The following is a 57,671-nucleotide window of genomic DNA, read 5'->3' as shown; positions in this document are numbered from 1 at the left end:
CTCTCTCCCTTTATCTGCTTATGACTGATTCTCGCCTGCAACAGGCAATAAAACGTTATCAAACAGCAATTGAGCAACTCAAGACTACTATTGATGCATCTACAGATCCCAATCATCTCGTTGCAGATGCTGTTAAACCAATTCAACCAGAAGAAACAAAACAGCAACTTACACTCACGCAAGTTTTAGAAGTTTTCACAGCGCGAGACGAAGTGCAAGCAGCACTGGCAGATACTACACAGACTTCTGGCGAGAGTTTAGCCGCGATCACCCAACTAGATAAAATACTAAAAGAAAATGCGAGTGCGATCGCCACCATCTGCGAAACTGCTGACTGGCAAACTAGCTTTAACCCTCCCAAAGAAGCTTGGTGGTGGTCATTGCAACCTGAACACAAGTCAGATAAATTTTGGGATGGGCTTGATTGGTTTTGGAGTGCTGTTTCTGTCTCCTCCCTGACTATCTCTCTTGGTTTAGTCGGAGACATTTCCTCTCGATTCCTTACAGGTGGCCCTGATACACTAGGCGCACTGGCAGTTAGTACACAAAGTATTTTGACCTTGCTTACTGCTGGAGGCGCACTTACCCTAGCGGGACAGGAAGCCTACAAAAGCATTCTGAAAAGCAGGAAAATACCAGAGCGATTTTGGCATGAAATTAGTGCAGGTTTTTCACTACTCTTAGTATTTGGTTTAGTAGGATTGCGGCTATCCTTACCACAAATTGCTACCCAATATAGTCAATGGGGCTTCAACAACTACCAAGAAGGTGACTGGGGAAGTGCTGAAGAGAATTATCAACGAGCAATCAAACTCAATCCTGATGATACCCTAGCTCATTTTCGCTTAGGTTTACTTTACGAAGAACTGCAAAAATTGGATCTTGCCCGTACAGAGTACCAGATTGCGGTACAAGATAATATTCCCGATGCTATCAATAATCTATCTCGTCTTTACATCCTCAACAAAAACTATCCTGCTGCGGTTGCTTTGTTATTAAAAGCCTTAGCTAGTGAACAGAAGTTAAAGCCTAGTGCAGAGACTAAACACGCTTTACTAAAAAATCTAGGTTGGGCAAGGCTAATGCAAGGACATTACCCGGATGCTGAAGCCAAACTACTAGAAGCAATTGACTTACAACAATCCACCAAATTAACAAAAAATATTGCTGCTCCTCACTGTCTATTAGCACAAGTAATGGAAGCACAAAAGGATAAAAAAGGCGCTTTAACAGAATGGGAAACTTGCAATCAATATGCCGATATTGCATCTAGTACTGATGACGATGGTTGGGTCATTACTGCTCAGAAACGTTTAGCAGAACAGGAGAATAAGAAATGATTGGCTTTAATCTAACTTGCAAAATGTTGGTATTAGAAGCAGTAGTGTTAGGGATGGTAAAGCCAGCGTTGGCTTTGTCTGCCACAAGCATTGCCCAAGGTCAGCCACAAGCTGTTGTCTACTCAGCCAGAATTGACTCCACAACAGGCAGAATATTTCTCAAGCGCCCCGACTGGTCAAATTTTCGACCTGTTCCTGTTGGGACAGAATTAAATCAGGGAGATCAGATCAAGCCTGATAAGGGTGTCAGGGTGAGAGTAGTTTGTCCTAATCTCTCTAAACCATTTGTTCCTATAGGAGTGCCATCAGGTTTAAAAACAATCTGTCCTATTTGGCAAGCAATCATCTCTAAAGCACCTCCACCTGCTGGGACTCTAGGCGGTAATAATCCCTTAATTCCCTACTTAATTACCCCTCGCCATACCCTACTGTTAAGCAGCACTCCTACTTTTCGTTGGAACGTCGTACCTAAAGCTACGCAATATACGCTAACTTTGCTCAGTCCCACAGGAGTCGTGTGGCAAAAGCAGGTCAAAAACAATTCTTTAGTTTATCCTGGATTACCTCCATTAAAATCGGGAACAAATTACTCGTTAGTTATTAAAGCCAATACTGGCAAAACATCTCAGGACGAAGGAACATCTAACCTAGATTTTAGAGTGCTACGTAAATCTGAGGCGACAGCTATCCAATCTAAAGTAATTAAAATAACTAAATCAGGATTAAATGAGCAAGTCAAGGCTCTCATGCTGGCAAATCTTTACAGCCGCTACACATTGCCGCAAGATGCAATTCAAGCCTATGGTTTAACTGCTGATACCTTCAAAAGCTACAACTTGAGTACAGATGCGATCGCAATATTAGAAACTTTAGTAAAGCAAGGTAAGCAATCAACAATAATTTATCGCTCGTTGGGAGATATTTACTGGCAAACTGGATTAGCCCAAAAAGCAGTAGACAACTATTTGGCAGCAATTAAAGTTGCCAAAAGTGATGAAGATTTAGAAGAGAAGATATTAGCCCAATTCGCCTTGGGGGAAGTCTATGCTGCAACAGATGATAACAAGCAGGCTATAAGTTGGTATTCTCAAGCTAAGAATGGATACACTTTACTAGGTGATACTAGACGTGCCAATTTTTTAAAACAGCAAATAGAAAGCCTGCAACAATAGCCATTACTACTTAAAGTTTATTTATAAAACATCAATCTGACTCACCAATAAGGGTAAATGCAGCCCAATTTTTTGGATCACGATGTTGTTTCATTGTTGCCAGCATCGCGTTTCTTAGTGCCACAGCTTTATCAGGATTTTTCTGTAGATTTTGATAAAACTCAGTCATCAACTCAGCAGTCGGTGCATCAGGAACAGACCATAAAGAAACGATGACACTGGGAGTACCAGCACTAATCAGTGAACGGGAAAGTCCGATAATGCCATCACCTGTAATTCTTCCTCTTCCAGTATCACAAGCACTCAAAACAACTAATTCTGCTTTCAATTTCACACGATCAAAAATTTCTTCAGCAGTTAGTAAGCCATTATCTTTATCTGATGGTGCAAGAGCGATCGCACTTCCTAAACCTCGGATATCATCGAGTAAGCCATGAGTTGCTAAATGAATGATTCGGGCTTTGGGTAAAAGTTGCAATATCGCAGATTTAGTTGCTTTATCACCCGTGATAGCTTGAGTTTTCAAAATCGGTGCGATCGCTTTTGCTTCTTCTTCAGCACTAGGTAAGGGGAGTAATTGCTGTGGTGGTTCTCCAATTGCAGGTGGCACCTTTGGCATAGTGGGATTACCAACAACTACCGCATCCTGTTTTTGGAAAGACGCGATTAATCGGGAGTTTCCAAGACTTTTCCTTTGTTGGTGCGTTAAATCCAAAACTTGAATCGAAGGACAAGTGAGGATAGTATGTTGTTCAATCAAGTATTTGCCGTTTTCATCTTGTAAGGCTGGGAAGGGAACTAGGAATAAGGAACTTTGCGGAATGAAGATGACTTTATCACTCTCTTTTATGGGTAATAAATCTGCGATCGGTTTGATTAACAGTTGATGAAGTTGTTTTAATCGGGTTTCTGCTTTGGCTGAGTCAGGTGTGAGAACCATTTCAATACTGGGACTTCTCACACCCATAGCTTGACGGCTACGAGATACAAGAAGGTCTATCAGTTTGATATTATCTTTCTGGTGAAAGTTTTTGAGGTCAACTTTGCGAAAGCTAACTTCACCTGTGGGTTTGATCACCCAGATATATATTTCTGATTCTTTAGTTTGCTGTTTACCATTAATTTTGAATTCATCAGTAATAATTGAATATTGAACCAGGGTAGCATTTTGATTTCTAGCGATTTGTTGAATATTTTCAATATTCGGTGCAGTTATTTTTGATGGCTCTGTTTTATTAGTAAATAATCGTTGAGTAAGTAAATCAATAAAAGCTCTTGCCCTACCACGTTCAGATATTTCCAAGGCTTGAGATATTTTAGTTTGAACAATCAAAACTTCTTGTAGCAGGCGAAAGGTGCGAGTTTGTTTTTCAAAGATAGAAATTTTATTAGCATCATCTAACTTAATACGGAGATTTTCCCAAATATCAATCGCCGCACGCAAATATTCTTCGGCTTCAGGGAGTTTGCCTGCTTGACGCAGAGCATTTGCAAGATTGTTTAAAGCACTTCCTTCAGCTTCCTGGTCTTCATTTTGTTGTGCTTTTGCCAAACTTTGCTGATATAATTGCATTGCCTTAACAATATCACCTAGTGCAAGGTAAACATTACCCAAACCTCCTGATGCTTCACTAGGAATAAATTTAGATGCATCATTATAATATTCGATTGCTTTGTTATAATCGCCTGAAGAATAATAAATATTTGCTAAATTAACTTTAGTTTTGGCAATATTAGAAGCGTTTTTGTCGATAGCTAGTGCTTGTGATAAATCTTTAATTGCTTCTGGATATTTATTTTGTAATCTATAAATATCACCGCGACTTTGTAATGTTTCTGCTTTAAGTTGTGTGTCTTGGTACTGATCTAAAATTTCTAATCCCTCGTTATAATACTTCATTGCTGTATCATAATCAGCTAATAAATTATAAATATTTCCCAGATGTGCTAGACTTTTGACTTGTTTTTGGTAATAGTTGATTTTTTGAGCGATTTGTAATGCTTGAGAATAGAATTTAATAGCTTGTGTGTAATCGCTAATGCAGTAGTAGGTGTTACCAAGCTTTTCAAACATTAAAATTTGATTTTCATTGTCAGCAATTTCTTGGTAGAGTTTTAGAGCTTTTTCCCAGGGTTTTATTGCTAAGGAACAATTGGGGGCGTAAAATTCCAAATCTCGCAGTCTATCTGCTTCTGCTTTGGGCGAAGCCGCGATTTTTTCATCTAAATTGAGCATAGCAAGTTGCTTGCCAGATAAGTTCCATACTCGTGCAGTACCATCATCAGATGCTGTGACTATACGCTGTCCATCAGGACTAAAATTCACTTTAGTAACATTGCCCTGATGCCCTAAAAAAGTAGCTAACAGTTTGCCAGTTATATCCCATAATCGAGAAGTACCATCATTAGAAACTGTGGCTATACGCTGTCCGTCAGGGCTAAAACTCGTCTTTGTGACATTACCTTGATGCCCTTGAAGTTCAGTTAACAAATTACCGTTCGTATCCCACACTTGGGCAATATTACTTAAAGATATGGTAATAATTAACTGACTATCAGGACTAAAAGTGGCACTTTGAATTGAGAGATTACGGCCTTTAATTTCGGTTAGCATCTTACCTGAAGTATCCCACAAGCGTGCAGTGTCTGTGGTGAGAATTAGCTTCCCATTTGGACTAATAATGGCACCTTTAAAAGAATAGCGATCGCCTTTAATTTCAGTTAACATCTTACCTGAAGTATTCCAGATCCGAACAATGCCACTGCTAAATGCAGTGACAATCAGTTTTGCATCGGGGCTAAAACTTGCGCTTGTAACGCGATCGTCTTTATCTCCTTTGAATTCGGCTAGCGGCTTACCCGATGTATTCCATAATTCCGCACCAGAAAATTTAGTGAGAATTAACTTGCCATCAAAACTAAAACTTCCACTACCACCTTTAATTTTAGCTAACAGATTACCTGAAATATCCCACACCCCAGAGTTACTACCAGTTGAGGTAATAATTAACTTGCCATTGGGGCTGAAGCTGGCACTTCTAACTTCACTTTGATGCCCTTTTAATTCAGTTATCAGTTTGCCAGAAGTGTCCCAAACTCTTGCAGTACCATTCTCAAATGCAGTGATAATAAACTTGCCATCAGGACTAAAACGAGCATCATAAACTGTACTTGGATACGGATTGAGTATAACTGATGGCTTCTCTAAACTATTTGATATCTGGGCGATATTGTGAGAGGCTATATCTTCAGAGACTGTAGAGGCAGTAACAATCAGTTTGCCATTAGCAGTAAGTAAATAAGTCGAGACTAGCAAAACTATATAACCATGCGTCAACTTAATAGAAGTCATATTTTTAGGGAAGTGCAGATATTGAGGAGAATTAGAATTTTGATTGTTATTTATGCCAATCTATTTAAATTTTCCACTTTTGCTATTACTCTTATGTTCTTTAGATTCAGTTAGAAGTTTCCCATAAATATCCCAAATCTGAGCAATAGTTTTAGAAGAAAAAGGGATTTCCGCTACAGTAACAATTAATTTGCTATTGGGGCTAAAAATTGCACTTTCTATTTGACCGTCGAGTTGGGTGATATGTTCGCTATTAACATCCAAAATCATAGCAGTATTGAAATCTATAACCACAATCATCCACTTACTATCAGGGCTGATACCGATACTATTGACTACTTTCTTGAAATCTTTTTTTGGTAAGATTAATTCGCCTGAAATATTTCGTAACTGGGCTATGTTATCACTTTGAGTTATGATGTATTTACCATCAGGCGTAAAACTTACACTGTTATCAAAAGAACTATAGCAAGGCACATCTGTAATTTTGGTTAGCAGTTTGCCAGAAACATCCCATATACGTGCGGTTTTATCAGTAGATATTGTGGCAATCATCTTACTATCAGGACTAAAACTAGCATTTTTTACCTCACTCAAATGTCCCTTGAGTTCTGCAATTAGTTTGCCATTTATATCCCATACATGAGCAGTTTTGTCATCAGATGCAGTAAGAATTAACTTCCCATCAGGACTAAAAGTTGCACTGTTAACAAAGTGCTGATGTCCTTTAAGTTCTGTTATTAACTTGCCATTTGTATCCCATACAAAAGCGTTTTTCTCAAAAGATAAATATGTGGTGAGAATCAACTTACCATCACTGCTAAAATTTGCACTTGAGAGAGCCATGTTCCCATTGCCGTTAATCTTTGCCAGCAACTTGCCATTGATATCCCATACACGAGCAGTTGAGCCTGACGCGGTGAGAATCAATTTACCATCACTGCTAAAATTTGCACTATCAACTTGATATTCATCCCCTTTAAGTTCAGTTAGCAACTTGCCTGAAGTATCCCATATCTGTGCAGTACCATCTTTAGAACCAACGATTATCAGCTTGCTGTCGGGACTGAAATTAACGCTATTAATGCCTTTATCTTCATTCCTAAATCGTGGTTTGACAGACTCTTGGGGTTGCTGATTATCGGCAAGAGTTGTACTGGGTACATTTACTTGAGCCACCGACTTGTTGGAAAAATACCACACTCGCGCTGTGCCATCTCTAGATGAAGTAACAATCAGTTTACCGTCAGGACTAAAACTTGCACTGGTAACTTCATGGTGATGTCCTTTAAGTTCAGTTATCAACTTGCCTGAAATGTCCCACACTCGCGCACCATCGGAAGTAGCGGTGACAATCAGCTTACTATCAGGGCGAAAATCTGCGCCGTAAACGCGATTTTCACTATAGTTTTCTGTCGTTGTATCTGGAAACTGGATTTTTGTTAAAACCTTGCCCCCAGAATCCCATATCCAAGCACTGCCATCATGAGATGTGGTGATAATTAGTTTGCCGTCAGAGCTAAAATTCGCGCTGACAACAGAATGCTGCTCTCCTTTTAATTCTAATTTGGTTATCAGTTTGCCTGAAGTATGCCATATACTGGCGAAGTTTTTTGCTCCAGTAATAATCCGCTTGCCATCGTGGCTAAAATTAGCGCTTTCAACACTACCCTCATGCCCTTTGAGTTCAGTTAGCAACTTGCCTGAAGTATTCCAAATTCGGGCTGTTCTGTCCTGAGATGCAGTGACAATCAGCTTGCTATCAGGACTAAAGTTTGCACTGTTGACATTACCTTGATGTCCTTTAAGTTCAGTTACTAGTTTGCCATTGCTGTCCCAAACTTGAGGAGTTTTGTCCTCAAATGTGATAACAATCAGCTTGCCATTAGGACTAAAATTGGCATTGCCGTTCCATACAGTAGTATTATTATTTCCTTTGAGTTCTGTTATCTGCTGGCGATCGCTATCCCATATTCTGACAGTATTATCTTGTGATGTAGTGATAATTCGCTTACCATCAGGACTAAAATTTGCACTATATACTTCACCCTGATGCCCTCTGAGTTCTGTAAGAATTTTGCTTGATGTATTCCACACACGGGCTGTGTTATCAGATGATGCCGTAACAATCCACTTCCCATCTGTACTAAACCTGGCATTGTTAACACCTCCTTCGTGTCCTTGTAGTTTTCCTACCAATTTACCCACAGAATCCCAAATCAAAGCCGTTTTATCAAGTGACGCTGTAACAATTCTCTGCCCATCTGCACTAAAATTGGCAGTATACACACTATCTTGATGTCCTTCCAAAACTGCCAACATTTTCCCCGACAAATCCCACAGACGAGCAGTTTTATCATCCGATGCCGTCACAATCCCCTTCCCATCTGGGCTAAAATTCGCACTCCAAACAGTGTCAGTATGCCCTTTCAAAACTGCTAACTGCTTCCCCTCAGTGTCCCACACACGAGCAGTTTTATCAGCACTAGCTGTGATAATTAGCTTGCTATCAGGGCTAAAACTAGCACTAGTGAAAATATTCTCATGCCCTGTAATTTGTGTGAGTTGCTTGCCGGAAAGATCCCAGACGCGAACGCTTTTATCAGCACCAGCAGTGACTATTCGTTTACCATCCTGGCTAAAATCGGCACTATATACATTACCCTGATGTCCTTTAAGTTCCGCTAACTGCTTACCCGACAAATTCCATACACGGGCAGTGCCGTCAAAAGATGCAGTAATAATCAACTTACCATCCTGGCTGAAGTTAGCACTTTTCACATTACCTTCATGTGCCAATACTGCTACTTGCTTACCATAAAAATCCCATACACGGACTTTGTTATCAGCACCAGCAGTAATAATAAATTTACCATCAGGACTAAAACTGGCGCTATTAACGCTACTTTCATGTCCTTTAAGTTGTCTCTCCTGGGCAAAGTAATCAATAAAACTTCCTGTGACAGCCTTAGCAGGGTTTTTCGTTAACTTTTGATGGTAATTAATTTTTAATGCCTGTGACGCTGGAAGTAAAACTGCAAAATTAAAAGGCAAAGGTGGGGATATGGTAGCAAAGATTCCCAAGATTGCGATTAAACGAATGTATAATAGCATTACTATTAGAAAGCAAATATGTAATATTAGTGTAATTAAGTTTGTTACGATTTTACAATAATGAATTAAAAATATAGATATATATTATGCTTATGAAGTTTTTAGTCCTATTTGCTTTATGAGAATTGTATGTTGTAACAGATGACATCAAATAGGCAATAAGCTCACATTCTCAAGCCAATAATGAACAAAGTTTTGGAAGTTAACGAAAGAATAAGGGTTTAATCCGTAGGTTTTGGGACTACTAATCACGACTATTTGCGATCACTTTTGCTTGCTCTTGGGCTAGCCGTTTTAATTATGTTTTTTGCAATTCCAATCAAGAGTAAGGTAAATGACGCGATCGCATAGTCTCTCCCAAGAAAAATCTCTTGTTATCTCTGGTATAAACTATGGTAGGGCTAAAAAATAATGTCGATAATAATGCGATACCTGCGGTAAGCTACGCTAATGCACTTCCCAACCCAAACCCCACAAGTTCAAGCGGATCGCTCCATGAATTCGTCTTCCTAGTCCCTGCTGAAACCATCAGCTGAGGTAAAGCTTACTTTCAGAGTACCCAAACTGTGGGGCAAGGTTCAAAGTTCCAGCATTGTGGGTGGATGCTTGGTGTCAAAGGTGCTTTATGTCGTTCACGGAAATGGTAAAGTGGCGAAGGGTTATTCTGCGAGATTCGACAAATCCATGAGACACCTACAACACATAAGATTTTAGTCAAAGATTGTGTCGGTTACATTAATCGTGTACTATTATATTAGTACGAATATACTGTGGTCTACGATAAGTAAGCCAAAAAGTGTTAAAGATTGCAAAAAAATCAACTATAATTAACCGATAGAAACATTCTATAAAATCTTTATATTTTATTAAATAAAAAGGATTATGAATCTTTATATACATTTATATTTGTTCATTAATTAGACTATTTTGTGGCAGTTAACAGAGAGAAAGGTCATGTTGGATAAACTAATAAAATATTTTGTCTACGCGACAAAAGGGTATATTACAAAAACACAGCTGATCAAGTTTTTGTATTTAGCTGATCTTTACTCTGTTAAGTGGACAGGAAAGCAGTTGACTGATCTAGATTGGTGTTATTATCAATTTGGCCCTTGGAATGAGGGTATAGATGCTGCCTTAAATCAAATGAATGGAAAAGAGATTATTCAAGAATCTCAGGAAAATACAACATACATTAGACCTGTGGATGAAGCTGCTCAAGTAGATGATTTGCAAATACCTCTAAGTCTTAAGTTAATCCTGGATAATATTCGGAGAGAGTGGGCTGGCGCAGATAAACTGAATCAGTTACTAGATTACGTATATAGCACTGCTCCAATGCTGGAAGCACAAAATACCCATCGACCAGAAGAAAAAGCTAGACTTAACTTACAAGCAGAAAGAGAAAAATTAGTTAGTGAATTAGGATTGTAAAGTGGTTGGACAAAAACCTAGACAAGGTTGGATCTATTCCATAAATCCATATAGGGTATCTCTTCGTTGCAAACTGGGTCATGTCCATATTTATAATTTAGATGAGCCAGGTGAAGTAGAATGTCAAACTTGCACTGAGAATATTAATTCAAGTAGGGTTTTCAGAGGGATACATCCTTATATCATCTGGACAAGCGATCAATTTCAAGATGAATCTGGATATATAGCAACGTTTTGCGTTATTCCCCTGACTTCCCAAGGAACATTTAACGGTTTACCAACCACATATCCAATTAACTCTACAAGTAGAAATGGTCTTGATAAAAGTTCATACGCTTTAGTTCATCAAATATGTACTGTTGATGCTAATTGCTTCAAAGATTCATCAGCAAATTGGTTAGATAGAATTGGACAATTAGATAAAGCAGATAAAGAAGCTATAGAAGAACGGTTAAAGTATTTTTTGAATATTCAAGAGAATCCTAGTGAAGACTGGTTTGCTCTAAATGCGTCTCCAGAACTTTTAAAAAAAGTATTTGATTATCTACCTGAAGATACAAAGAGTTTAGCAATAGAAGAATTAATCAATAATTTAGGCTCATAATAAATAGGACATTTAACGTTAATAACTATTTTCCGTAGACATTTTCACGATACTGTGAATCTATGTTGTAATTTATGCCGTCCTGATGCAGGATCAAATTCGCGCTGAATATCGTCTCTATCTGAACGCCCCAGTCTTCCCCATGTAGTCATTTCTTGAGGATTATCGCTAATATCGAACCCATTATTTAATTTAATACCCATAAGATTGCTAATCAGATAACGATCATGAAATTTATCCCAAATAAAAACTTTTACAGTAAGTCCTGCTGTATTAATGACACCAGATAATTTACTGCGGAAATCTGCTTCATATTGACTTTTTGTTATAGAGTCTGCTAAATAGCATATATGAATTTCAATAGCTGGTGGTTCATCAGGATTTTTAATTGCTGCCAGTAATTTATTAAACTCCCTATAGTGACCTTTTAGTGGATCAAGATAGGGATCGATAAACATAATAGAATTCGCATGGCAAAGAAGTAACTGGAGATGACGAAGATAATCGTTTGTTGTTCTATGTAGCCGAACTGAGGGACTTCTGTTTCGCCACCAATCTGCACCGGAAAGTTTATCAATTGATGCTACTATATCAGGTTTTGAAACTGCTACAGCGTGTAATTGTGTAGTGATTACCCCGTTTAAAGGCTCTTGGTTATGAGAACTAATTGCTTCATGACACCATTCTAAATAGTTAGATGGAGTAGTGTCTTGAGCAGCAGGAACACGACGAAATCGATTTTGCTTAATCAGTTTTTTGATAATTTCTTTGGAACGTGATGGCCAAAAATCCCCATTTTTCTTGAGACAAGTTTGAAAATATTTACACAACTCGCCATTTCTCAAATCACGAACTAATGCTTCTTCAAGAAGGGCATCTTTAATATATTCAATGCGAGAGCTACATAATTCAGGGTAATCGTAGCAGTTAGCGTCAAAAATATCAGGAATTAAAGCGTATTCAACTAACATATTTATTAAAATATCTCATCTAATTCTTCTTCAAAAAATCCTCCTGGCCATGCTTTGACAAGTTCACCTCTCTTGTTCAAAGGCATTTCGCGCACTATACTACCCTCACTGTCTGCTTCTACAAACAATACAGAAACATCTTCTGGTCGCACAGGTAGACAACCTTCTGGGAGTTCGTTATTAAAGGTTTCTCTCATCCGTCGCATAATTCGCAGAAGTAAATGTTCACTGTGAGTTTCCAGCATAAAAGTGTTTTTTTGTTTTCCAAGTGCAGACTCAATGAACACATCCCCTAGTTCTGCTTGCAGTTTGGGATGCAGATGTATTTCTGGTTGTTCAATGGCAATTAAGGCATCAGATAAACCATAGCAAGATACAAGAATTGGAATAACTTGGCTAATACCAATTCCCACGTCACGATGACTTACCATTGTGTCATTTCTCTTATCAATCAAGACTAAATCTGAAATAGGATCGCCTCCTAAAGTCATCTCCCTGACCCAAACTTCTGAAAGGCTATCCGTATCAGTGAGACTAGAAACCATCTCCTTAATTTCTACAAAAATACCTGCAAGAGGATGTGGTAATTTATCTTTTTCTAAAATAGAAGTTAATGTTTCTACTTCTGTAAAAAACTCTATTTCTTGTATTTGAGCTATAATTTGCTCATAATAGTCAAATTCAGTACCTATCATTTCGATATTAGCCCTTAGTTGTTCTATTCTTTCTTGAAGCTCAGGTTCTCCTAAGCCAGATGAATAAAACATCAGTTGAGTTGTCAATTCCCGTAACTTATTAGTAATACGTGAGTCAAGCATTTTACTGACTTCTGTATCAGAGAATAAATTACGCACCTTCAATTCATAGGGAGTTTTCATTATTTTGCTATCCCCTAACCAAGCATTTACCTTTTGGCGAACTTCAGTATTATTCAACAAAATATCCCAAGCATAACCACCACCAGCGTGCCAATTAGCATCTTGCTGTCGAGAAAAGGCAAAATGCCGGGGTGGATAGGTACGAAATGGCCCCAAGTATTGCAAACGACCAATTTCATCCTCTATAGCGTCATTAATTATCTCTATTAATGTGGTAAAGTGTCCAACAAATAAAGATGCTAAAAAAGAAGCTAAATCTTCTGTTGTTAGCTCAGATTCACGATTTACAGAGGAAGAGAAATAATCATCATCTCTTGTTTCTCGTTGTGTTGGTAGTAAGCGAGAAACTTCTGCTGTAATTTCCGGTACTAATTCATCAATAGCCTTTTGCAGTTCTTGGCGAGATGGGGGAGGTGGTGTTGAAGTAGATGTTATCCGCCCTAGCATCGTATCAATTAACTGATTAATAATTCGAGTATCGCCAATATCATTTAACTTAAGACTATTGCCTCCAGGAATATGAGACATTCTTAACACCCTAGTATCATCAGCTTCGATGAAGAATGAAAGCACTCGTATTCGTCCTTTTTCTGCTGGTGAAATACCAATCAGAATACGCGCAGTCAACTTATTAACATCTTTTAACAGGCTTTCTAAGTGAACACTATAGTTAGGTTGTATAGATTGTAAATTTAGATGTTTTGGATCTAGATCAACTGTCCACTCAATCACATTGCTACGTTGACGTTTATGAACATATTGCCCGAACCCTCCCAAATCAACAGAATCACCCCCGGCTTCTGTGCGATAAACATCTAGCTCACCTTCGTTTGTAATGGCGTGATGTGCAAGCAATAGGCTATGAAGTACACTCGATTTACCGGAACTATTAGCACCATAAATCAGAGTGAGAGGGCGAATGGGAATGTATTGAGTGTCAGCAAAGGCTTTAAAATTACTGATACGGAAACCAGTTATCGGTGAATTAGCCTTGTTTTTAGCTGATGAATCTGTTTTGCGGGGAGGGTAATTTTTTTTAGGCATATTTGTATATTAATGATATATTTTAGACATTTATTCTATAAGTGTCATCAGTGTATTCTGAGGTCAGTATTTTTATAACAGAGAAAGCTGCTGAGGATCTGCGTTATCTCTCAAATTAAGGGCTTTTGCTTGCTCTTCCATTTCTGCAAGCAGTTCTTTCATGTGTGCTTCTCGCCATTTGGCTGTGAGTTCTCCAGAAAAAGCACGGCGGAGGAGAACATCAAATAATTTTTCTAGTTTTTCTTTTGTTTTACTGATACCAGCCAAACTTGCTCTACACTCTGTAACTGCTATCTGGAATTTCTTCAACTGTTCCTGAGAGGGAATTAAAATTGGCAGATTGAGTAGTTCATCAGTATCAAATTTTCTTGTCCCATGTCCTGCTGTACCCACCTGGGACAATATTTTACGGCTAGATGCTTTTAATACAGCGTGTAAATATGTTGAATCAATATCATTACAATTAGGATAAAGTGCTTTCATATCTTGATTAATTGTTAATCGGTTAGCTGCTAATGCAATAGGAATGGTATGCACTAGAATCATTCCCCTAACGACAATTAAGATTGCACCTGGTTCTACATATTTTATATTCGTTTCTGCTATTGCTTTTTGAGATATATGGTCAATAGAATCAAAAATTATATCTTGCTTCATATCTTTGGGAGATACCCAAGGAATATCACCATCCCAATAATCTGGATTTTTTTTCGAGGGTGTTCCCCCACTCTGAATATTTACTAAACTCCCTAGAGTTTTAGTATTAGCATCTGTCCAAGTTGATGGCTCACCAAACATTTTGATGAATAGCGCAGACAAAATGCGCTCTGCTTTTGCATCAGCCTCAGCCCGCATTTTTCGCAGTACATCAGCTTGATCTAGAATCTCGACTATGCGACGTTGTTCAGATAAAGAAGGAAGTGGAATTAATACCCGTTTTAATGTAGATGCCTGAATACTTGAAATAGTAGTACTTGATGTTATATTTCTTATTGCTTGCTGTCCTATTGAAGACCGTAGAAAAAACCAAAAATATTCAGAAACTATCAATTCTCTATTGGGAGAAATTCTAATAAGATTGGGAGAAATATTAGCATTAACATGGGTTGATTCAACTAATCCGATTTTACCAATTGTTCCTCTCACGGAAAAGACTAAATCCCCTTCAATAAGTTTAGTTTTTGGATATTGAGAATCTATATTTGGATCAATAAACCAATAATCAGACCATTCTTGGGAGAGCTTACCATCATCCATAATATGCTCTCCTCTAATTACAGGTATTCCGCTATCCAAATGTTCCATGCCATAAAAAGATGGATATCTATATAGCTCCGTAACAATATCTTTTAGTGCAATTTGAAGCCACTTCATGAAACTGCCTCCACATCATGAAGCAGCTTTTCTAAACCAGATGCAATTTCTCGCTCAATTTCCAACACTTCTCGAATCAACTCAACTGGATCATCATCAGAAACAGCCTCAGTTACCTGTGGCTTATAACGCCCAGCAGCTAAATTATAATCATTTTCGGCAATAGTCTCCAAAGATGCCCACCAGCATCGGGGTTCATCACTTCCCAGCTTCAGCAACTCCCCCTTTTCAAAACCTGGAGGTTGCACAAAACCCGACTCCCGATAAACCTTCCACTGCTTTAATAAATTGGGAATATCGTTAAGTTCTGGCGTTTCCGGTCTACCCCCGCCGGAAATCTTATCAGGATCGTAACCATCATTTTTAACTTCATAGAACCAAACTTGATTCACCTGACGCACCGCAGATTCCATTGGATTGCGAACTACCAGCACCGCCGTCTTCACCCCCGTATATGGCTTAAACACCCCCGCAGGTAAAGAAACCACCGCCAATAAATCAAATTCTGTCACTAGTTTTTTACGCAAATCCACATGAGCGCCAGTAGAACCAAACAATAACCCTTCTGGTACAACCACCGCGCACTTTCCACCCGCTACTAAAGACTTCATGATTGCAGCCAAAAACAGCAATTCACTTTTTTTGGAATTTGTCGGTAAATCCGCACGGATAGAATCTTTGGGTAACGTTCCCGCAAAAGGGGGATTATCAAACATCACCTTATAGCGACGGCGCAAATCATCTTCTGTCAGTCCCCCCATATCTGACAACACATTTGCTACTTTCAGCTTGGCGTTGCGAATTCCATGCAGTACCAAGTTCATCATCGAAATTCGCATCATCTGGCGGGAGACATCAAAGCCATAAATCGACTCTTCCAACAGTTTCCAGTCAGGTAATCTATCCCCATTTCCTTTGCGATAAGTCTGGAGATTGGGGATTTGCTGTTTTGCTTCAACCAAAGTCAGTCCCCGTTTTTCCAGCCAATCCTCACCGTAAATCGGCACTTCTATGGGATTTTCGCTGTATTTAGCCAAAATATACTCAATACTATCAATCAAAAATCCTGCTGTTCCACAAGCCAAATCACAGATAGTATCCCCCAAATCAGGGTCAACCATCTCCACCATAAACGCCCTTATCTGTCGGGGAGTACGGAATTGACCATTAAGCGCAGATTGACCTAAATGAGTTAACAGGTACTCAAAAATATCACCTTTGACATCCTGACCCATTTTGAGGAAATCCAAGGTATCGAGTTCATCAACTACCAACTTGAGAACATTCGGGTCATTAATTTCTAAAACCGCATCCCGGAAATACTCGGCCACTTTTGGCTCATCTTTCAGCAAAGAATTCGCCATGTAGGGGAAAACTTCATCCCGCAGAAAGTCCCGTAGTTCAGTACCACTCTTGAAACGCCATTTTGACCAGCGATAACGTTCTGCTTGCTGGGGAAATAGTAATTTAGCATTACCATTATTACCTGTGAGGCGATCGCGTAACTCCCGATTTGCTTCTTCTTCATCCAACAGCTTCAGGTATATCAGGTAAGAAATCTGTTCAATGTAGGTGACAGGATTTGTTACCCCACCAGCCCACAAGGTATCAGTAATATGCTTGAGTTTGCGACGAATTTCTGAATCCATATTTTTCTCTTAACCCTCTGTACCTGTAGCATCCACCGCGAACACAGAGCGGTTTAGTTCATCAAAAATATCCCGCAATCCCTGCTCACCAAACAGTTCTATACCTAAACCAGCAGCATTGAGAACTGAGAGGGGTGGCAAGAATAAATCATCTATGGTTAGCTGACCTTTGGCAATACCCCGATTTTTCAACAAAGAAAGATACTGAGCTTGGGCTGGTGCGAAAGAGTGAGAAACTAACCAAGCTCTAAAATTTTCTTCTAGTAATTCTTCGTGACTTTTAAGCTTTAATATTCCCAATGCAGCCCGAATAAAATCAATCAGGCTACCATTATAATTGCGGTAAGCTCGCCGCAGGTTTTCTTCATTAAAGTAGTATCGGGGTGTATTCAAACGCCGCACCAGTTCTGTTTCTTCTGTTTCCGCCAACAATTCTCCATCCCGAATTTTCTGGAGTGTAGGATCATTAGTTACAGCAGATTGGATAGTTTGCTCCCAGTTAGTGACATAATCACGCTTATCAACCCGCTCCCCTTCTGTACCTACTTCTACATAACTGACATACTGCTGCCATCTATCCCTCAGCCCTAATTCAATTAATTCTGAGCGAGGACGGGATTGTTGCTGGTTGCTTCTAATTGATACATGACCTCGACCAGTTTCGGCATAAATATCAGTATCGCTATCATTAAAATATTCGTGATTTCTGAAAAAATCATAAATAACAAATTTGCGTTTATCAATATGTGGCGCAGTCCTTGTCCCCCGTCCACGAATCTGCTGATAAAGAATTGGACTCCGCACTGTCCGACACATAACTAAGTGCAAAACTTCCCGGCAATCAAAGCCAGTATTGAGCATATCAACACTGACTGCAACTTGTGGGTAATCCTCATATTTGAACTGGCGAATTAAATCATCAGCATTAGAAACATCACTTGTAATTACTTCAGCGTAACGCCCCTTACATTCTGGATGTAACTCGTTCAGATATCTGGTTAACCGTGCCGCATGATTTTTTGTCAAAGCAAATACTATTGACTTACCAGGCCCAATCTTTTGTCCTGGTGCTAATTCTTGATAATTCTCCCAAGCCAGTCTATCAAATTCCTGCATCATTAGGCGGTTACTCGCCTCATTAGTCCACTTGCGTTCAAAGGCTGCTGGGTCATAATAAACCTCATCAACTTCAGCACCTTCAGCAATAATTTCAGTTATGCCAGTAGCGAACCGATAGGGAACAAGATACTTTTGCTCAAATGCTGTTTGAATAGAGTAAGTAAAATCTGGCTGCTCATTCCGGCAGTTGTAGAAATCGAAAGTATTACGTTCAATGTAAGCTGCTGGCGTAGCACTTAAACCAATATGGAACGCATCAAAGTGAGTAAGTGCCGTCTGCCAAATACCATAAATCGAACGGTGACATTCATCAGCCACAACAACATCAAAATAGCCGCTAGTAAACTCCCGATAGCGGCTAATCATTGTTTGGAGTAAGCAAACTGTAATTTGCTGCTCCTGGCGGATCACACTCGGCTTGAGCCAGTAGCTACCATACTGATTTAAAACATCTTGGATTGCTTCTAATGCCTGTTTTGCTAATTGTTCTCTATCCACTAAAAACAGGATTTTTTCTGCATATCCCGATTGAATTAAGCGTTTTAATTGCAGACAAATTAAATCAGTTTTACCTGTTCCAGTTGGCAGTTCGAGTAAAAATCGCCGCTTCCCCAATTCAACGGCATGGTCAATAGCTTGCATAGTTTCCCTTTGATAGGGACGGACTAAGCGAATTTCTCCCTGTCGGGTGTAATACTCAGGAATTTCAATAGTGGCTAGGGGTTGACGAGTTGAGCGCATTTCCAGCAATCGCTCTAAATCCCGCCGTGAGAAAAAAGAATTGACAATCCGCGCATCATCGTTTTGATAGTCCCAGAAATAAATCAGTTCGCCATTACTGAGGAAAATAAATGGTGCTTCCAACTTCCGAGCATAGGGAAGTGCTTGATTTTTAGCAACATAAGGCTCAATCGCACGCTTCTTAGCTTCAATCACTGCCAAGGGACGACCTCTTTGGTCAAGTAGTAGATAATCGGCTCTCCCTCTTCTTCCATCTGCCATTTGAGCCGAAATTTCAGTCATTACCTGAGATTTATCAGCCGGGTTCCATCCTGCTTGGCGGAGAAGGTCATCAATATTAATACGTGCGTCTGTCTCTTTGCTAAAGTCGCTCATCAAATCACTCCTGTCTTACCAAAGTTAGCACGAAGCCCTCAGCGTCAGTCCTTTTTCCGCTTTATCCCAGAAGTTTTAACTTTTTCCCAACTTCAGCGCCAACTTTTGATAAATTTCGTCCAACCACACCGGAATTACAGGCTTACCTGCATCCAAAGATGCGATCGCCTTTTTTCTGTCAAACTCCACAAGCTCAAGCGAACGCTCCTGCGCTTGGGACAACAACATAAACCGCTTACCTTTACCTGAAGTAAATAACTCCGGCTCTTGGTCTTTCAGCTTTTTCAGCGTGGTGCTGGCTATGTCAAAACTTAACCCTACAGATAACCAATATGACATTGCAGCCAGTTCCAGCAAATTAGATTTTGAGTAATAAATACTACGTCCTGTCCCAGTATCACTGATTACAGGAACAATCACCCCCCTCTCTCGCCAATACTGTAGCTGACGAAGGGTGCAGCCTGTGATTTCAGCAGCTTCCTTGCTTGTAAAAAATGTCTCCTGCATACAATTTATTTTACAGAAGACTCGTTTAATACAATTATGTTAGTATTAGACAATATTGTTTTAAAGCGATGAGCCAAATCACTATTCAGTGTCGCCTTGTAGCCTCAGAGTCATCACGCCAGAAACTATGGGAGTTGATGGCGGAGTTAAATACGCCACTGATTAATGAATTACTACGTCAGGTAAGCCAACACCCAGAGTTTGAGAGTTGGCGACAAAAGGGCAAACACCCCACTAGTATTGTCAAAGAACTCTGCGAACCTTTGAAAACTGACTCTCGCTTTATTGGTCAGCCTGGACGGTTTTATACGAGTGCGATCACCACAGTCAATTACATCTACAAATCTTGGTTGGCACTGATGAAGCGATCGCAGTTCCAACTAGAAGGCAAAATTCGCTGGTTGGAAATGCTCAAAAGTGATGTTGAATTGGTAGAAAGTAGTGGTGTCAGCTTAGATAGTCTTCGCATTAAAGCTGCTGAAATTTTGGTTCAATTTGCTCCTCTCAATATTGCTGAAACTCAATCAACGAATGGGAAAAAAGCTAAAAAGCGCAAAAAAGCTCAAAATTCAGATAGCGATCGCAATTTATCAAAGAATTTATTTGAGACTTACCGCAATACAGAAGATAACTTGACTCGTTGCGCCATCAGTTATTTGCTCAAAAATGGTTGCAAAATAAACGATAAAGAAGAAGACGCTAAAAAATTTGCTCAACGTCGCCGTAAACTTGAAATTCAGATTGAACGCATCAGAGAACAGCTAGAAACACGAATTCCCAAAGGTCGAGATTTAACCGTTACCAAATGGTTAGAAACTATTGTTGTTGCCACTCACACCGTTCCAACAAATGAAGCCGAGGCGAAATCTTGGCAAGACAGCCTTTTAAGGCAATCTAGCAAAGTACCTTTCCCGGTAGCTTACGAAAGCAACGAAGACATGACTTGGTTTAAAAACCAGTTTGGGCGTATCTGTGTAAAATTCAACGGTTTGAGTGAGCATAGTTTTCAAGTCTATTGTGACTCTCGCCAACTCCACTGGTTTAAACGCTTCCTAGAAGATCAACAAATTAAGAAAGATAGCAAAAATCAACACTCCAGTAGCCTGTTCACTCTGCGTAGTGGGCGTATTGCTTGGCAAGAAGAGGAAAGGAAAGGCGATCCTTGGAATGTTAATCGTGTAACTCTCTACTGTTCTGTAGATACCCGCCTATGGACGATTGAAGGAACCAATCAAGTAAGGGAAGAAAAAGCCGAAAAAATCGCTAAAATTATCACCAATACAAAAGCCAAAGGCAAGCTTAATGAAGAACAGCAAGCCCATATAAAACGGCAAAACTCTACTTTAGACACAATTAATAACCCTTTTCCTCGCCCCACGAAACCTTTATATAAAGGACAATCTCATATTCTTCTTGGTATTAGCCTCGGCTTAGAAAAGCCTGCAACGCTAGCGGTAGTAGACGGCACTACAGGTCAAGTAATTACCTATCGCAGCATCAAACAACTACTGGGTGATAATTACAAACTGGTAAATCGACAGCGACAGCAAAAGCATTCCTTATCCCACCAACGCCAAATAGCTCAAACGCTTGCTGCACCAAATCAGTTTGGAGAATCGGAGTTAGGGGAATATATAGATAGATTACTAGCGAAAGAGATTATTGCGATCGCCCAAACATACTCTGCTGGAAGTATTGTTCTACCTAACTTGGACAATATGCGAGAACAAGTTCAAAGTGAGGTTCAAACCAAAGCTGAACAAAAATCAGACTTAATAAAAGTTCAAAAAAAGTATGCCAAACAGTACCGAGTTAGCGTTCATCAATGGAGTTACAGCAGATTGATGGCAAATATTCACTCGTCAGCTGTTAAAGCTGGAATTGTGATAGAGGAGTCAAAACAGCCAATTCGAGGTAGTCCACAAGAGAAAGCGAAAGAATTAGCGATCGCGGCTTACCATTCCCGCAAAATAAACTGATTGACAAGACACCGAACCTTGATAATAAAATAAGAAAATTCAACAGCGCCGCAGTTCATGCTTGTTATAAGCCTCTGTGCTGTGTAAATTTGGGTTAGTTTGACTGCTGTTAAACAGTCTTGCTTTCTGACCCTGGTAGCTGCCCACCTTGATGCTGCTGTCCCTTGCGGACAGGAATAAGGTGCGCCCCCAGTAATAGAGGTGCGGGTTTACCGCAGTGGTGGCTACTGAATCACCTCCGACCAAGGAGGAACCCACCTTAATTATTTTTTGGCATGGTAAAGCGGGGACGATTTCCCTGGGACTCCTGCCAAAACTTTAAATCGTTTGTTTAATAAAGTTTATAGACTTTAATGTGTCAGTTGATTTACTTTTTTAAGTATTAACTGACGGGCGATTTTGGGAGATGTGACAAAAATGCCTTCATAACTATTGGTAAATCAATGGTTTGAAGCGCAGAGTTTCAACACCCCTCCCAGCTAGAGGCGGGTTGAAAGACGAAATGGAGATTTTGACTAGTGCCGATTCTGTTCGTTTCAATACCCCTCCCAGCTAGAGGCGGGTTGAAAGTCCATCGGAAACAATCAGTGTGTGCTTGGGGTTGTAGTTTTAACACCCCTCCCAGCTAGAGGCGATTTGAAAGAAGTGGACACACAAAAAACAAAAGCAATCAGAAGTATTTCAACACCCTTCTCAGTTAAAGATGGTTTAAAATCAGGAAAAATGAGACTTTGCACGATAATACTTTTTTACGTTTCAAAAGCATTCTTAGCTAGAGATGGGCTGAAAGAAAACTCTGAAAATTGACAATTTTTTTCGGGAGAGTTTTACAAACTTCTCTTAAAAATAGGTGGGTTGAAAGATCGGTAAAAGTCATGGAATTCTTGGACTAATGGGGCAAAAACTTGTCAACTTACAGCAATTTTCATTTCTTTGAACCACAAACCCTCATAGGGGGGTAAGGTCTTGCTGGCAAGGTTAATGTATGACAGTAACACACCACGCTCAAAAGTTTAACGATATTATTTTATTAATGGTTAGCTAACACAATTTGATGGCATATTAATGTGGACATTATTTTGGCAATACGGACATTAATTTGTCAACGCAGACAAATAATTTGGCAATCGACATGTACAGCTATTATAATGTATTGCCAAAAACATCAAATTCCATGACTTTTACCAATTACCCAATTACGCCGGAAAAACCGAGCTAAAGCTGATTCTTCTAAGGATAGATAAATTGGGCGTCCGTGTGGACAGGTGCGGGGGTTGCGAGTGCGTTGCCAATTATCTAAAAGTGTCTGCATTTCTTGGTGATTCATGGGTGTACCGTTACGAATGGCACTGCGACAGGCGACGGCTACTTGGGCTGTTTGTAAATCGCCTCCCCAACTAAGTTCTAAAATTGCTTCTGCACAGTCGTCTCGCTGCTGCAAAGGTGCGGGGATGTTACGAACTGCCCAAAGTTGTTCGCCAAAGGGTTCTATTTCTAAACCGATGCGTTGCAGTTGCGATACTTGCGCTGGCGATAATTGATAAAGAATTATTGGCGGTTCGACGGGTACAAGTTGCCAATCATCGCATAATTGCTCATATAAAACTCGCTCATGGGCAATGTGCTGTTCTACTAACCACATCCCACCTGAATGTTCCGCCACAATGTAAGTATTGCTAACTTGAGCGACAGCTTTTAAAGAGTTAGGAGAGACGCGATTAATCGCGTCTGTACAAGGTTTGGGATTTTCGTTAGGATTTTGAGGATTGAAATTGTAGCCGCCTTTGGCTTCTGCGGCTTTGAGTAATTTACTAACTCGTGTTGTGTGAACAGCTTCTTTAAGATTGTTAGAAGAGATGCTGAGTGCTTGGTTAATTGCTTGGGTAACTTGCTCTTGCCAATAAATGATTTCGTTGAGGTAAATTTCTGTTTTTGCTGGATTGCGATTCCAGTTAATTTGATCGGGAGAAATGGCAAGATGTAAGAAACAAATTGGATAGCGATCGCGTGGTAATGTTCTGTGAAATGCTGATAATATCGTTTGCTCTAGTTCCGGCGTCTTCACCATCCTGCCGTTGATGGCTACACGTACCCAATCTGGACGATGACGATGACAGCGATCGGGTAATCCTACCACTAAATTTAGTGCTGAGTGGGGAGAGACGCGATGAATCGCGTCTTCTGTATAGGAGTTTGGAGGGTTAGGTATTTCGAGTTTTAGTTCTTGCAAGTCACCTTGTCGCACTTGGGGTAAAATCTGCGGTAGCAGCTGCCCAGTTGTGGCAGCGGGACAAATGGTGAACCATTGACGGTCATTTTGCCAAATCTGCCAGGTGACGTGGGGATGACACATAGCGATTTGTTGAATTGCGGCTTGCACGGCTTTTATTTGCTGTGCTGCTGTAGGCAATCCCTGACGACGAGATGAGCAATTACCAAAAAGATTGGAAACTGTAACCACTGTACCAGGTGCGATCGCAGTTACTTCAACTTCCACAACTTCCCCGGCGTCACCGTAAACTATTCGCCATCCTAATTTTCCACCCACAGGACGACTCAAAATTTCCAAATCTGCTAGAGTCGTCAAACTATGCAACGCCTCACCACGAAACCCTAAACTGTTAATTTTCCACAAATCGGCACTAGAGCGAATTTTACTGGTGCTGTGGGCTGTCGCTGCTTGTTGCAAATCATCTAGATTCATTCCACAACCATTATCTGCAACACGAATTCGCCATTGTTGCGGCCATAGAGAAACCACAATTCGGGTTGCACCTGCGTCTAGAGAATTTTCTGCCAATTCCCGCACCACAGAAGCTAAAGAGTCGATTACCTCACCAGCTGTAATGAGATATACGACTTCTGTTGGTAGAGCTTGAATAGTAGATGCCATAAATTATAGTTTATAGCTTCTAGGGGCAGAGGGAGATAGGGGAGTTGAGGGAGATAATGGGGGAAATTTATGAGAAATTTTTATTAATTGTCAAGAAAACTCAATTAAAAGGCAATTTTTGATAATTTTCTGATGAAGCCAAATCTTCCCTCCGTGAGACTTATAGCAAAAATCCAAATCAACAAAAAAGGAACCACAAATAAACATGATGAATTATCTGTGTTTATTTGTGGTTTTTTCTAAGACATTGATTTTTGTAAGATATCTATTGTGCATTACAACTTTCTCTACAGCATCAGAAAAAATCAGTGATTGCAACATTAATTAACATTAAATCACCTTAATTTATGAATATTTCTAGGTGATTGTTAATTAGTATCTCTCATAGCCAAAACTTTAGGTGGTTCAGGTTTCAGTAAACCGTTCAACAGGGATGCGGGACGTTGACTATAGGGCCAAGCAAAAGCATGACGGAAAGCTGCATCTTGACAAGCTTGTAGTTGTTCAAAACTAATAATGTCGTAAGTCAAGAGATTTTCGTACTCAAACGGTAGACGCACATTGTGCAATCCAGCATTATCAGTACAAATAGCTATATCAACCCCAGCATCAAAACAACGGTCAAAAACTAATTTGAGTTGACGTATATCCTGCAAAGTACCTGTTTTCAGGTAAGTTGTCGGACAAACCTCTAAACATTGCCCGCGTTTAGCCACATCATTAAGTAACTCTGGATACAGTAGGGGAATTTGGATGCCGTGACCAATTCGCATTAGATAGGGTAATAGTTCTGGATAACAACCTGCGGTGGTTTCATATAGATGTCCCGTTGTGTTAACACCCAGCGATCGCGCATAATCGTATAAGCTAATCCATTCTTCTAAGCGATCGGCGTAATAGCTATCACCCCCCGCTACATCTACTGCACAAACATACTGTTTATTTTGCGCCGCTAAATCAACAATCGCCTTGTTCACCTCATAAGGTAGACGTGTGTGCATACAGAGAATTTGGCTAGTAACAATCGGATGTTCTGGCTGGTGGCTGGCAAGTCCTACTACCTGCACAATCTCTGTCATCTTGTCAATTCTTTCGGATTGATTCAGATGCTCAGGTGTTCGTAGATAGGGAGTGTAACGCAGTTCCAAATAAGCCAAATTTTCAAAAATGTAAGCACCCCGCACCAAGCGATAGATAAAGTAAGGCAAAGTATCCACAGTTTGCACACTTTCTACCAAGGTGTGTAATTCTAGATACTCATCCAAGGTGTTGCGTGGGCGAGTATAAAAATCTTCAAAGTCTGAATAGTCAGCAAAGCGGGAAATCAACTCTGAAGAATGTCGCTCGAAATATCGCCATAAAACTCGTGGTACGACGGAGCCGCCCAGATGTCTATGTAATTCAGCATATAAAGCCATAGTGGTATTTTTGGGTAAAAATTTCAATAATTGTAACAAAAACATAGAAAGAAAAAATCTGTACTCGAAAAAATTTAGCTTCAGAGAAGTTCGAGCAGAGGTTTACACTATCTGGATTTTTCAACAGAGGCTCCGACCTAGATGCTGGGTGAAGGTCGATATTTTTTCCTTATTTTCTGAAAATCCAGCATTTAATACTGTTTTGAGGATGAATAAACTTGACACTATCAAGATTAAATTGATACCATTAATGTCTTTAATTAATTTTTGTGTTACAATAAAACAACATTGCTATTGTTGAGCAAGTAAAATATAGCAATATATTTTTCCTTTAACTAAGCAAACTCCTGGCAAGGTTGGTATTAATTGAAAATTCAAGCGTTAGAAGTCAAGGCTGGCGATCGCATTATTGCTTACTGCAACAACAAAATGCAAACCTGCAAGGTAAAGCGCATTTTAGATCCCGGTCAAGCTAATATCACACTATCAGTATTCACCTCTGAGAATTATCGCGGATGCTCAGTTTCATCTATAGTCCGCTTCCAAAGCAACGCCTTAGTTGATTTGGTAAGTTAAAAATCAAGTAAATATTCCATCTCAAAAATATTTCTAACTATTGTCCAGCCTCAAGCTGGACAAAACTTTTATTAAAGGGTAGGTTGAAAACCCCGGATAAACAGCAACGTTGTTGCGTATTTTGTGCTTTAGATAGAGGATCAAAACACTCTCCTGGGAGGAGAGGGGAGTTGATCTTGCTCCTGCCATTTTTTAGTTCCGTCGAACTCACGTTATTGTGAGGTACAAGAACCCCGACTTTTCAAAAAAGTCGGGGTTCTGGGGATCTGATTGAGCAATGTTCGCTCTACAAAATCTAGAATAAGATGAGGTTTACTAATTATTTGGCAATGGAAGTTTTAAAACTTACAACTAAAATCGATGAATCAGGATATTTAAATCTTAATATTCCAACGCAGTTAGCGGCGATGGAAGTGAACGTTGTAGTTGTTTTAAATCCAGTTTCGTCAGAGGAAAAGCAACCTAGTTATGATTTTTCTGATTTGGTGGGGCGATTAACTTGGCGGGGAGATGCGGTAGCTATGCAGAGGAATCTACGCGATGAGTGGTAATCGCTACGTGTTGGATACGAATGCGATAGTAGCTCTGCTCCAAGGAAATTCTCAACTTATTCAATTACTTCAAGGTGCTGATTGGATTGGAGTTTCAGTTATTAGCAAAATTGAATTTCTCGCGTTTTCTGGGCTGAGTCAAGAGGATCTTCAGCTTTTTGAGCAGTTTTTGCAACGAGTTGAGGTTGTCAATTTAGTGGCGAGTGATGCTGTTTTGATTAAGAAAATCAATGAAATTCGCCAGCAATATCGGTTGAAACTACCAGATGCAATTATTGCAGCAATGGCGATCCAAAATTCAGCAAGTTTGGTGACTGCCGATCAAGAGTTTGCGAAGATAAAAATTTTAACAGTAATTAAGTGGTAGTCCCTACACAATAAGTAAAAAAGTCAAACAAAAATTCTGTAGCTTAATCGCCGCAATGCTCAAGCGATAAGCAAAAGAAAGCTTTGGCTATTTTTTTCGATCTATCTTTTTCGATCTAAAAACGATGTCTACGATGAGCTATGCCTACGCACTACTAACATTTAGGCATAGTGCAGGCTAAAAGTCTTCTGAGTCCTTATGTCAACCCTAATTGAGATGATCTTACCCTGGCAAAGCGATGCCTACGGCGAGTTTATCTACCAGACGCTGCGCGTAGCTTGCTTCCACGGAGTGGTACGCTAACGCATTACTAAGATCACCTTCCAATTGATGGCTTTTTTTAATTCTTTTTCACATCACGAGCCATGTTGAGGTAGTAGTCGTCAATTTTGGCATTAGGACGACGGCGGTTAGTGGTAGGAATTTTAGCAGTGTTATCCCGATTCGTTTCAATTGGCTCTTTTGCAGAAGCTTGCTTTATGCCTTGCACTTCATCAGATTCCAAGAAATAACCAGAACTACTAAATCCGAACAGCTTGGCAAAAAAACCAAATAAATTTCCTACGAAATTGGAAACACTTTTGAATAGAACACCAAACAAGCCTTGAAGACGAAGGAACAAGTTCCGAACAGTTTGAGTTAAACGAAACATAACAGCACCCTCTATGATTGCCTATTATCATTGTGACTTAATTCCAATAGGAGGAATGGTGCTATGCAAAAAATCTACCAGGCATAGGCGTGAGAGCAACGAGAATTTCTTACAGGTTACATTTGCAACATTTCTATTTGGCACTACTAACTCTATAACTGCGTCAACCATATTGCAGCTAAATTACTGTATCAGTTTTCCTGGTGCAGCAATTTCACCTTGATATGGAATTAAATATAACCAATAAACCTTATTTAGTCAGTAGACGTAATGACAACTCAGTTCTGGGGAAAAACCATAGAAATCAATGCTACTCTAACTAACTTACTATTTAAGCCTATACGTAGAGGCTTACTCCTATGTCGCAGCAAGCTACGCAAAGCGTCTGGTAGAGTTGCAGCTAGTAGCGGTCAAGGTTGGTGGCTTTTAAGGAAGCGTATGCTGCCATTCTTGTGTCTGATATCATTTCTTGCGGTATTACTACTCAATACTTTTGCTCCTGCTATTGCCCAACTACCTCCTCAACCTCGTCAAGAAATTCGGGGGGTGTGGCTGAGTGGTAACGATTTTAGCGTTTTCCGAAATCGCTCAAAGGTGCAAGCAGCCATGAGCCAATTGCGGCAGCTAAACTTTAACACCGTTTATCCAGTCGTGTGGAACGATGGCTATACACATTACCCCAGCGCCATCATGCAAAAAAAGGGTATTCCCTTCTTCTTCAAGGGAACAGATGGACAAGATGTGATTGCAGATATTATCAGCCAAGCCCGCAGAGAAGGTCTACTAGCAATACCCTGGTTTGAATTTGGTTTCATGGTTCCCCTAACTTCGGAACTTGCATCCCAGCATCCAGATTGGCTAACACAAAAACGGGATGGGACTCAAACTTCAATTAGTGCTGCGGGTGAAGTAGCGTGGTTGAATCCGTTTCACCCCGAAGTGCAAAAGCTTATCACCGAACTCGTGATGGAAGTCATTACTCAATACGATGCTGATGGCGTTCAATTTGACGACCACATGAGTTTACCTGTGGATTTTGGCTACGATAAGTACACAATTAATCTATATACTCAAGAAACTGGTAATCCTCCCCCACCCAATCCCCAAGCCCAAGCATGGATAAAATGGCGGGCAGATAAAATTACTGCATTCATGGTACACCTCCACCAAACCGTGAAAGCTAGAAAACCGAATGCTATCTTCGCAGTTTCTCCCAATTACTATGATTTTGCCTACAAGCTGCAACTGCAAGACTGGCTGAACTGGGTACGGTTGGGTATTGTGGATGAGTTGGTCATGCAGGTATACCGTAATGATTTAGAAAGTTTTATCGCTCAAATTAATCGCCCAGAAATTTTAGAAACCCAAAAAGTCATCCCAACTGGTATCGGTATTATGGCTGGGTTACGAAATCGCCCAGTTTCCATGCCACAAATCCAATCCCAGGTACAAGCGGCGCAACAACGCGGTTTAGGTAGCGGCTTTTTCTACTACGAAAGCCTTTGGGATATCGCCCCTGAACCAGCAGCGCAACGCCAGTCAGCATTTGCGGCCCTTTTCCCAAAACCAGCGTTACGTGATATCTCTCAAAATACACCCCGAAAACCAACTTTTGAGACTATATCCCTACCTTTATATCCAAAACCTTCCCTTGGTCAACGGGTTCGCGGCTATTTTCTGGAAATGGCGATCGCAAATGGTCAACCAAAGCGTATCTTATTAGATACAGGTTCAGCAGGGCTGCGAGTTCCCAAAGAGTTTTTAGGTAATGCTCCTATCCGCAGAACGGGACAAAATATCAAGGAGGTATTAAGTGATGGTACTATCCTGGAGGGAGAATTAGTTTATACTAATGTCCGATTTGGTTTGCTTCCCGCAGCAGAACCCGTTCCGGTACAAGTTGTTACTAGCCGCCAATGTATTCCCCAAAAGCCTAATTGTTCAGCAAAGAGTGGTGCGCCATTTTCCGGTATTATCGGTGTCAACTATTTTGAAAAGTCACTTCCCTATAATCCGTTGAGGAAATTACCAGGAAATCTGAGTAACGGATTTATCGTGATGGGAAATGGTGGTAGTAACAACAATGGCAGCCTAATTCTCGGTTTGACTGCCAACAATCAAGCAGGTTTCAAAATGGCTCCTTGGAGTAAACAAAGCGAAATTAATGGTGTACCCGGTAACAGATGGGACTCTCAACTGAGTAAAGTTTGTTTAACTCTTGCTGGGAGTTCTGCTAAAAATTCTTGTAATGGCAAAATGATCACTGATACTGGAACCATTAATGGTTTGGCTGAATTCAAGTCAGCTTCCACAGCAGGTAAACTCAAACCAGGAGTATTACGTTCAGCAAATGCTCTGAAAGTAGCAATTAATAGCATTTTTGATTACAGCTTGGTACCAGGAACCCGCGACGGATTTAATCGCTGGAATTTGAGTATTTCTTCACAGGCAGAACTTCCTATATTTGTAAATACTGGCATCGCATTTTTTGATAAATACGATGTTCTCTTTGACCCAGTTAATGGAAGACAGGGTTTTCGCAGTCGGCGGTAAGAGGAAAGTAAAGACTTCCTCCCTCAGATAGCCTTTAAAACTAATTTTCCTGAACCAGCAAAACTGATTTCACGGGACGCTTGATAGGATTTCCTTCCAAATCAACCTTCCCGTAAAAGGTTTTGCCCTTGTAATAAAGCGAAGACGAACTCCCCCCATCCAGATTCATCGCTTGATCAGCACCAAGAGTTTTCATAAAATCAGCTAATGCTGGTAAGGATATCCCAGAGTTCGCGGGAGCTGAGGGTTTTTGAGCCACCATAACTAAAATAACGCTGCCATCACGGGTGATACCCACAGCAGTCCTGGCATTGGGTTGGTTACTGCCAAGTGCATCTCGTTTATTGGCATTATCCACAAAGCCCTCTTTTACTGACGTGAGTTCTGGTAATAAGCTGGGGCCAGCACCTATAGCATCGACTAACTGACAACCTGCTGGTGGTGACTGACTATGTAGGGCAATAGAATAACTGATAGTTTGCCCACATAAGTAGCGGCGGAATTCTGCACGATTGAATATTTGACCCAGGTAAGGTTTTAAGTTGGGATTGTTTACCAGTCGCTCATTTTCCTTGGGGTCAGCAACCAACTTCCCTTGTAGGATGACATAGGATGTAGATTTTTGGTTAACTGGGTCAAAAAAGCCTGCGTTCAAAATAGCTACGGTTCGATGCTTCTGGGCAAATTCCTCTACAGTGGCTACCTTCTGTGATAATGCAGGAGTCACCAAAAATCTGCTATTAGCTGGAATTAACACGATGTGAGCTATGCTTTTGGGCAAAGTGCGCTCGAAGTAGCGAATAGTTTTTGGTGGTGAAGATGCAACAGTCGGTATTGACGGTGTTGAAGAACGCAAATTAAACCACAACACCATTGTCAAACTAATTAATATCAAAGCCAGTAGTTTGATTTTCCTCACATTTAAACTCACTTGCGGTTAGCTAAAACAAAGTTGATTTAATAATACTTTTACAACATCTGTAAAAGATTAGCAGAAAAATACCTTCACAGTTTTGCGCGTTGGTTACTACCTAATGAACCGCAAAAAATCAAAGTTTTAAAAATTGGATTAAGCATAAAAGTAATTGACGCTGACTCTGTGATATTTCTGTTTCTGGGCAATCGCTAATTTTTGGCTGATGGTAAAAATGCTCTCAAAAGACCTACTCAATGGAAACCACTTGTTAGAATTAAAAGACAAGCGCTGCAAAACACCTTGTCCCTCATAGAGATTGAAACGCTTGAAAATTACTAAATCCCTATTGGGGATTGAAATTAAGACCATGTTACGAAGCACAAACCTAAAAAATATCTCCAAAAAATTCGCCATAGCCAGAAATTCTGCTTCTTTCAAAGAAAATGAAGCAATGAGAGCTATTACATATAGTATGGATTTACTATTACCTGGTTTGTATATATGGCTACTTGGTTTTAGTTTTCGTATTGGTGGGAGCGTACCAGATGATATTCCCTATAAATATCCCGGTAAAATTCACAGTAACACTGGAATTGCTTTAGTATTACCAGGATATAGAATTTTTACGACTTACCAGGGTAGCTATGACCCTCAACAGACATCAAATACAGGGACTAACAGCTTTTAATTGTACGGTTCTCGACTCAAATACTTTTGAAACCTTAATGACTCAGGCAGGATATTCAATCTCAGGTAGCGCACCTGCACAGTCTAATAGAATAAAAGTATGGTGGATTCATAACGAATACCCAAGAGTCGAGTCCGTGTATAGTCAAGACAAGAAAATAGTGATAACGGCGTATCATGTTAACTGATATTTTTATTTCTATTAACCTAAAAAACCTTCCAAACTATAGTAAATTGGCAGGTTTTTAATATTCAAAAAGTTACTTTTGTCAAGAATAATCCAGAACTATTCAACCTTTTCAATACTTACTTCCCCAAACTCATGGAGTTTCCAACTGCTATCGAAGTTGAGGTAGAGCTTGTGATTGATAATTCTCGTCATTTGCGAAACATTGTAGTGAAGCACCTTGAATTATCGGGCTTTAGTTTTAGGGTGACTCCAGATTCCACAATTGGCGGTTGTCCAATAGAAGCAATCGATATCCCACCAAGGGCAAGTCATGCAGATGGTTCACCTCGCTATGACTTGTTGAACTTCCGGCTGAGGACTAAGTTAGACTGTTCTCATTTCCAACGTGGGCAGAAAGTCTTGGTTGACAGTATTTTTTTGTTTGTGATACTTTCACCACCAAAATAAATTAGCTATCTCCTATAACTGATTCCAATTCTAGAGACAGCGAATGTGTATCTCTGGATGTTGAGGCAGGTAAGTACACTGTAAATTGAGTGCCTCTGCCTACTTGACTGTAAACATTAACAAAACCACCGTGATTTTTAATAATACCTAACACCGTGGAAAGTCCTAAACCCGTACCTTTTCCTACCTCTTTGGTAGTGAAAAATGGTTCAAAAATCCGTTCCTGGACTTCCGATGACATCCCCATCCCAGTATCCGTCACCACGATCGCAATATAAGAACCTACTTTCGCATCAATATTTATCTGGGCAGAATGTTCACCAATCACCAGATTTTCCGCCGCAATCCTTAAAATTCCGCCATTGGGCATGGCATCGCGGGCGTTGATGACTAAATTTATCAGCACTTGATGTAGTTGAGTTATATCTCCACGAACGTACCAGAGATTTTTAGGGATATCTATCTGGCAAATAATGGAATTAGGAAATGTTTGAGCGATAATTTGCTCAATTTCTGCCATCAAAGGCTGAATTTGGACAATTGTTCGTTTGCCTTCAATACCTCGTGCAAAAGATAATACTTGCTTGAGCAAATTAGCACCACGTTTAACATTATTTTCTAAAGTTTGCAGTATTTGCTGACTCTGCTGATCGGGCAATTTCCTCTGCAACAGTTGAACTGACATTAAAATTGGGGATAGTATATTGTTCAGGTCATGGGCGATACCGCCAGCTAAAGTACCGATACTCTCCAAACGTTGCGATCGCAAAAGTTGAGCTTCCAGTTGTTTCTGCTGCGTGATTTCGGTGTTCACACTCAAAATGGATTTGGGTTGTCCATTATCATGTCGTATCAGTGTCCACCGACTTTCAACGATAATTACTTTACCTTCCCTTGTCAGTTGATGCAACTCACCCCGCCACTCACCCGTATTCATTACCGTCAAGTAAGCATCTTCTAGCTGTGGTGAAATCTCTTTATACAAAAGTTGCAAAACATTCTTACCCAAAACTTCCTCAGCCTTCCAGCCGTACAAACTCTGGGCACCTTTATTCCAAAACAAAATTTGGTTGCGGATATTTCGTACCACAATTGCGTCAGTTGATACATCCAACAGCGCTGCTTGTTCACGGATTTTCTGTTCTGCCTGTTTTTGCTGAGTTACATCTCGCGTCAGTGCTAAATGGATTAACGTCCCATCAGATTCGTTAAGCAGTGGTACAGCATGAGTCTCTATGTAGCGGCGAGTGCCTTTAAATCCAACGATTTCAAACTCTAAAGTCCCCTTGTTACCTTGGCAGATACTTTTATGCAAGTCGGCAAAGGCTGCTCTATACTCTGGCACAATTACAGCATCAACTGGTTTGCCAATCAAAACATCAGCACTTTCCACTTCCATCATCGCCAGCCCTTCTGCATTAATTTCTAAAAGGGTGCCATCCCTGGCAATTAATTTGATACATTCTGGTTCTGCATCTATCATGGCTCGTAAACGATTTTCGCTTTGGCGTAGGGCCATTTCTGTCTGCTGAAGTTGCCTGATATAACGCCATAACAAGTCATACAGCAGCGCCACCAAAACCAAATCCACAATAGCAGCGATAAAAAATGTAACTATCGCCTTTTGGGAACTTGCTTGCGACTGCTGCATTCCCTGCTGTAATAAATTTTGCTCTACCTCTAAAAAGTCGTGAATAAGCTGTTGGATTTCTTTGCTGTTTTGCTTGTCTTTGACAGATAAAATTCTCTGTCGAACTGCTTCAAATCCCTGGTTTTGTCTGAGGGAAATCTCTTCTTGCAGAATGTTGAGCCTACTGGTAATTTTCGGCTCCAGCAAGGAAATCCACTGCTGCGTTTGATGGTTATCAGCAGTTAACTTACTGAGAGTCTGAGTGTTGCGATTAGTTTCTTCATAAGCTACAAGATAAGTTTTTAGATCATCTGCATCCGCTGTAATTAAGTAATTACGTTGTGCAGTCTCAGTATCTTGGAGTCTAGATTGGATACTTTCAACTTGAGTAATAACTTTATATGAGGATGTCACCCATTGCTGGTTGTGAATCAGCTTAACAGTGTTGCCGTAGGAGACTACAGCATTAGTAAATATAACTGCCAATGCTAGGACGAATATTGCTTTCAGCTTTTGGATTCGATACCATTTTTTGCTCATGCGATCGCCCTTTCTGCCGCAGATGACCTCCATCAGTTTAAATTAAATAGTAAAAATAAATACTGAGAATATTTTAAAGATTTTAATAGCACTGGTAATAAAATATAGTCTGTGACAGGTATAAATGTCTGGATTTTTTGGGATGGTGATTTATACATAGTAATCACAAAGAAATCCGCTAATTTTTAATATAAATTTAAATTCATTTTTAGCCATAATGTCGTCTCATTGTTGTGTCATTCTATAGTCATTAATTTAATTTGAGTTAATGATGATTTATCCGCGCTTTAGCTGGATAGGGATAAATGCTGCCTTACTCGTCTTGATTCCATCGTTAGTAATTGCTCAAGTACCGGATGAAATTGCTATCCGCAGGCTACTGACTGAGCAAACAAAAGCTTGGAATCAACATGATGCCCAAGCATGGGTTCGGGACTTTAGCCAGGATGTTGACTTTGTTAACATTATCGGCATGTACTTTGATGGACAGGATGCTACAAAATCGCGGCACGCAACACTTTTTAGTGGTATTTTCAAGAACACTCACCTTGATGTCAAAATTTGGAAGGTGCGTTTGCTCGGTTCAGAAGCAGCTATTGTGGAGACAGTACAAACACTACGTGGTTATGATGCCTTGCCTCCAGGTATACAGCCGACCGAACCGGGAGTGCTAAGAACGCGTATGAAATATGTTCTTCAGAAGCAGTCAGGGCGCTGGAAAATTATTTCGGCTCAGAATACTGCCATTCATCCTCTGCCATAGTTGCAAAGTTGGTAATCTCTACAAAACGTCGCTGGGTGTATCGCTTTATTGGCAATGCTCAGTTCATCTATCCTCAATATCTAGCAGAACAACACCAGAAATTTGCTCGTGCATTATATCAATATTAGACTTCGATAAGTGATTAGCCGGACTTAATATAAAATCTCTAGCAGATAAGTAGGTAGATTGGCATGAGTGAAACTACAGAAACGATTTTCAGCAAAATCATTAGTCGGGAAATTCCCGCTGATATTGTTTATGAGGATAATTTGTCCCTAGCATTTAAAGACATCCATCCCCAAGCGCCGGTTCACATTCTCGTCATTCCCAAAAAACCCATTGCTCAACTAGCTGATGCTGAATCTGAGGATCATGCTCTGTTGGGGCATCTTTTATTAACCGCCAAACGTGTTGCAGAAGAAGCTGGGCTGAAAAATGGTTATCGAGTTGTCATCAACACTGGTGATGACGGCGGACAAACAGTCCATCACTTACATTTGCACATTTTGGGAGGACGGCAGTTAGACTGGCCCCCTGGTTGATAAAAACAGATGAATTGCGTCTCTAGACGCGGTTCATCACCAAAAAAAATCACTGCCATAATCAATACCTATGTAATATTTCTTTACAAATCTCCATTTTGCTTCTAATGTAATAAACATAGGTAAGCAAATTTGCTTATCCAAATCATAAATAACTAACCGCACTTATAGAACAATGACAACAACCTTACAACGTCGCGAAAGCGCCAACGTATGGGATCGATTCTGCGAATGGATCACCAGCACCAACAACCGGATTTACATCGGTTGGTTCGGCGTAGTAATGATCCCCACCTTGCTAGCTGCAACCGCTTGCTTCGTAATCGCCTTCATCGCCGCTCCTCCAGTAGACATCGATGGAATCCGTGAACCAGTAGCAGGTTCCTTGATCTACGGAAACAACATCATCTCCGGTGCAGTAGTACCTTCCTCCAACGCTATCGGTTTGCACTTCTACCCAATTTGGGAAGCAGCTTCCTTAGATGAGTGGTTGTACAACGGCGGTCCTTACCAATTGGTAGTTTTCCACTTCCTGATTGGCGTATTCTGCTACATGGGTCGTGAATGGGAACTATCCTACCGCTTAGGAATGCGTCCTTGGATTGCGATCGCATACAGTGCTCCAGTTGCAGCAGCAACCGCAGTATTCTTGGTATACCCAATCGGACAAGGTTCATTCTCTGATGGTATGCCCTTGGGTATTTCTGGAACATTCAACTTCATGATCGTGTTCCAAGCAGAACACAACATCTTGATGCATCCCTTCCACCAACTCGGTGTAGCTGGTGTATTCGGTGGTTCATTGTTCTCTGCAATGCACGGTTCACTAGTAACTTCTTCCTTGGTTCGTGAAACAACCGAAACTGAATCACAAAACTACGGTTACAAATTCGGTCAAGAAGAAGAAACCTACAACATCGTTGCAGCCCACGGTTACTTCGGTCGTCTAATCTTCCAATACGCTTCTTTCAACAACAGCCGTTCACTGCACTTCTTCTTAGCAGCATGGCCTGTAATCGGAATCTGGTTCACCGCCTTGGGTGTAAGCACAATGGCGTTCAACTTGAACGGTTTCAACTTCAACCAATCAATCATTGACTCTGAAGGTCGTGTGATTGCAACTTGGGCGGATGTAATCAACCGCGCTAACCTGGGTATGGAAGTAATGCACGAGCGGAACGCTCACAACTTCCCTCTAGATTTGGCTGCTGGCGATTCTGCTCCTGTAGCTCTTACTGCTCCTGCTATCAACGGTTAATTCTGAAGTTTAGCTAAATTAAAAAGCGCTCTCCCTTTCGGGAGAGCGCTTTTTAGTATTCTCTACTTGAGTGTACGGTAGTGTAAAAACAACTCACTTCCAATCTGACGAGTTTCAACGAGTTGGAGATGAGGAGCAGCATAAGGAACAAAACCTTCTCCCTCTACTGGGCTAGGGGCCTGCTTTCCTCCATAAATAACTGGCCAAATTGTCAACCACCAATCGTCAATTCGCTCTGCGTGCACTAGAGCAGCGGTTAAAGAGCCACCTCCCAAAGCAACTACCTTGTTAATACCCCGCTCTGCCATCAAGCTGTAAGCCCGATCCCAGTCCAGGTCTGTATCTCCCAAATCAATTAATTCAGCCAGTTTTTGTAAGGTTGTTGTATCAGAATTGCGTTCTAAACCAGTTCGTGTTGTAAATATCCAGCGCTCGATGTCCTGACTTAAAAAAGGCAAGTCCAGCCCTAGGTCAAGGGAACCTGAGACAACGCAGGTAATAGGCTGGGGAGACTGACCCCGAACCTTACGTGCTGCCAAAAGTTCGGGATTGCGAATTGTAAAAGTTACCCCCTCAGCCCGAATTGTCCCTGCTCCTACCAGGATTAGATCAGCAAGGGAGACTTGATACTCCACGTGTGCTTGATCATCTGGATCGGATTCACGAGGCGCTTTAGGATCTACGGCGCTAATTTTTCCATCGGCCGTCATGGCAAGAACCACAGTTGTTTGGATAGCTGACATGATTACGTTTTGACAATTCTTTATAATTTTACCTTTTTGAATTCTTTGACATGAATAGTTGTTGCATTGTGCCTTAAATCACTTTCTAAGCTATAGCTAAAGGTGGTAAAAGAATTGTTGTTGGATGATTGTATCTACACAAGAGTCTAATAAAAGTCATTTTTTTTACAAAGAGACTGTCATGCCCAAACACATATCTGCGATCGCAGTTGTCTTAATTTTAATTTTGGGGTTTGCATCTCCAGTTCAAGCTGCAACTCCCCGTTCGACTTGGGTGGAAAATGAAATTTACCAATACAATCATCCCTTTGCTTCTCAATTGCCTCAAGAACTGGAAACGAAGATACAAAAGATGAAAGCTAGCCCATTCGCCTTTTATCGAGGGACGGCTCACATTTTTTATCGTGATATGCAGACCTTGCCAAGTTCAGAATTTGTGAATTCTTCAACATCAGCCATCTGGTTAGAGGGAGATATGCATCTGCAAAATCTTGGGGGGATGAGAGATAGTAACGATAACAACGTTTTTGACACCACTGATTTTGATGAAGGCTATCTTGGCCCCTACGTTTGGGACTTGCGACGGATGGCAGTCTCCATTCTGTTGGCAGCTAAAGAGAACGGTATTAGCTCAAGCGATGCTCAGGATATTGTCAGGAATTTTTTGGATGCTTATCTGAACAAGATGAGTGACTTTAAGGGAACCAATGATGAACTGTCATATCGTTTGGAATCCAGCAATACGAATGGTGTGGTCAAAGATTTGATTGAAAAGGTATCAGATAAGAGTCGTTTGAAGTTTTTAAATAAGTATACGCAGTTAAATAACAGTAACAATCGAGTATTCCAGACAACTTTGGAACTTAAGTCTGTATCCAGCAGCACCTATTCAGACATTGCTGAGGCTATGAGCAGCTACATCGCTTCAATTCCGAGCAGTAAGCGCTACAACAATAGTTACTACACCCTCAAGGACATTCGCCTCAAATTAGGTTCAGGCATTGGTAGTCTTGGAAAGTACCGATATTACTTATTGATTGAGGGCCCAAGTTCAGCACCCGACGACGATCGCATTTTAGAGATGAAGCAGGAAGGTAATAGCGCAGTTGCGATCGCAGTTCCAGGTTTGCTACCAAGTTCAGTCTACGGAAACCAAGAAGGGGCAAGAGTGACAATCGCCACGAAAGCAATGCTCTCTAATACTGATCCATTGGTTGGCTATACTACGGTCAGTAGCATTCCTTTTATGCTGCATGAAAAATCACCCTATCAAGTGGACTTTGATTATACTTTGCTCACTACTAAGTCAAAATTCATGGATGCAATGGGGTATGCAGGGAAGGTTGTTGCCAAGAACCATGCAATTTCTGATAAAGACTACGATGCTGTGATTATTCCCGTAAGCGTTGACAAAGAAGTGACTGATATTGTGAGCGGTAACAAGGCTGTATTCAAAGACGAAATTGTTAACTTTTCGGTGGACTATGCAACTCAAGTCGAGTATGACTACACGAGTTTTGTTAATGCTTATAACCAAAAGGTGACACTCTAACTCTAGTCAAGTTGCTTCTCTACGAGACGCTGCGCGTAGCTTGCTTCTCTGAAAGAGTACGCTCCAAATTAAAAATTCTTAAAATTAATCGCAAGATGCTCCTCCTGCCTCCTGCCTTCTGCCTCCTGCCTCCTTTAATAATGTGTTTCCCCTGGTGTAATTGCTATTTCAATTTAAATTCGTCAAACTTCAATACTTCTGAATCAGGCTTGCGAGTATCAAAACGATAACTACTGATCGTACCAGTTCCTGTATCAAAAATACTGAAAACTGTAATATCATTACTCGCAATATAAGGCATAGGTTTCCCATCTTCGCCCAGCAAGGGAGCAATTGTTGGCACTATCGGTTCTAAACCATTGGGATCACCAAGCTTAACATAATCCTCTTGATATCCAATTGGCACTTCTCGCTTTCTGTCACCCCAAGCTGCACCGTAAGTATTGCCCACATTGGAAGTTTCTAGAAAGTGCATTCCACTGGAACTAACAAAGCGATTCCACAAATGGGAATGCCCATAAAATACTAATTGCACATTAGCAGCTTCTAATAAAGGGACAACATCGCGAATAATATAATCTGCGTCTTTGGGGTACTCATAACGCACTGTTTTGATATTATTACCATCCCGTTCAATTATTTGAACTGGTTCTGTATAAGCAGGAACTATATTATCACCCAAAGTATGGGGTGGATGATGGAACATTACAACTTTGTATTTTGCTTGTTTAAACTCAGGGGCGTTAAGCTCTGCCTCTAGCCAATTGTACTGTTTGCTGCCTTTAGCAATTGGCTCATAAATCACCTGTCCATAACCCCAATTTTCAGGATTATTTAAATCCTTTTCAGCTTCCTGATATCTACCCCTACGCTTTCTATCTAAGCTGGGAGTCCGCCACATATTCGTAGCGTACAGTACCACCAAACGCACATTCCCAAAGCTAACTGCATAATACTTTTTTCCACCATCTTTACTTTTTGGTAAAGAGAAAATCTCTTCATAGGTATTAGTATTAAAAGAATTATCTATTAAAGATTTGTCTCGGTAGATTCTTTGAGCAACGGCACGGGGAATTGTATCATCAAATTCATCATTTAAACTTCCCGTCCTGGCAAAACGCCCCATCACCTCATGATTGCCAATGCAAGTAAACATGGGTGCGTGTTGAATTATTTGTCCACCAGTGTATGTTGTCTTAACGTCGTTATGCGTCATGTCATATTTAGCACGACCTTGCAAACCGGGAAACAACGCACCACCACTATTATCATCAAACCATTCTGAGGCGCGATCGCTAACATTCACCAAATCGCCAGCAAACCATACTCCATCAACTCGTCCAATTGTTTCTACCACCTTTTGCAGATTTGCTGCTGTCATCGGCTTTAATTGATGATCTGAGGTGAGTAAAATTTTTAATCGTGTATCTGATTTGGGAGTAGCTGCAAGGGTAAAAACATCACTGTTAACACTCTCACCATCTTCTCGCACACTCATAACACGATAATTTACCCTCACATCAGGAGTTAAGCCAGTTACCTCAGCTTCATGTCGCCAAATTTCACGCTGGACGGGTTTTTGATAAACTTCGCCGTCTTTGGTTTGGTTTGCAACTCTTGACTCTTGGTCTTCACGCGTGCGAGTGAGTTTGGTAGTACTTGCCTTAGCAGTTTGTTTGAAATTTTCACCGTAGGTTACACTGTGATTAACACCAGCAAACTCAGTAAACCAAACTACTCGCACTGAGGTTTCCGTTGGCAGTTGCAAAAATGGATCGGTGAGCAGTTGGGGTGCTGATGTCATAATTGATTGCCCAAATGAACGCACACTTATCAGAGTAAAGCATATAACAAGCACAAACATAGCCACTGAGGAGATTTTACGGCTACTTAAACGTCTAAGCATGAGTAAAATACCAAATTTTTAGGGTCAGGATTTACGTAAACAATAGCCGAAACCCTGATTTTCAGGCAATTTATGTAGCCGCTGCGTGTCTACTTTTACGAGAAAGCTTTCGTCGGCAAACTAAACCGTTTAGTTTAAAAAAGTAAAAAAAGTAAATTTTTGACTACTAGATGTCTATTGTTAATGACTAATAACTTCTTGAGAAGTTAGGATGAAATCACTATCGAACTTCAGTTGAGATATTTCCTCTTGAGCTAAATAAAAGCATAAAACAGCAACGCTTCTTCCGTCACATTTTACCGATTTCTAGTAAATTTCAATTACTAATACCATGCCAAATCGTCATTATCCTCCCGCCTACTTACGCTATCTCAGAGCCAGGTTATGGAATCTAGGACGACCTGGTTTTTGGGGAACTGCAATTTTCTTATCTGTAGTAGGGCTAGTAACCTGGGAATACTGGTCAAATCCAGATATTTTCGTTTATAAGCAAAAAAATCAAGTTGCTCCACAAAAGCCTGATGAATCTTCCCTGTCAGCAGAAAATAGAGCCATTGCAGCAGATATTGATAACCTGCCAGTTTTGTTTAATGACTTTGAGGAAGCAGCTCTCTCATTAAAGGCAAATACTCCTAATGAAAAGACTGAGGCAAAAAAGAGCACAAGCTTATTAGAAGATGTAATTAACAAACAAAAGTCTGCTAACGATGCCAAATCAAATCCTACTTTAGGCATTAATGGCAACACCTCCCCAGTGGTGAAAAATCCCTTTGTCGTACAAACAGAAAATTTATTGCGTACTGGGATAGTTGATAATAGTAACCAGTTTCTAGGTCTTAAGACTTTAAATACAGCGTCTGAACCAACAGGGGAGGAACAAACGTCCTCTAGCCTGGGTATTGGATTGACTAATCAAACCAATAAGAACCAAAATTCTCTCTCTATCAGTCCTCTGCAAGCAGCACTCAACCAATCGACAAACGAGAAATTGTCTAGCTTTAATGGGACTGCAACTCCGACAAATGCCTTGGGACAAGTCTCTGACCCAGGAACAACGCTAATGCCACCCATCAACAGCTTACCCAGTCAGAATTCTCTACCAAGTGCTGGGTTAACTCCTGCTACAGGTTATACATCAACAGGTACGAACTTACCACAAAATCCCTACGGTCATTTAAATAACGGCCAAGTATTGCCTAGTAATGGTTTAACTCCTGGTACAGGTTATACATCAACGGGTACGAACTTACCGCAAAATCCCTACAATAATTTAAATAATGGTCAGCTAGTGCCTAATGTCTCCCCAGTGACGCCCTCTGCTACCTTTGCCGCACCAAGTAATATTGCACCTTACTCTAGCCAGAATCCGAGTCAAAGTGTTGTCACACCCACAAACCCTGCGGGATATGGGAATTATGGGTTGCAGCAACCGACGCAACCACCACAATCTAATTATGGGAATAATGTGTTGCAGCAACCAACACAGTCTAATTCCTTATATCTTCGCCAGATTCGAGATAAGTATAGAAGTCCGGGTCAAAACTGAGTTTAAGCACAACGCTTAACTGAACTTCATAAGGGGAATGCTATTTGCTGACAAATTACGTTTACAAGCTACGTCCTAGCATTACCCAAATAAATAAAATGGGTGGATGGTTAGATATGCTTCGCTCTACCTACAATTGGAGTTTGGCTGACAGAATAGCTCAATACAATCAGCAATTCATTCAGGGAGACTACTGCGATATCAGAACTAAATCCGAAGCCTGTCCAATAACTTGTTTTGTTAGTAAAAATGGTGCAAGTGGAGAACCTTGGAAAGATGGCAAAGTTGATAAGGATGGCAAGCTCAAAAACCCACGACGCAGTGCTGGAGATATCCAAATAACGGCATTACCAGAGTTGAAAAAAGCTAGACCTTGGTTTGGTGAAATTGACTCCACAGTGCTACAGCAAAACGTTAAACGTCTTGACACTGCTTACAAAAACTTCTTTGAACGCCAAGTAGCGTCTCCGTCAGGAGAAGGCAGAGGATTTCCGAAATTTAAAAACCGGGGTAATTTTACATCTTTTACTTACCAGATGGGTGTAAAAGTTCAAGGTAGTAAAGTTTACCTTCCTAAGTTGGGATGGATGCGATTCTTTAACTCCCGTTTGATACCAGACGGGTTTAATCTAAAGGCGGCGACAATCCGCAAGCGTCAAGATGGTTGGTATGTCTCGATTCGGATCGAAGATAAAAGTATTCCAGATTACGTATCAAAGCCACTAGATGAAGTTAAATCTGTCCTTGGTTGTGACTTGGGAATAACCAAACTTGTTCACCTGTCAGATAGATATCAAATTGACAACCCACGTTTTGCAACTAACAAAAAAGTTAAACGCACTCTGAAAATTAGACAGAGGCGAGTTAGCAAAAAACTTAAAGATAGTAAAAATCGTAAAAAAGCAGCTAGCAAGTTAGGACGTTTTCACAAAAAGATTACAGATAAACGAGTTGCTTACCAATGGGATGTTGCGAACAAAATAGTATCTAGAAAGGTTGATGCTATTGCACTAGAAGATTTAAACATCTCCGCGATGTTGAAACGTTGCAAGGTTAAAGTTGATGAAAATACTGGCAGGTTTCTGAAAAATGGACAATCGAGAAAGAAAGGTTTAAATCGCGCTATCTCTGATACAAGTTGGGGCGAATTAATTTTAAAGATTGAGTATCTCGCTGCAAAGCAAGGAAAAGTCGTAATTAAAATTAATCCTAAACACTCTAGTCAGGAATGCAGGAATTGTGGGCATATCGATAAGTCAAATCGTGATGGTGAGAAGTTCATCTGTACCGAGTGCGGATATCATGAACACGCTGACATTGGTGCTGCAAAAACAATCAGAGATAGATGCTTGGAAATAGTACGTAGGGACTCCGCGAAACTAGCTGCTAGTCAGCAAAACGCCCAAAAGGTATCATCACGCTCTATGAGCAAACGTGGTGAGTTTGGGAACCTGAGTAATCAGGATATTAAGATTGCAAAGTCTTAAGAATCTCCTCGCCTTCAGGCAGGAGAGCGTCAATCAGCTAAGGTGATTGTGGGCTATTTGGAATAACCGGAACTTCTGGTGTTTCGGGTTGTTGCTGTTGTCGTTGCAAATATTTACTCAAGACATAAGCCATATCCCCACGGGTAACAGGTTTTAATGGGGAAATATTGCCTTGAGCATCTGTGTTAAGAAATCCCTCGGTAGCTACTGTAGCGATCGCCTTTCTAGCCCAAGTTGGGATAGACTTTTCATCTGGATATGAAGCCAGAATCTCATTCACCGCGTCATCGGGAAACTGAAATACACCATAAGCCTGGGCAAAAATAGCAAGAGCTTCTGCCCTTGTCACCTTTTGGTTAGGGAAGAATTCATTGCCTCGATAGCCTTTCATGATGTCAGTTTTTAAGACTGTCTGTATATCATTAAATGCCCAATAAGAACGAGGAACATCTGGAACAGTTAAATTTGCTTTGTTAACAGCTTCTCTTTTATCTAGGCGAAATGCTTTTACCATAATCGACGCTAATTCTGCTCGACTCAGTAACCTTTCTGGATAAAACTTGCCATCGGGAAAGTTTGTCATCCATTTGACAGCAGTTACCTGTTGAATTGAATCAGATGGGATTCCAGAAGTAGTTTCTGGTACTTGAGCAATTGCTGGCAAGCTTTGTAGTAGTGCCATTAAAGATAGAGTAATTGAAAGCTGACGCATCACCATAACCACTTTTAACTGCTAAATGAATTTAAAAAACTACGTTACTGAGGTTAACGCAAAATTTGGTGTTCTTAATAACCTGTAACTCAGTTAGTGACGAACTTTAGCTGGGCAATGTTGCGTAGCTACGTAGCGTGTTAGCTGGCTTTCATAATCAAGGGGGTAGAAATCAGCAAAAACTTGTTTTTTAGCTTTCATCTTTTGGCGTTATCTGCCCACTACTATGGACTATAGTCGGTTTTTCAGGAGTTTTGGGAATGACAACAACAGATCCCGTAAAGTTGATGAAGCAAGAAGTTGGCAAAGCCGCCGCCGCCCTAGTCAAGTCGGGTTCGATTGTGGGGTTGGGTACGGGGTCAACTACAGCATATACGATTCAGTTTTTAGGCGATCGCCTAAAGTCTGGTGAACTCAAAGATATTATAGGCATACCCACCTCGTTTCAGTCAGAAGTGCTGGCGAAGCAGTACGGTGTTCCTCTCGCCACCTTAGATGCTATTGACCACATCGATATTGCCATTGATGGCGCAGATGAAGTCGATCCACAGAAAAATTTGATTAAAGGCGGTGGTGCAGCACATACCCGCGAAAAAGTCGTAGACTACCTGGCAGAACAGTTCATCGTCGTGGTAGACAGTGGAAAATTAGTAGACCGCTTGGGTTCTAGTTTCGCTGTGCCTGTGGAAGTGATTCCAATGGCAATTACTCCAGTAACCAATGCCATCAAAAAACTCGGTGGCAAACCAGAACTCCGTATGGGTGTAAAAAAAGCTGGGCCAGTAATCACTGACCAAGGAAACTTTGTTTTAGATGTCAGATTTGACTCTATTGAAGATCCAGTCAGCCTAGAAAAGACATTGAATAACATTCCCGGCGTTCTGGAAAATGGTATCTTTGTTAACTGTGTCGATTTAGTTTTGATTGGTGAAGTCAAAGATGGCCAGCCATTAGTGCGGCAACTGTAAGAATTTTGGATTTTAGATTTTGGATTTTAGATGTCTCTAAAATCCAAAATTAAGCAAGATTCTAGTGAGTTGAAACAGAAATTTGAAACCGATGCGTTAAGCGATCGCTTGATTTTTAAGACAGTCGCTACAGAACAATTCTTCTTTTTAAACTGGGAATTACCCAGAACTAAAGTTTTCATTCATACTTCTTTCCTCCTTCCTTCTCAATACAGTTCAGTTAAGCTTTTTTCTCTCCCCCTGCTTCCCCTGCCTCCCCTGCCTCCCCTGCTCCCCTGCTCCCCCTGCCTGCCTTAACAGATAAATTTGCTTAACCGAACCGTATTGCCTTCCTCCTGCCTCCTCTAGCCCTGAACCTATGAGCGCTAACGAAATATCTCTTCGACCTGCCCAAGAAACAGATGCGTGGGTGCTGAGTGCAATTCATATTGCTGCTATCAAAGCTTTGCCTGCAACTTTCTACACCCAAAAAGAACTTTTAGCTTGGCGTAATTATCGCGATAAACCTGATGGTTCAAATATCTTGAAGAGTATGAAAGTGGAAACTTTCTGGGTTGCGATCGAGGGAGATGTGGTTATGGGTTTTGCTAGTTTCATTGTTGATGAACTCATTGGATTGTATGTTCATCCTAAATATCAAGGTAAAGGGATTGGGCGGGCTTTAGTTCAACATTTTTGTGACGAAGCAACCGTTCAAGGCGTGGATAAGGTAATTACAACTGCTAGCCTTTATGCCGAAGGATTTTATTTACGACTGGGATTTACTGCCATCCAAAGATCACCTCATTATTTAAGGAGTGGGATAGTTGTTCCAGTTACTAAAATGAGTAAAACATTAGAGACTTCCAATTAAAAAAATCTCCAAATACATCTGCCCCACTAATAACCGCTAGTAGTCTGCTAACCCAAAAAATGCTGAAGACTGGGGAATGGGGAATGGGAAATGGGGAATGGGGAATGGGGAAGAAGCTACCAATGCCCAATGCCCCAAGTGGCGGGGGGAGCAACCTCGACTACCCACTATTGGGATAGAGTTTCCCGCCGCTTTCAGCCATACCTTCCTTACGGTAAGCTACGCTAATGCAACAACTTTTTCTACATAACCTATGATGTAAGTAAGTACTTGCCAACATAAATGAATAAAATTATCCGTTCATCAGCTCTTACCCGTACACGTTTGATAGAAGCCGCCTCGCAGGTATTTGCTAGTTTAGGTGTTCAAGGAGCAACTACCCGTGAAATAGCTCGTGTTGCTGGTGTCAATGAGGTGACTTTATTTCGTCATTTTGCTAGCAAAGAACAACTTCTGGGAGCAGTAATGGAAAATGCTTTGGCACTCCAGACACAAGCCCTTGCACACCCCGAAGCGTGGACACAGGATTTGAAAATTGATTTAAGACAATATGCCCATCTTTACAATAGTATGCTAGAGGTACAGGAAGACTTAATTCGTACCTTCATTGGGGAAGCCAAACGTCATCCAGAGGCAGCCAAACAAGTGATTCAAGAAGCTGCCAAGCCTTTAGGGGAAAAACTGGTAGCTTACCTGCAATCGAGTCAGAGACGAGGCGCTGTTAGAGCAGACATTGATCCATTTCCGGCAGTCGATATGTTTACAGGAATGCTGCTAGCTGGAATGCTATGTCGCAGTGCAAAATTCAATCAAGGCAGCTATAGCTGTGAAGAATATATCGAAACCTGTGTAGATATTTTTGTGCGCGGTATCAGTGTTGCTCCCTCTCAGTTATGAAGAATGCTGAGTTCCATTAGCTGGGTGTTTAGCCCATGCCAAGTACTGAGTTAAAAGACCCTTGATTTTGGCATTTGTTATAAACTTGAGTCGCTGGATTTATTAAAATTGAGTATTTATTATCGTCAAATGCATGTTATGGATATAAAAAATCAGTAAGAAATTCTAGCTTTCTGTACTATATTACCGAGTAATTAACCTCTAACAAAAGAAGCTTTTATAAATCAAGAAAAATCTATCTGTAGATAAATTACTAAAATTTGCAACCTAGCTTAGGGTGTATACAGCTTTTGCAATAAGTATTGGTTGTTCCAAAACATTTTCATGCCTCATATTCATTCTTCCCAATTACTGCGTTATGGTATTACTGTATTAATTGTTGCAATTGCATTAGTGCTAATGCTGATGCTAGACCCTTGGTTAAGCATGAGTAGAACTCCTTTCCTGCTATTTTTTAGCGCTGTAACAGTTAGTGCTTGGTATGGTGGTTTGAAGTCAGGACTATTAGCAACTTCCTTGTCTGCATTAGTGAGCGATTACTTCTTTCTCCCCCCAGCTTATGAGCTGAGTTTTGACTTATCCAATTTTGTGCGAATTGGGTTATTTGCATTACAAGGATTGCTTTTTAGTATCATTTGTGAGGCATTAAAAACTGCTAAAAGACGAGCTGATGAAAATCTACAAAAGCTAAGAGTTAGTGAAGAGCGATTTCGGTTAGCATTAAGTAGTTCAGATATTTTGGTCTTTCAGCAAGATCGTGATTTGCGATATCAGTGGATTCATAATCCTCAAGGTCTAGATATTGCTGAGGAAATGTTAGGGAAGTCTGATTCTGAATTATTTTCAGCCTTAGTAGCAGAACAATTGACGGCAATTAAGCTAAAGGTAATAGAGACTGGTGTTGCAACCCGTGAAGAAGTTTATCTAACAACTTGTGGAAAATACCGTTGCTATGATTTGCTGGTTGAACCACTAAGGGATGCAGGCAATAACATTCAGGGTATTACCTGTGCAGGTGTGAATATTACCGAGCGGAAGCAGGCAGAAATAGAAAAAGCCAGGTTGCATCAGGAACTTCAGCAAGCTGTTCAGCAAAAAGACGAATCTCTGGCGTTACTCAATGCTTGGCTTACTAGTTCACCAGTGGCGCTGGCTTTTCTTGATACTGAATTGCGCTATATTCATGCGAATGAAGCCCTGTCCGCCATCAATGGTGTACCACAAAGTCAACATATTGGTCGCACCTTTAGGGAAGTACTACCGGAATGGGCGGCGCAAATTGAGCCTGTTTTTGAGCAAGTGATGCAAAGCGGACAACCCTTGCTTAACCAAGAAGTAAGCGGTGAAACTTATCCGCCTGGGGTATATCGTTATGCCCTTGTCAGCTATTATCCAGTGTGTTTGCCGGATGGGCAGTTGTTAGGAGTGGGCATTAGTTCAATTGATATTACTCAACTCAAACAAACTGAGCAAGCATTACGAGAAAGCGAAGCGAAGTTTCGCAGCGTGGTTGAGTCAAACATGATTGGTATTGGCTTCTGGGATAGAGACGGTAGGATCACAGATGCTAACGATGCCTTGCTGAATATGGTGGGTTATTCTCGTGAAGAATTAGTTTCTGGAAAACTTAACTGGCAAAACTTGACGCCTACAGAATACCTGCCACTCGATAAGCAAGCACTAACTCAATTTCAAGCTAGCTCCTTTTGCACACCATATCAAAAAGAATATATCCGAAAAGACGGCTCACGCTTCCCAATTTTGGCAGGTGGTAGCCATTTTGAAGAGACTGTAGAACGAGGAGCTTTTTTTGTTCTCGATATTACAGAGCGTAAGCAAGCTGAGGAAAGACTGCGCTATATCGCCCAGATTAGCAATTTACTCTCTACTTCGCTAGATTATGAAGAAACATTAGAACAAATCGCCAAAATTTCAGTTCCCCAACTTGCTGATTGGTGTAGCGTAGACATTTTAAATGATGATGGTTCCATTCGCCGCCTACCCATTGCCCATGCAGACCCATCGAAAGCGGAGTTGGCGCGTAAACTTCAGGAGTATGTGAAAAATTACAACGGTGTCAGTGCATTAATTACTAGAGTAATGCAAACTGGGCAAAGCGAATTAATCTCAGAGATATCTGACTCGCTCTTAGTAGCAAGTACTCAGAATCAGGAACACTTAGAGCTTGTTCGGCAATTGGGGATTAAGTCTGTGATGATTGTGCCGTTAATCACACAAGGACAAGTACTCGGCACTATCACCTTTGTCACCGCAGAATCAAACCGTCGCTACGATCGCTCTGACCTAACTTTAGCAACAGATATTACCCATCGTGCTGCTTTAGCAGTAGAAAATGCGCGACTTTATCGAGATATCAACCAGGCTTTAATCCATTATGCAGAATCTCTATCTCTTCTAGATGCGCTGCTAGGTGCTGCTCCTGTTGCCGTATGCTTTTTGGATCGGGAACTACGATATATCAGAATTAATCAAGTTTTCGCTGATATTAACGGTTTGACTGTAGAAGAACATCTAGGACGTAAATTTGGGGAAGTTTTGCCAGCGATGGCGGCTGAGTTAGAGCTACAGTTACAGCGGGTGTTAGATACTGGAGAACCTCTGCTGAATGTGGAAATTAGCGGTGATACAAGGGAGGAACCCGAACGTTACGGCTACTGGCTGGGCAACTATTACCCAGTCAATAATGCAATGGGTGAAACGGTAGGAATTGGGATTATTTTGGCAGATGTGACAGCAGCAAAGGAAACAGAAGTTGCTTTGCGGGAAAGCGAAGAAAGGTTCCGAACAATCTTCAATCAGGCAGCTGTGGGGATTAGTCTGGTAGCGTTGGATGGACAATTTCTACAAATTAATTCTGCTCTGTGCGAAATTACTGGATACAGCCATGAAGAGTTAATTCAAATGAACTTCGAGGAAATTACCCACCCTGACGACTTAGAAGTTGATTGGGAGAATTCTCGACGAGTCTTGGCAAAAGAAATTAGTGGTTATTCCCTAGAGAAGCGCTACATCCGCAAAGATGGTTCCATTGTTTGGGTAAACCTAACTTCATCAGCAGTTTGGAATGCTAACGGACAGCCAAAGTATGCATTAGGCATTATTGAGGATATTAGTGAACGCAAACGAGTTGAAGCTACACAACAGTTTTTAGTCGAAGCCAGCACCTTACTAGCTGCTTCATTGGATTATGAGATCGCCTTGGAAAGTGTGGCTAATCTTGCAGTTCCGACCCTTGCAGACTTGTGTATTGTAGATGTTTTCCAGGAAGATTGGTCAAGTAAACAAATTGCGATCGCAATTGCCGACTCCACAAAACTAAATATTCTAGACGAAATTCGACGGCGTTATCGACCCAAAACTAGAGCTAAACAGCTTGTCCGGCAGCTAAGGCTAGGAATATCTGCCTTTTACTCCGAATTATCTGACTCTAATCTTGTAGAGATGGCTGAAGATGAGGAACATCTGCAATTGCTGCGAAGCTTGGGTATTCGTTCTCTCATGGTGATTCCAGTTCGTTCCCGTGGGCAATTATTTGGAGCAATTTCTTTTTTCACAGCCGAGTCTGGTCGGTACTACCAACAAACAGACTTGGCTTTAGCAGAAGATATTGCTCGTCGGGCGGCGACAGCCATCGACAACGCTAGACTCTACCAGGAAACTCAACAGGCAAAACAGGCAGCTGAACGGTCTGTTAATCGCACGGTACTTTTACAAAGAATAACTGCTGCCCTCTCGGAAGCCCTAACTCCCCAACAGGTGGCTGATGTGGTGGTGAACCAAGGAATTGCCGCCTTAGAAGCCACTGCTGGTTCCGTTGTCTTACTTACTGAGGGGAATACAGAACTGAAAATTGTGCAAGCAATTGGCTATCCACAATCGCTGATAGATGCTTGGGCAAATTTTCCGATCACAGCACCTAACCAAATTGCGGAAACAGTCAGAACTAGAGCGCCGATTTTTTTAGAAAATTTAGCAGCCTTGATTGCTAAATATCCTCATTTAACGGGTGCTGTGACTCTTACCGGAAATAATGCCTGGGCTACCATTCCCTTGATCGCAGAAGCCAAAATAATTGGGGCACTGGGATTAAGCTTTGCCACTGTACAAATATTTAATGAAGAAGACCGGGGATTTATGTTGACACTGGGACAACAATGTGCACAAGCCATTGCCCGCGCTCAACTTTACGAAGCCGAAAAGACTGCAAGGGCACAAGCTGAGACAGCCAACCGGATTAAGGATGAATTTCTGGCTGTCCTTTCCCATGAACTCCGAACTCCCTTGAATCCGATTTTAGGGTGGGCAAAGTTACTCAGAACCCGCAAGTTCGACGAAGCCACTAGAATCCGGGCGTTGGAAACAATCGAGCGGAATGCTAAGTTACAAACCCAATTGATTGGAGATTTACTTGATGTTTCGCGGATTTTACAAGGTAAAGTCAGGTTAAATCTCTATGCAGTGAATTTGAAAGGTGCGATCGCAGCTGCACTAGAAACGGTGCGTTTAGCAGCAGAAGCCAAGTCAATTCAAATTCAAACGGTATTAAGTGATGATATCGGCAAAGTTCTCGGCGATGGCGATCGCTTGCAACAAGTAATGTGGAATCTCCTCTCCAATGCCGTTAAATTCACACCCACAGAAGGACTTGTAGAAGTGCGGCTAGAGCAAGTTGGGTTAGATGCCCAAATCCAGGTGATTGATACAGGTAAGGGAATCAACCCAGAATTTTTACCCTACGTCTTTGATTATTTCCGCCAAGCAGATGCTAAGACAACCAGAGTATTTGGTGGATTGGGATTGGGACTGGCAATTGTGCGCCATCTCGTAGAACTTCACGGTGGTACAGTTCAGGCAGAGAGTCTGGGAGAAGGACAGGGGGCTACCTTTACAGTCAGACTACCTTTGCTGAAAAATTCTGAGTTGCGAGTCAGCAGTGATGAGGCTTCTCAAACAGAACTGAGTACTGACGAGACATTACTTGCTGGGGTGCAAATATTGCTTGTGGACGATCAAGCAGATGTGCGAGAGTTTTTTAGCTTTGCGCTGGAACAATATGGTGCAACTGTCACAGCAGTTGAATCAGCAACCGAAGCGCTAGAAATATTAGTGCAATCCAAGCCAGATATCCTGTTAAGTGATATTGGAATGCCGTTGATGGATGGCTATATGTTGCTTGGCGAGGTGAGAAAATTACCGCCAGAACAAGGTGGGGAAATTCCAGCGATCGCTTTGACTGCTTATGCTGGAGAAATTAATTATAACCAAGCAATGGCAGCAGGATTTCAAAAACACTTACCGAAACCCGTCGATCCTGTAGATTTAGCCGCTGCGATCATTAATCTGATTGGGCATAATCAACCTTGACAACCTTTTCGCCTTAATGCTCAATTCCCCCTAAAGCTTTCAGGGTATCTTTTTGAGCTTCAGTTAATCCCGTTGCTCCTTTAATATTCATCCCTTCATAAAGACGATCAGCCATCAACGTTTTGATACAGCGTCCTGTTGTCACATCCCACAGCTTAATTGTGCGATCGTGACTGCCACTTAATAAAATTTGACCATCAAAGCTAAATACCACCGAAGCAATCCAACGTGTATGCTCTTGCAAGACCTGAAGACATTGCCCTGTTTGGAGATTCCATAGTCGAATAGTCTGATCATTACTGCCACTTGCCAAAGTTTGACCATCTGGGCTGATGGCAAGAGTCCAAACACCACCCGTATGTCCCTGCAATATCCGCAGACATTCCCCGGTTTGCAGATCCCAAAGACGAATGGTGTGGTCAAAACTGCCGCTTGCCAGCCGTTGACCGCTAGGATCGAACGCCACTGCGTAAAGTCCGCCAGCGTGACCCTGTAATATCCGCAGACATTCCCCGGTTTGCAAATCCCAAAGACGAATGGTGTGGTCAAAACTGCCACTCGCCAGCCGTTGACCGCTAGGATCGAAGGCGATCGGCCAAACGCCGCTTTCATGACCGCGCAGCACCCACAAACACTGATGAGTCTGCACATCCCACAGTCGCACGGTGCGATCGTAACTACTGCTTGCCAGAGTTTGCCCCTTTGGATTGAAGAGAACTGCCTTCACCGGTTCAGTATGACCTGATGACCATTGATTTAGATGTCCTGTTTGCACATCCCACACTGAAATCGATAAGCGATCCTGTCCATTAGTCGCCAAAGTTTGACCATCAGGGCTAAAGCTTACAGATGAAGCCCAATTGGTCGCTTTGTAGAAAGTTTTGTAAGGACGTGGTGGTAAATTGTCATCAACTTGCAAATGCCACAGGTGGATCGCTTCATCCTGACTGCCACTGGCGAACATTTGACCATTGGGGCTGAGGCTCAGGGAGCGAATACCACTATTGTATCCGCGCAACGTTTTCAGGCTTTGCCCGCTTTGTAGATTCCACAGCCGCACCGTTTGGTCTTGAGTTGCACTTGCTAATAGTTGCCCGTCGCCACTGATGGCAATTGCAAAAACTTCGTTGGTATTACCGCTAAGAACGTTGATACATTGTTCATCTTGGAGATTCCAAAAGCGGAGAGTACCATCGTCACTTCCACTCGCCAAAATATCACCATTCGGGCTAAACGCAATGCTCCAAACCCAATTGGTGTGTCCATCCAATACCTTGACATGAGGGTTTGATTGACGATCGCCTTTGTGAAGCTGCCCACTCCAGAGGCGAATAGAGCGATCGTGACTTCCACTGGCAAGCAATTGACCATCGGGGCTGTAGCGTACACAACGAACTCCATCGGTATGCCCCTCTAATACCCCCAGGCAGTTGCCATTCACTACATCCCAAAGCCGAATGGAGGTATCTTTACTACCACTGGCTAAGGTTTGATTGTCAGGAGAGAAGTGAACCGAGTAAACATTTTTTGTGTGTCCCTGTAAAATATGAAGACATTGCCCCTGTAAATTCCACACTCGCACCGTTTGATCGTCGCCGCCACTGGCTAATCGTTGACCGTTAGGACTAAAGCTCACTGACCAGACACACCCGATATGTCCCGTAAATATCCCCAAACACTGACTGCTTTGGACATCCCACAACCGCACCGAAGCATCACTACTACAGCTAGCTAATGTTTTGCCATCGGGACTAAAGGCAATCGACCACACCCAACCCGTGTGTCCTTCAAAGGTAGCTAATAGTTGAGTCGTAGTAATATGCCAAAGATACACCAAGCCGTTTGAATCGCCGACTGCGACGATTTGACCGTCTGGGCTGATGTCGATGGAGATTGCAATTCCTAATGTCTCTGAAAAGATGGACTTGGTTAAATCGGCATTTTGAAAATTGACCCCTGCCAAATTCACCTGCCGTAAGTCAGCTTGCTGCACCACTAAATCAGAAAAGTTAGAACCGCACAAATCCACTTGCAGCTGCACCAAAAGATTGATCAGGTTCCCTGCAACATATCCTGATTTTTGGCGCTGCATCAATAGTTGTCTTGCTCTAGTCTCAATTGCTGTCACACTCCCCAAACGAGACAGGAGTCGTTCAATTACAGGTTGCACAATTAGCCGCAATTGCGTTTCTCGCACATAATCTTTTGCCTGGACTCGAACCAAGGCATGAGTTCGCAGAAAGTCAATTTGAGAAGTCTCAAATTCTCTACAAACCTGCTCAATGAATCGTTCAGTGACAAATTCCATCACAACTGGTTGCAAGAAAAATAACTTATCCGTTTTTTCGAGCAACGATCGCCTCAGCAGTGAGTTAATTAAATTGGGTACGCTCTGCTGACACACAAGATCGACAACATTTTCGCGGATCTCTGCAATCGAGACTGGCTCACGATGAATCGCTTGCCAGAACATCGCTCTCTGTTCGTTATTGGGTAAGCGATCGAACTGACGACCGAGTAGATCGCGGATGTCTTCAAATATAGAAATTCCCCGATCGAGATAAGTTAAAACTTCTGCAATGCTGCCATTAAATAAATCTAGGGTGGCAGATGCGACCAGTTTCAGCGCTAGGGGGTTGCCACCATAATGATTAATTAAGGTATTCCATTCTGCTTCTGAACCCGTAAACGCTCCTTTTTTTCGGAAGATGGCGCGTCCATCGTCGGGTGTGAGTCCACTCAAAAGTAGTGATCGCACCACCCCATCTTCATCTGACATCAGCACAATTTCGCGTGGCTTTTCTCGACTTGTCAGCAACAAACAACTTTTGTGGGGAGTTTCTCCAATTGTTCTGAGCAATTGCCCGTAATCTTCATAGCCGAGTCGCCACTGTCCCACCTGTTCGCTGTGCAGAAGAATTTCGACATTATCCAAAATCAATAGACAACGATGCGATCGCAAATACTGCATCAATTTAGAGAATTTTTCATTCAGCGTGGTTGGAATAACAGGATCTTCCCCCTGAATCGGCATGAAAAATTTCAGTATGCTGGTTAAGAGTTCATCCAACGGTGGCGCATTGGAGAGACTTCGCCAAACCACCATTTCAAATTCTGCCTGCATTTGTAGCGCCGCCTTAATGGCGCTCGTACTTTTGCCAATGCCACCAATCCCCAGTAAGCCAACAACGCGGCACTGCTCAGAAATTATCCACTGCCATAGTTGCGCCAGTTCTGTTTCACGTCCATAAAACACCGATACATCCCCAGCATTGTCCCAATCTTGTTGGGGATTGGCTCGTTGCATTGACAATGCGTCTAATGGCGTAATGGGGGATGCAAAATCTGTCTTGGTTAATTCCAGTGCAAATGCCCGAAAGAGATATTCTAAGGACTGGCGATCTACCCCCAGTTCGCGCTTGAAAATCCGGGCGAGGGTATTGAGTGAAAGTCCAGTGCGATCGCTAAGTTCTTCCTGTGTGAAGTGCTTGCCCCAGGTTTCTTTAGCTTCTGCCTGCTCCTTTGCTGCTTGAAATCGCTGCCATCCCAGAGGCGATAAAATCACTCCTCTCACCCGCCCATAAGTTGAGCTACCGCGCCTAAATTTTGTCACATTAGAATCCACAGGCAAGTAGGTAGTGCTAGAGGGTAGAGCAAGTATTTTTCTGCGGGATGCTTCATGTTGACGCAGCCTGCACTTGGCGCTGACGAAAAGTTTAGTGAGTGCAAAGGGGGCAAGCTTTTTTATCCCTACTGAAGAATATCACGCTTGGTGTCTGTTCGCTTGTCAAAAAAACAAACCAGATTAAGACGACACGCTATGAGTTTGTTGTCTTGTCTGGTAGGGGATTTAGACAATAATTCCAGTAAATAGTTCTTGGATGCTCCCAATTAATCATGTTCTATTTTCCAACCATAGGACTGTTATAGTACCAGAAATGTTGAATCCTAATACAAAACTTTACATATCTAGTTACACTAACTCT

The 57,671-nt window shown here is 41.3% G+C and carries 40 protein-coding genes; 23 read left to right on the top strand and 17 right to left on the bottom strand.

Features of this window, described 5'->3' with window-relative positions:
• Positions 1–20: 20 nt before the first annotated feature.
• Both ABF638_RS09400 and ABF638_RS09395 read left to right on the top strand, forming a co-directional pair.
• Positions 21–1,340 carry a tetratricopeptide repeat protein gene (locus tag ABF638_RS09400; protein ID WP_435022243.1) on the top strand — a complete coding sequence of 440 codons (1,320 nt, stop codon included), beginning with the start codon at positions 21–23 and terminating at the stop codon, positions 1,338–1,340.
• The gene (locus ABF638_RS09395) at positions 1,337–2,512 is read left to right on the top strand and encodes a tetratricopeptide repeat protein (protein WP_435022241.1); all 1,176 of its coding nucleotides are present in this window, start codon (positions 1,337–1,339) and stop codon (positions 2,510–2,512) included. Before ABF638_RS09400 ends, ABF638_RS09395 begins: the two co-directional genes overlap by 4 nt.
• Before the next feature lie 31 nt (positions 2,513–2,543).
• Here the strand turns inward: ABF638_RS09395 and ABF638_RS09390 are convergent, their stop codons facing one another.
• Positions 2,544–5,864: a CHAT domain-containing protein gene (locus tag ABF638_RS09390; RefSeq protein ID WP_435022239.1), complete on the bottom strand. Its 3,321-nt coding sequence runs from the start codon at positions 5,862–5,864 to the stop codon at positions 2,544–2,546.
• 60 nt (positions 5,865–5,924) lie between these two features.
• Complete coding sequence (locus ABF638_RS09385; RefSeq protein WP_435022237.1) at positions 5,925–8,978, bottom strand: WD40 repeat domain-containing protein; 3,054 nt, start codon at positions 8,976–8,978, stop codon at positions 5,925–5,927.
• 954 nt (positions 8,979–9,932) lie between these two features.
• Between ABF638_RS09385 and ABF638_RS09380 the strand changes: the two genes are divergently transcribed.
• Both ABF638_RS09380 and ABF638_RS09375 read left to right on the top strand, forming a co-directional pair.
• Positions 9,933–10,412 (top strand): type II toxin-antitoxin system antitoxin SocA domain-containing protein, encoded by a 480-nt coding sequence (locus tag ABF638_RS09380; RefSeq protein ID WP_435022235.1) that lies wholly within the window; start codon positions 9,933–9,935, stop codon positions 10,410–10,412.
• Between the two features lies 1 nt (position 10,413).
• Complete coding sequence (locus tag ABF638_RS09375; protein ID WP_435022233.1) at positions 10,414–11,016, top strand: type II toxin-antitoxin system PemK/MazF family toxin; 603 nt, start codon at positions 10,414–10,416, stop codon at positions 11,014–11,016.
• Positions 11,017–11,060: 44 nt separating this feature from the next.
• Here ABF638_RS09375 and ABF638_RS09370 read toward each other — a convergent pair whose 3' ends face one another.
• The 6 genes from ABF638_RS09370 to ABF638_RS09345 all read right to left on the bottom strand — a co-directional run bounded on the left by ABF638_RS09370 (position 11,061) and on the right by ABF638_RS09345 (position 19,674).
• Positions 11,061–11,987 carry a hypothetical protein gene (locus ABF638_RS09370; protein ID WP_435022231.1) on the bottom strand — a complete coding sequence of 309 codons (927 nt, stop codon included), beginning with the start codon at positions 11,985–11,987 and terminating at the stop codon, positions 11,061–11,063.
• Positions 11,988–11,992: 5 nt separating this feature from the next.
• Positions 11,993–13,909, bottom strand: coding sequence for a DUF3696 domain-containing protein (locus ABF638_RS09365; RefSeq protein WP_435022229.1), 1,917 nt, complete (start codon positions 13,907–13,909; stop codon positions 11,993–11,995).
• Between the two features lie 72 nt (positions 13,910–13,981).
• Entirely contained in the window at positions 13,982–15,283 is a 1,302-nt protein-coding gene (locus ABF638_RS09360) for a restriction endonuclease subunit S (protein ID WP_435022227.1), read from the bottom strand.
• Positions 15,280–16,932, bottom strand: a complete 1,653-nt coding sequence (locus ABF638_RS09355) for a type I restriction-modification system subunit M (RefSeq protein ID WP_435022225.1) — start codon at positions 16,930–16,932, stop codon at positions 15,280–15,282. The genes ABF638_RS09360 and ABF638_RS09355 overlap by 4 nt, the downstream gene beginning before the upstream one ends.
• Before the next feature lie 9 nt (positions 16,933–16,941).
• On the bottom strand, positions 16,942–19,167 hold the full coding sequence (locus tag ABF638_RS09350; RefSeq protein ID WP_435022223.1) for a DEAD/DEAH box helicase family protein: 2,226 nt from the start codon (positions 19,165–19,167) through the stop codon (positions 16,942–16,944).
• A gap of 75 nt (positions 19,168–19,242) precedes the next feature.
• Positions 19,243–19,674, bottom strand: a complete 432-nt coding sequence (locus tag ABF638_RS09345) for a MerR family transcriptional regulator (RefSeq protein ID WP_265271863.1) — start codon at positions 19,672–19,674, stop codon at positions 19,243–19,245.
• A 68-nt stretch (positions 19,675–19,742) separates the two neighbouring features.
• Between ABF638_RS09345 and cas12k the strand changes: the two genes are divergently transcribed.
• The gene (cas12k, locus tag ABF638_RS09340) at positions 19,743–21,653 is read left to right on the top strand and encodes a type V CRISPR-associated protein Cas12k (RefSeq protein WP_435022221.1); all 1,911 of its coding nucleotides are present in this window, start codon (positions 19,743–19,745) and stop codon (positions 21,651–21,653) included.
• A gap of 591 nt (positions 21,654–22,244) precedes the next feature.
• Positions 22,245–22,460, top strand: a complete 216-nt coding sequence (locus ABF638_RS09335; RefSeq protein ID WP_435022219.1) for a hypothetical protein — start codon at positions 22,245–22,247, stop codon at positions 22,458–22,460.
• A gap of 358 nt (positions 22,461–22,818) precedes the next feature.
• On the opposite strand, the gene mutL is transcribed toward ABF638_RS09335, so the two are convergent.
• Together mutL and ABF638_RS09325 are read right to left on the bottom strand one after the other, a co-directional pair.
• Positions 22,819–24,546: a DNA mismatch repair endonuclease MutL gene (gene mutL / locus ABF638_RS09330; protein WP_435022217.1), complete on the bottom strand. Its 1,728-nt coding sequence runs from the start codon at positions 24,544–24,546 to the stop codon at positions 22,819–22,821.
• A gap of 368 nt (positions 24,547–24,914) precedes the next feature.
• Positions 24,915–25,964 carry an adenosine deaminase gene (locus ABF638_RS09325; RefSeq protein WP_181929507.1) on the bottom strand — a complete coding sequence of 350 codons (1,050 nt, stop codon included), beginning with the start codon at positions 25,962–25,964 and terminating at the stop codon, positions 24,915–24,917.
• A gap of 366 nt (positions 25,965–26,330) precedes the next feature.
• Between ABF638_RS09325 and ABF638_RS09320 the strand changes: the two genes are divergently transcribed.
• The 3 genes from ABF638_RS09320 to ABF638_RS09310 all read left to right on the top strand — a co-directional run bounded on the left by ABF638_RS09320 (position 26,331) and on the right by ABF638_RS09310 (position 27,458).
• Positions 26,331–26,540 carry a hypothetical protein gene (locus tag ABF638_RS09320; protein WP_094352741.1) on the top strand — a complete coding sequence of 70 codons (210 nt, stop codon included), beginning with the start codon at positions 26,331–26,333 and terminating at the stop codon, positions 26,538–26,540.
• 305 nt (positions 26,541–26,845) lie between these two features.
• Positions 26,846–27,091 (top strand): hypothetical protein, encoded by a 246-nt coding sequence (locus tag ABF638_RS09315; protein WP_435022214.1) that lies wholly within the window; start codon positions 26,846–26,848, stop codon positions 27,089–27,091.
• Positions 27,081–27,458, top strand: coding sequence for a type II toxin-antitoxin system VapC family toxin (locus ABF638_RS09310; RefSeq protein WP_435022212.1), 378 nt, complete (start codon positions 27,081–27,083; stop codon positions 27,456–27,458). The genes ABF638_RS09315 and ABF638_RS09310 overlap by 11 nt, the downstream gene beginning before the upstream one ends.
• 340 nt (positions 27,459–27,798) lie before the next feature.
• Here ABF638_RS09310 and ABF638_RS09305 read toward each other — a convergent pair whose 3' ends face one another.
• Positions 27,799–28,110 carry a threonine dehydratase gene (locus ABF638_RS09305; RefSeq protein WP_435022210.1) on the bottom strand — a complete coding sequence of 104 codons (312 nt, stop codon included), beginning with the start codon at positions 28,108–28,110 and terminating at the stop codon, positions 27,799–27,801.
• Between the two features lie 270 nt (positions 28,111–28,380).
• On the opposite strand from ABF638_RS09305, the gene ABF638_RS09300 reads away from it, so the two are divergent.
• Positions 28,381–30,663, top strand: coding sequence for a glycoside hydrolase family 10 protein (locus ABF638_RS09300; protein WP_435022208.1), 2,283 nt, complete (start codon positions 28,381–28,383; stop codon positions 30,661–30,663).
• A 40-nt stretch (positions 30,664–30,703) separates the two neighbouring features.
• Here ABF638_RS09300 and ABF638_RS09295 read toward each other — a convergent pair whose 3' ends face one another.
• On the bottom strand, positions 30,704–31,582 hold the full coding sequence (locus tag ABF638_RS09295) for a phosphodiester glycosidase family protein (protein ID WP_435022206.1): 879 nt from the start codon (positions 31,580–31,582) through the stop codon (positions 30,704–30,706).
• A gap of 364 nt (positions 31,583–31,946) precedes the next feature.
• Between ABF638_RS09295 and ABF638_RS09290 the strand changes: the two genes are divergently transcribed.
• Both ABF638_RS09290 and ABF638_RS09285 read left to right on the top strand, forming a co-directional pair.
• On the top strand, positions 31,947–32,267 hold the full coding sequence (locus ABF638_RS09290) for a hypothetical protein (protein WP_181929510.1): 321 nt from the start codon (positions 31,947–31,949) through the stop codon (positions 32,265–32,267).
• Between the two features lie 321 nt (positions 32,268–32,588).
• Entirely contained in the window at positions 32,589–32,903 is a 315-nt protein-coding gene (locus ABF638_RS09285) for a hypothetical protein (protein WP_435022203.1), read from the top strand.
• 1 nt (position 32,904) lies between these two features.
• On the opposite strand, the gene ABF638_RS09280 is transcribed toward ABF638_RS09285, so the two are convergent.
• The gene (locus ABF638_RS09280) at positions 32,905–35,106 is read right to left on the bottom strand and encodes a PAS domain S-box protein (protein WP_435022201.1); all 2,202 of its coding nucleotides are present in this window, start codon (positions 35,104–35,106) and stop codon (positions 32,905–32,907) included.
• Positions 35,107–35,341: 235 nt separating this feature from the next.
• Here ABF638_RS09280 and ABF638_RS09275 point away from each other — a divergent pair, with 235 nt between their 5' ends.
• The 3 genes from ABF638_RS09275 (at position 35,342) to psbA (ending at position 37,636) form a co-directional block, all read left to right on the top strand.
• Entirely contained in the window at positions 35,342–35,836 is a 495-nt protein-coding gene (locus ABF638_RS09275; RefSeq protein WP_435022199.1) for an SgcJ/EcaC family oxidoreductase, read from the top strand.
• Positions 35,837–36,027: 191 nt separating this feature from the next.
• Positions 36,028–36,378, top strand: a complete 351-nt coding sequence (locus ABF638_RS09270) for a histidine triad nucleotide-binding protein (protein ID WP_435022197.1) — start codon at positions 36,028–36,030, stop codon at positions 36,376–36,378.
• 175 nt (positions 36,379–36,553) lie between these two features.
• Positions 36,554–37,636: a photosystem II q(b) protein gene (gene psbA / locus ABF638_RS09265; protein WP_069068940.1), complete on the top strand. Its 1,083-nt coding sequence runs from the start codon at positions 36,554–36,556 to the stop codon at positions 37,634–37,636.
• Between the two features lie 62 nt (positions 37,637–37,698).
• Here psbA and ABF638_RS09260 read toward each other — a convergent pair whose 3' ends face one another.
• A complete protein-coding gene (locus tag ABF638_RS09260) occupies positions 37,699–38,379 on the bottom strand; it encodes a RibD family protein (protein WP_435022194.1) in 681 nt (226 codons plus the stop codon).
• A 181-nt stretch (positions 38,380–38,560) separates the two neighbouring features.
• Between ABF638_RS09260 and ABF638_RS09255 the strand changes: the two genes are divergently transcribed.
• Positions 38,561–39,931, top strand: coding sequence for a DUF2252 domain-containing protein (locus ABF638_RS09255; protein ID WP_435022192.1), 1,371 nt, complete (start codon positions 38,561–38,563; stop codon positions 39,929–39,931).
• 163 nt (positions 39,932–40,094) lie between these two features.
• On the opposite strand, the gene ABF638_RS09250 is transcribed toward ABF638_RS09255, so the two are convergent.
• Entirely contained in the window at positions 40,095–41,735 is a 1,641-nt protein-coding gene (locus tag ABF638_RS09250) for a metallophosphoesterase (protein ID WP_435022190.1), read from the bottom strand.
• A 433-nt stretch (positions 41,736–42,168) separates the two neighbouring features.
• Between ABF638_RS09250 and ABF638_RS09245 the strand changes: the two genes are divergently transcribed.
• Positions 42,169–43,383, top strand: coding sequence for a hypothetical protein (locus tag ABF638_RS09245; protein ID WP_435022188.1), 1,215 nt, complete (start codon positions 42,169–42,171; stop codon positions 43,381–43,383).
• 44 nt (positions 43,384–43,427) lie between these two features.
• Positions 43,428–44,870 carry an RNA-guided endonuclease InsQ/TnpB family protein gene (locus tag ABF638_RS09240; RefSeq protein WP_435022186.1) on the top strand — a complete coding sequence of 481 codons (1,443 nt, stop codon included), beginning with the start codon at positions 43,428–43,430 and terminating at the stop codon, positions 44,868–44,870.
• Positions 44,871–44,907: 37 nt separating this feature from the next.
• Here ABF638_RS09240 and ABF638_RS09235 read toward each other — a convergent pair whose 3' ends face one another.
• On the bottom strand, positions 44,908–45,582 hold the full coding sequence (locus ABF638_RS09235) for an S-layer homology domain-containing protein (RefSeq protein WP_181929517.1): 675 nt from the start codon (positions 45,580–45,582) through the stop codon (positions 44,908–44,910).
• Positions 45,583–45,842: 260 nt separating this feature from the next.
• Here ABF638_RS09235 and rpiA point away from each other — a divergent pair, with 260 nt between their 5' ends.
• The 5 genes from rpiA to ABF638_RS09210 all read left to right on the top strand — a co-directional run bounded on the left by rpiA (position 45,843) and on the right by ABF638_RS09210 (position 53,685).
• Entirely contained in the window at positions 45,843–46,550 is a 708-nt protein-coding gene (gene rpiA, locus ABF638_RS09230; RefSeq protein WP_435022183.1) for a ribose-5-phosphate isomerase RpiA, read from the top strand.
• Between the two features lie 358 nt (positions 46,551–46,908).
• On the top strand, positions 46,909–47,403 hold the full coding sequence (locus tag ABF638_RS09225; protein WP_435022181.1) for a GNAT family N-acetyltransferase: 495 nt from the start codon (positions 46,909–46,911) through the stop codon (positions 47,401–47,403).
• Between the two features lie 76 nt (positions 47,404–47,479).
• A complete protein-coding gene (locus tag ABF638_RS09220; RefSeq protein WP_435022179.1) occupies positions 47,480–47,653 on the top strand; it encodes a hypothetical protein in 174 nt (57 codons plus the stop codon).
• Positions 47,654–47,685: 32 nt separating this feature from the next.
• Positions 47,686–48,300: a TetR/AcrR family transcriptional regulator gene (locus tag ABF638_RS09215; protein WP_435022177.1), complete on the top strand. Its 615-nt coding sequence runs from the start codon at positions 47,686–47,688 to the stop codon at positions 48,298–48,300.
• 324 nt (positions 48,301–48,624) lie between these two features.
• Complete coding sequence (locus ABF638_RS09210) at positions 48,625–53,685, top strand: PAS domain S-box protein (protein ID WP_435022175.1); 5,061 nt, start codon at positions 48,625–48,627, stop codon at positions 53,683–53,685.
• A gap of 13 nt (positions 53,686–53,698) precedes the next feature.
• Here the strand turns inward: ABF638_RS09210 and ABF638_RS09205 are convergent, their stop codons facing one another.
• Positions 53,699–57,298, bottom strand: a complete 3,600-nt coding sequence (locus ABF638_RS09205) for an NB-ARC domain-containing protein (protein WP_435022173.1) — start codon at positions 57,296–57,298, stop codon at positions 53,699–53,701.
• Positions 57,299–57,671: the final 373 nt, after the last annotated feature.

It is taken from the genome of Nostoc sp. CALU 1950 (assembly GCF_051172895.1).
Classification (GTDB): domain Bacteria; phylum Cyanobacteriota; class Cyanobacteriia; order Cyanobacteriales; family Nostocaceae; genus Nostoc; species Nostoc edaphicum_A.
This window is presented reverse-complemented; position numbering and strand designations above follow the sequence as displayed.

Bases quoted from the DNA above. Each gene is read 5' to 3' on its own strand.
- ABF638_RS09400 (WP_435022243.1), top strand. From the start codon at position 21: ATGACTGATTCTCGCCTGCAACAGGCAATAAAACGTTATCAAACAGCA.
- ABF638_RS09395 (WP_435022241.1), top strand. From the start codon at position 1,337: ATGATTGGCTTTAATCTAACTTGCAAAATGTTGGTATTAGAAGCAGTA.
- ABF638_RS09390 (WP_435022239.1), bottom strand. From the start codon at position 5,864: ATGACTTCTATTAAGTTGACGCATGGTTATATAGTTTTGCTAGTCTCG.
- ABF638_RS09385 (WP_435022237.1), bottom strand. From the start codon at position 8,978: ATGCTATTATACATTCGTTTAATCGCAATCTTGGGAATCTTTGCTACC.
- ABF638_RS09380 (WP_435022235.1), top strand. From the start codon at position 9,933: ATGTTGGATAAACTAATAAAATATTTTGTCTACGCGACAAAAGGGTAT.
- ABF638_RS09370 (WP_435022231.1), bottom strand. From the start codon at position 11,987: ATGTTAGTTGAATACGCTTTAATTCCTGATATTTTTGACGCTAACTGC.
- ABF638_RS09365 (WP_435022229.1), bottom strand. From the start codon at position 13,909: ATGCCTAAAAAAAATTACCCTCCCCGCAAAACAGATTCATCAGCTAAA.
- ABF638_RS09360 (WP_435022227.1), bottom strand. From the start codon at position 15,283: ATGAAGTGGCTTCAAATTGCACTAAAAGATATTGTTACGGAGCTATAT.
- ABF638_RS09355 (WP_435022225.1), bottom strand. From the start codon at position 16,932: ATGGATTCAGAAATTCGTCGCAAACTCAAGCATATTACTGATACCTTG.
- ABF638_RS09350 (WP_435022223.1), bottom strand. From the start codon at position 19,167: ATGAGCGACTTTAGCAAAGAGACAGACGCACGTATTAATATTGATGAC.
- ABF638_RS09345 (WP_265271863.1), bottom strand. From the start codon at position 19,674: ATGCAGGAGACATTTTTTACAAGCAAGGAAGCTGCTGAAATCACAGGC.
- cas12k (WP_435022221.1), top strand. From the start codon at position 19,743: ATGAGCCAAATCACTATTCAGTGTCGCCTTGTAGCCTCAGAGTCATCA.
- mutL (WP_435022217.1), bottom strand. From the start codon at position 24,546: ATGGCATCTACTATTCAAGCTCTACCAACAGAAGTCGTATATCTCATT.
- ABF638_RS09325 (WP_181929507.1), bottom strand. From the start codon at position 25,964: ATGGCTTTATATGCTGAATTACATAGACATCTGGGCGGCTCCGTCGTA.
- ABF638_RS09315 (WP_435022214.1), top strand. From the start codon at position 26,846: ATGAGGTTTACTAATTATTTGGCAATGGAAGTTTTAAAACTTACAACT.
- ABF638_RS09310 (WP_435022212.1), top strand. From the start codon at position 27,081: ATGAGTGGTAATCGCTACGTGTTGGATACGAATGCGATAGTAGCTCTG.
- ABF638_RS09305 (WP_435022210.1), bottom strand. From the start codon at position 28,110: ATGTTTCGTTTAACTCAAACTGTTCGGAACTTGTTCCTTCGTCTTCAA.
- ABF638_RS09300 (WP_435022208.1), top strand. From the start codon at position 28,381: ATGACAACTCAGTTCTGGGGAAAAACCATAGAAATCAATGCTACTCTA.
- ABF638_RS09290 (WP_181929510.1), top strand. From the start codon at position 31,947: ATGTTACGAAGCACAAACCTAAAAAATATCTCCAAAAAATTCGCCATA.
- ABF638_RS09285 (WP_435022203.1), top strand. From the start codon at position 32,589: ATGGAGTTTCCAACTGCTATCGAAGTTGAGGTAGAGCTTGTGATTGAT.
- ABF638_RS09280 (WP_435022201.1), bottom strand. From the start codon at position 35,106: ATGGAGGTCATCTGCGGCAGAAAGGGCGATCGCATGAGCAAAAAATGG.
- ABF638_RS09275 (WP_435022199.1), top strand. From the start codon at position 35,342: ATGATGATTTATCCGCGCTTTAGCTGGATAGGGATAAATGCTGCCTTA.
- ABF638_RS09270 (WP_435022197.1), top strand. From the start codon at position 36,028: ATGAGTGAAACTACAGAAACGATTTTCAGCAAAATCATTAGTCGGGAA.
- psbA (WP_069068940.1), top strand. From the start codon at position 36,554: ATGACAACAACCTTACAACGTCGCGAAAGCGCCAACGTATGGGATCGA.
- ABF638_RS09260 (WP_435022194.1), bottom strand. From the start codon at position 38,379: ATGTCAGCTATCCAAACAACTGTGGTTCTTGCCATGACGGCCGATGGA.
- ABF638_RS09255 (WP_435022192.1), top strand. From the start codon at position 38,561: ATGCCCAAACACATATCTGCGATCGCAGTTGTCTTAATTTTAATTTTG.
- ABF638_RS09250 (WP_435022190.1), bottom strand. From the start codon at position 41,735: ATGACATCAGCACCCCAACTGCTCACCGATCCATTTTTGCAACTGCCA.
- ABF638_RS09245 (WP_435022188.1), top strand. From the start codon at position 42,169: ATGCCAAATCGTCATTATCCTCCCGCCTACTTACGCTATCTCAGAGCC.
- ABF638_RS09235 (WP_181929517.1), bottom strand. From the start codon at position 45,582: ATGCGTCAGCTTTCAATTACTCTATCTTTAATGGCACTACTACAAAGC.
- rpiA (WP_435022183.1), top strand. From the start codon at position 45,843: ATGACAACAACAGATCCCGTAAAGTTGATGAAGCAAGAAGTTGGCAAA.
- ABF638_RS09225 (WP_435022181.1), top strand. From the start codon at position 46,909: ATGAGCGCTAACGAAATATCTCTTCGACCTGCCCAAGAAACAGATGCG.
- ABF638_RS09220 (WP_435022179.1), top strand. From the start codon at position 47,480: ATGGGGAATGGGAAATGGGGAATGGGGAATGGGGAAGAAGCTACCAAT.
- ABF638_RS09215 (WP_435022177.1), top strand. From the start codon at position 47,686: ATGAATAAAATTATCCGTTCATCAGCTCTTACCCGTACACGTTTGATA.
- ABF638_RS09210 (WP_435022175.1), top strand. From the start codon at position 48,625: ATGCCTCATATTCATTCTTCCCAATTACTGCGTTATGGTATTACTGTA.